The sequence below is a fragment of the Pseudomonadota bacterium genome, from assembly GCA_039028155.1.
Classification (GTDB): domain Bacteria; phylum Pseudomonadota; class Alphaproteobacteria; order SP197; family SP197; genus JANQGO01.
This window is the reverse complement of the sequence record JBCCIS010000006.1, coordinates 1-55,741: the sequence shown is the minus strand read 5'-3', so window position 1 is coordinate 55,741 and position 55,741 is coordinate 1. Positions and strand designations below refer to the sequence as shown.

Below are 55,741 nucleotides of genomic sequence, written 5' to 3'. Positions count from 1 at the left end.
ACGATACCATGGCCGAAGCTGGGCAGAGCACGGTGGCTGGAAGCAACGAGCCGCTGGTGCGCTTCGAACACGTTCAAAAAACCTACGACGGCGAGATTCTTGTCGTCAAAGATCTCAATCTCAACATTGAGCGTGGCGAATTCATAACACTGCTGGGGCCGTCGGGTTCCGGTAAGACAACGACCCTGATGATGTTGGCGGGTTTTGAGTCGGCGACCCATGGCGACATCGTCTTGAACGGTCATTCGCTGAAGACCGTGCCGCCGCACAAGCGCGACATCGGCATGGTGTTCCAGAATTATGCGCTGTTTCCGCACATGACGGTGTCGGAGAATCTGGCGTTTCCGCTGCAGGCCCGGCGCATGCCGAAGGCCCAGCAGAAGGAAAAGATCCAGCGCGCGCTGGATATGGTCGAGCTTGGCGCGTTCGGAACCCGCCGTCCCGCTCAGCTTTCCGGCGGCCAGCAGCAGCGCGTCGCGCTGGCTCGCGCCCTGGTGTTCGAGCCCCAGCTCGTCTTGATGGACGAGCCGTTGGGCGCGCTCGACAAGAACCTGCGCGAACAGATGCAGCTTGAGATCAAGCACATTCACGAGAACCTCGGTGTGACCGTGGTCTACGTCACCCACGACCAGAGCGAAGCGCTCACCATGTCGAACCGCATCGCGGTGTTCGACGACGGTGTCATTCAGCAGCTGGCGACGCCAAGCCAACTTTACGAACAGCCAGAAAACGCGTTCGTCGCGGCCTTCATCGGCGAGAACAACCGCCTTCTGGGTACCGTCAAGGCGGCCAATGGCGGCATGTGCGAGGTCGACCTGGACAGCGGCGAACACGTCCGCGCCCTGCCGATCAAAATCGATGGTGTCGGCAGCCGGACGACGCTGTCGCTGAGGCCCGAAAGCGTCACGATCGACCCGTCAGGCGAGCAATGCGACAACGTGTTCGATGCCAAGGTCGAGGAGCTGATCTATCTGGGCGATCACACGCGTGTGCGCGCCAATGTGTGCGGTCACGACGATTTTGTGATCAAGGTCCCGCGCACAACCGGCGCACCATCGCTGGCGGAAGGCAACACAATCCGAATCGGCTGGCGGTCCGAAGACTGCCGGGCGTTGGATGCGGCCTCTTGACGAGGCTGCTAACAGGGCTGCTTAGCGGCCCATCGAAGGAGGCAAGCGTGGCGGACGATAACCCCGGCTCGTTCGCCGACACTCCTAATCTGAAGCAAGGGAGAAGTTACAATATGACCCGTTTGTGGAAGACAACGATGGCGGCGCTTGGTGGCGTTGCCGTGATTGGTCTGGCGGGCACGGGTCCCGCCGCGGCCGAAGACACGATTACCGTCGCCTCCTGGGGCGGCGCTTATTCCATGAGCCAGCGCGAAGCCTATTACAAGCCGGCCGCGAAAGAGATCAACCTGACCATCCTTGAGGATGAGTGGACCGGCACGATCCCGGAAATCCGCGTCCAGGTTGAGACCGGTGAGTACAAGTGGCATGTGATCGACTCCGAAGGCGGCACCATTCTGGCTGCCTGTGACGAAGGTCTCGCGCACGAGTTCGATTATGAGCAGTTCGGTGGTCGCGATGGATTCCTGCCGAATGCCGCTCTGGATTGCGGTGTCGGCACGATCTCATGGGCGACGATCTACGCCTATGACGGCGACGTCTACACCGATCCGGCATCCGCGCCGACGTCCGTCGACGACTTCTTCGATGTCGAAAAGTTCCCGGGCAAGCGTGGCCTTTACGCCAACGGCTTCGGTCACACCATGCAGATGGCCCTGATCGCCGACGGCGTGCCCGCCGCCGAACTGGCCAACTACATGAACGACAATCCGCAGGAAGCGATCGAGCGTGCATTTGCCAAACTCGATTCGATCAAGGATCACGTCATCTATTGGGACTCCGGTGCGATGGCTCCGCAGCTCCTGGCTGATGGCGAAGTCGTCATGACCACCGCCTGGAACGGCCGCATCTACAACGCGGTTGTCGAGGAAGGTAAGAACTTCAAGATCGTCTGGGACGGTCAGGGCATCGACTATGACTATTGGATGATCCCTGCCGGTCACCCCGAGACCGATCTGGGTTTGAAGTTCATTGAGTACGCCAGTCGTCCCGACGTCATGGCTCGTCAGTCGCAGTACATCTCGTACGGCCCGACGACCTATGCCGCGGGCGAGCTGATCAACCCGGACATCGCCCAGCATCTGCCGACCGCGCCGCAGAACACGGGCAATGCCTACTGGGTCGACACCGTCTGGTGGGGCGACCACGTTGAAGAGCTCACAGAGCGTTTCAACGTCTGGCGCAGCCAGTAAACCTGTCTGGTCCGGGGTACGCGGGGACTTAACTCCGCGTACCCCGTGATCACCGCAAGACGCCGGTGATCGTTTAGGGAGCGAAGGCGTGAGCGCTACGGCAGAACCAGACAATGTGATGATGACGGCGGACGGTGTTCCGCTGAAGATCAAGCTGCGTCGCGCAGAACGGATGCGCAAGGTCTGGGCCCTCGCCCTGATTGCTCCGCTCTTTGTTTTCCTGCTTATCACCTTCATTTATCCGATCGCCGAGTTGCTGACGCTCAGCGTTCAGGAACCGGCGTTCGTCGAAACCCTGCCGGAAACCACGCCGATGCTGGAGGAGTGGGACGGCCGGGGCTATCCGCCTGACGAGACGATCGCGTCCTTCGCGCGCGAGATCGCGCAGGCGCGCGAGGACCGCACGCTGGGTGCGGTCGCGCGGCGCATGAACTACGACATATCCGGCTATCGCTCGTTGATCATGAAGACGTCGAAGAAGATCGCCGAGTCGCTCAGTCTGCCGGACGATCAAATGCTCGACGCCTTCATCGATATCGACCGGCGCTGGGAAGATACCGCCTATTGGGCGCCCTTGAAGACGGCGACGCCGCCGTTGACCGATTACTACCTGCTCTGGGCGGTCGATCACACGCGCGATGTCGACGGCAACATCGTCAGCGTTGACGACAACAGAAAGATCTATCTGGAAGTGCTGTGGCGCACAGTCGAGATCAGCATTTTTGTGACCCTCATCTGCTTCTTCCTCGGCCTACCGATCTCCTACCTTCTAGCAACCCTGCCGACGTCGAAGAGCAACCTGCTGCTGATCCTGCTGCTGCTACCGTTCTGGACGTCGCTGTTGGTGCGCACCACCGCGTGGCTGGTGCTGCTGCAATCGGAAGGCCTGGTGAACGACTTCGGTCTTTGGGTTGGATTGTGGAGCGAACCGCTGGAGCTGATCCGCAACCGGCTCGGCGTCTATATCGCCATGGTTCACATTCTGCTGCCGTTCATGGCCCTGCCGATGTTCTCGGTCATGAAGGGCATCAATCCCTGGCATATGCGCGCGGCACTTTCGCTGGGCGCGACACCTCTCGCCGCCTTCATGAAGGTCTACCTGCCGCAGTGCCTGCCGGGCATCGGCGCCGGTTGCCTGCTCGTCTTCATTCTGTCGCTGGGTTACTACATCACGCCGGCCCTGGTCGGCGGTCCCGATGACCAGATGCTCAGCTACTTCATCGTGTCGAACACGAACCAGACCCTGAACTGGGGCCTGGCCGCCGCGCTCAGCGTGATCCTGCTGGCCATGACGCTGGTGATGTTCTTGATGTACAACAAGCTTGTCGGCGTCGATAAGCTGAAGCTGGGATAGAACGATGGCGCTACCCGCTTACGCTGGCCCCTGGGACCGCATCTGGTACTACCTGTTCCGGCTGATCTGCGTCGCGATCTTCTTTTTCCTGATCGCGCCGATCATTGTCATTATGCCGCTGTCGTTCAACGCGGAGCCCTATTTCACCTATCCCATGCCGGGCTTCTCGATCCGGTGGTATGAGGACTTCTTCACCAATCCCCAATGGCTGCTGGGCCTGAAGAACAGCGTCATCATCGGTTTCTTCGCGACGCTTATCGCCTCGGTACTCGGCACGCTCGCCGCGCTCGGGATGAACCGGGCGGTGTTCCCGGGCAAGACCGTGATCCTGGCGGTGTTGATCTCGCCGATGGTCGTGCCGATCGTCATCACCGCCGTCGGCATGTTCTATTTCTACGCCAAGATCGGCCTGACCGGCACGCTGGCCGGCCTGATCCTGGCGCATGCCGCGCTCGGCGTACCCTTTGTCGTCATCACGGTCAGCGCGACCCTGGTCGGTTTTGACCAGAATCTGGTGCGCGCGGGCGCCAGCCTGGGCGGCTCACCGGTCAGCGTGTTCTTCAAGATCACGTTCCCGCTGATCCTGCCCGGCATCGTCTCCGGCGCGCTGTTTGCCTTCATCACCTCGTGGGACGAGCTGGTGGTCGCGATCATGCTGGCGACGACGGAGGAACACACGCTACCGCGAAGAATGTGGAGCGGTATTCGCGAGCTCCTGTCGCCGACTATCACGGCGGTCGCCACCATGCTGATTTTGATCTCCATCTTGCTGATGGTGTGCATGGAAATGCTGCGGCGGCGTACCGAACGCCTGCGCGGGATCCGCAACTAGGACCAACGCTTCTTAGACTATCTTTGTCGGGCGCCGCCTTGCGGCGCGCCGGCTGAGCCATGAATGGAACAGGCCCATGGAAGATCTTCTTGTCATCGAAAACGGCGAGCGGGTCGCCGGCACCTTTTCCGAGGCCGAGATGGCCGCGCGGCTGAAGAAACTCCGCGCCATGATGGGCGAAAACGACGTCGACGCCGTGCTCTTCACGTCGATGCACAACATCCACTACTTCAGCGACTTCCTCTATTGCAGTTTCGGCCGCCCCTATGGCCTGGCCGTGACCCAGGATCGCGCGACCGCGATCTGCGCCAATATCGACTATGGCCAACCGTGGCGGCGCACCGGCGACACCCTGACCTATACGGACTGGCGCCGGGACAACTATGTCCGCGCGGTCCAGAAACTAATCGGTAGCGCATCGCGCATCGGTGTCGAGTTCGATCACATCACGATCGACAACCTCGACAAGCTGAAGACCGCCATGGCGGACGCCGAGTTCGTCGACATCAGCAAGCTCACCATGGCCATGCGCATGCTGAAATCCGATGAGGAAATCGCGCTCATCAAGAGCGCGACCCAGATCGCCGATATCGGTGGCCAAGCATGCGCCGACGCGGTTGGCGTCGGCGTCGGTGAACACGAAGTGGCGCTCGCCTCGACCGACGCCATGGTGCGTGAGATCGCCCGGCGCCATCCGAATTCGGAGATCCGCGATACCTGGGTCTGGTTCCAATCGGGCGTCAACACCGACGGCGCCCACAACCCGGTGACGACCCGCAAGATCGAGGCGGGCGACATTCTAAGCCTCAATTGTTTCCCCATGGTCGCCGGCTACTACGTCGCGTTGGAACGCACGCTCTTTTGCGACCACGCGTCCGACGACCACCTGAGGCTTTGGGAAATCAACTGCGAGGTCTATCGCCGCGGCCTGGAGCTGGTGAAGCCCGGCGTGCGCTGCTGCGATATCGCCAACGAGCTCAACGCGATCTACGAAGGATACGGCGTGCTCGACAAACGCACCTTCGGCTATGGCCATTCGTTCGGCGTGCTCTCGCACTATTACGGACGCGAAGCCGGCCTTGAACTGCGCGAGGACATCGAGACCGAACTCAAGCCCAACATGGTCGTATCGATCGAACCGATGATCACCATTCCCGAAGGCCAGCCCGGCGCCGGCGGCTACCGCGAGCACGACATCCTGGTGGTGACGGAGAACGGCGCCAACAACATCACCGGTTTCCCCGTCGGCCCGGAGCACAATATCGTCGGTTAGGTGGCGGCTTCCTTAACCATCATCGGCAAGGCGTGATCGACCAGCGCCTGGGCGTCGAGCACCACTGTCTCGGCGCGGCCAAGCCGGCCGGCTGCGATGCCTTCGCTCACCAGAAAATCGTCGACGATCGTGGCGAAGAAGCGATCCGGCCAGTCGACAATGCCCTTGCTGGTCGTGTCGTACTCTTCGATATCCACCCAGCCCTTGCCGGCAATCGGCAGCTTGAGCCGCAGGATCCGCTTGTTCGGGATCGGCGCCAAATGCTCGGCGTAATGCAGAAGCGTCACCGAGTCATGATCCGATCCGATCAGCATCACCTTGCCGCCGGTCTCGCACAGCTTGGCGAGCGGTGATCCCGGACCGAAGCCGTAGTTGAGAGGATGATCGGCGGTCAGTGCCACCGACCGGCCACCAAGCGCTGCCATGCGCGCCGGCGGATTATCGCTGCAGACCGTGCCGGGATAGGTCCGCAGGAACTCGGCCAAGACGCCGTGATCCCGGTCGGCGCGCGATGACGCGGTCTCAAATTGCGGCAGGTTGGCCTCGATGAATGCCAAGTTCTCATCGTCGAAGCCGCCGCGGCCGATGTGGTCATAGGGCGGCTGACAACCGGCATACATCATCAGCGTGCCGTCAGGCCCGATAACCTCGCGCAGCGCATCGATCAGCACGTCCGGCCCGCCCAGGATTGGACCGACGGCGCGCATCGACGCGTGCATCATGACGGTGTCGCCGGGTTCCAGCCCGAGGCGGCGGCCATCGGCGACGAGAGAAGCAGAGGTCGCGGCGTTCTTATCCACCAGTCCCAAGCGCCTCTTCGACAAGCGGCTGCGGCCAAAGTTGCGGCGCTTCAGCCTCAAACGCCCGGCTCGCCTGCAACACCAGATCCTCGCGATAGGGCGCGGCGACAAGTTGCAGGCCGACCGGCAAGCCGTTGCTCGCCAGCCCGCACGGCACGGACGCGCCGGGCTGTCCGGTCAGGTTGAACGGCAGCGTAAACGGCACCGCATGGTTCCACCGGTGCAGACTTTGCGAGTGATAGGGTGTCTCCGCGATCGGCGCCGTCGTCGGCAGCGTCGGCGTCACCAGAAGGTCATAGGTCTCGTGGAACCGCTTCATGGTGACGCCCAGTCGCGCACGCGCCACCATGGCCTCGTTGTACTGCGCAAGCGTCACCGCGAGGCCGCGCTCGGCGAGGTCGCGGAAGCGCGGGTCGAGCAGATCGTGCTTGGCGTCGGGAATGCCGCGCAGGATCGAGGCAAAGCCGGCCAGCCAATAGTCGGTGAATTGGGGCTCCAGAGGCTCAAACACCGTGCCGACCTCCTCCACCTTGGCGCCCAGGCCCCTCTGGCGCTCAACGGCAAGATCAACAAGTTCGCGCACCTCCTGTTCGACCTTGGCACCGCCCAGGCCTGGCGCGTAGGCGATGCGCCATCCCTTGATGCCGTCGTCCAGGCAGTCGCGCCAATCTCTGTCGTCATAGGGCAGTGCGTACCAGTCGCGCACGTCGGGCTTAACAAGCTCGTTCAGCATCAAGGCGGCGTCCTCGACCGAGCGGGTCATGGGCCCTTCGGCCGAGGTCGTGCAGAAAGCGCCTTCGCGCGGATGGTCGGGTACGCGCCCGAAGTTGGGCTTGATGCCGTAGATGCCGGAATAGCTGGACGGGATGCGGATCGATCCCCCGCCATCGTTGCCGAGCGCGAGCGCGCCGACGCCCGCCGCCATGGCTGCCGCGGCCCCTCCGCTTGAGCCGCCCGGGCTGTGCGCGGTGTTCCAGGGATTGCGTGTATAGCCGAACAGCGGCCCGTCGGTGATGCCCTTCCAGCCGTATTCCGGGCTCGTCGTCTTGCCCAGGAAGACGGCGCCGGCTTCGCGCAGGCGCGCGACCGACGGCGCGTCGAAATCACACGGCGTCTCGTCGGTTGTTGCCGAACCCATGCGCACGGGCCAGCCCTTGAGCGGGATCAGATCCTTGACCGTCACCGGCACGCCTTCGAGCGCGCCTTGGGGTTCGCCGCGCTGCCACCGCGCCTCCGCTTTCCGAGCCGCCGACAAGGCGGACTCATGGTCGACATATTGAAAGGCGTTGATCTTGGGTTCGGTCGTATCGAGCCTATCCAGCGCGGCCTGCGTCACCTCGACCGGCGACAGGGATTTGTCGCCGAAGCGCGCCAGCAACTCGGTTGCGGTCATGTAGATGATCTCGGTGGACATGGGCTTCCTCGCTGAACTTATGGCGGCCGGCGGGCTCTTGCCGGCGACCCTACACCATGGATTGCAAGGCTGTCGCGCCGTCACCGCTTCCCATCGACGCGCCGCCGTGGTGCTATAGGGACCGCCCAGCCTGCGGAGGACACGAATGGCGTTGAAGACGACAGTGCGCGAGATGGTCGAGAAGGCCAGCCAGGAGATCGAGACGGTGCCGGTCGAGACCGTGAAGTCGCTGCTGGACGAAGACGGCACAGTCATTGTCGATATTCGCGATGTCCGCGAACTCGACCGCGAAGGCATGATCCCCGGCGCAATGCACGTGCCGCGCGGCATGCTGGAGTTCTGGGTCGACCCCGAGAGCCCGTATCACAAGGAGATCTTCACTTCCGGCAAGAGGTTCATCTTCTATTGCGCATCGGCCTGGCGCTCGGCACTTGCGACCAAGGCGCTCCAGGACATGGGCCTGGAGCCGGTGGCCCATATGGAGGGCGGCTTCACTGCGTGGCAGAAGGCCGGCGGCGAGGTCGTCGAACGGCCGCGAAAGAAGAAGGCCTGACGCGTTCGGCAGAACTGGTGGGCAAAGCAAGCGGCGGCTAATAGTACTCCGGTTCAGACGTGACCTCGATGAGGTCGATGAGCCTCTCGAGTTGCTCGAGTTCGGGATGCGGTTTGCCGACAAACGACTTGCCCTTTGCCAGCTTCATGCCGAGTTCGCGGTCAAAGGTCTCATCGTCGCCTTCGATGCTGACGCCAAACCGTCCTATCCGCTTGATAAGAAAACCTCGCTCTTTTAACAATCCGGCGGCCTTCTCGAGATCTGCACGCTTCGGTCGACCTCCCTTGTCGCTTGGAGTGTCACTTCGAACACGGACCGTTGCTACGGTAGTCATGTGTTCCCTCTCGCCATTCGGATACCGCCTACTTGGGGATCCTACACCGATTAGGCCAGTTCGCCGATTAACCTTACACCTGGGCCAGCGCCGCGCGCGCATCAACCAGGCCCCAACCCACCGCGACATTCGGTTGTCCGACGGCAGGGAATCCCATTGCGTTGCGGCCTTGCGTTATCGGAACGGCAGAGCTTTCAAGGATCGCTCGAACATCGGACGTATCGAGTGTGCGGCCTATCTGCCTTGCCTTCTGCAACATCATGGCGACGATACCCGCGACTTGGGGTGTCGCACTACTGGTGCCGCTCGCGCCTACCCAGCCATCGTCATCATCGGTTTCATCAAAACTCGGATGAGGCGTGCCAGACAACGTTCGATCCATAAGGTTGTCAGGCTGGGTAGGCATAATGATATAGATCGCTTTCGGCCGCTCGCCGCACAAACCGGATACGTCAGGAACGCGCCTGCCCGGGAACAAACTACTTAGATATCCGCTTGCATAGTTGCTGGCTTCAAGCTTGTGTTTCTCATTCCAGAAGGCACCACCGATGCTCAGGACACTCGGCTCGCTACCGGGCCAAGCATAGTGACCGTTGCCTGCAGCAAAGAGAACGATAACGCCATCAGCAATAATGCTCAGTATCGTCGCCTGAAGGATGGGAAAGACCTGTTCCCGATCATAACCCCACGAACAACTTATGATGTCCGCTTCTTCGTCTGCGGCATCTTCGAGCGCAATCTGTGGGGGATTGGTCTGCTTGTAGCCACACACCCGCGCACCGGGGGCGGTCGCGAACACGTTGAACGTAATCGCGGTTCCATGCCCATGATCATCGATGTAGGCATCCGGCGCCGACGCCGTCGCTATAGGTTGATAATCAAAGGTGTTCGCCTTGTAGTAAGGATGTTCATAGAAGCCCGTGTCGACCACACCGACCCGAATTCCGCTTCCATCAAATTCGTTGGGCACGTTCAGCAGGTGACGAATGTCGCCGCTGCCAATGTTGTGAAACGACGCGGCCGGTGGCGACGGATCTGGTGCGAACAAAATCGGAGGAGGAATGAAGACGAAATCATCGATAGAGTCATCAATTGCCGCTGGAATCGTCAGCGAGTTCTGTGGAACCAAAAACAGGTCGGTGGGTTCCAACGGCGCAAAGCTGGAGCTGAACTCCTGCGTCGATCGAACATCACTGAACCTGGCGTTCGTCTGGACGACCAATTCGGTCCCGCATACCTCACGTACGAGGTCGGCAGGCCCGCTCACCGTGATCCCAAAGCGCCCACGCTTGATAACGGTCAGCCCCAGTTCCTCAGCACGCGCGACCGCCCTTTCCTCGGCCTTCGGATGAGGTCGGAAGTCTTCAATGTTGTCAGGGGTAAGCGTACCTCGCTGCTCTTGAATAGGCTCGCCGCTCAACGTTGACACCGCGAGCGTGACGCGTACGTCAGCGGCCAGTGTCTCGACCGAAGCGGAGAGTTGTTCGGAGTCACGGACGACCGACTCCAATCCCTCAGCGAACATGACCGGTGCCATCAGGCCAACATCAGTTGCCATGCGAAATCCTCCCTTGAAGGTCAGGACAGAAGAGCACTGACCATTTCTCGACCGGTTCGCCCTTACCCTTACCGGGCATGCTTTATCCTGGTGGGTCTCCCTTGTAGAACAGCGGCACACCGGCACCCCAAATGACCGCCACCAACGCACCCAGATAGCTGTACTCTCCGAGCGATACCGGGCCGGCAGGAGGCTCAAGGACGACAACCCAAATTATGAAAGACACGGCTGCCACGATGACAGCGGCCCACTGAGGCTTCTTCGAAACGGGATCCTGTGTTGCCCGATAACGAACAACAACACAGATCACGAGGCAGGCAACGAAAAGAATCAAGAGGCCGGTTAGCGGTGGGTCACCTGCAAGAGAGAGGAAGACTTCGCCAGCGGTATTGGCGGCAAGGGTATCGGTCGTCTCATTTTCTTTCGAGCGCCCAAGCACGGCCAGGCCGGTTCCGTAAAGGCCTAGCGCTTCAGCAGGCACAAGTTTAGCGATCCGAGAAGACCAACCATCGTCGTCCTGTGGGCCTCCAGCCATTGGCTGCGGGGATGCGCCGGCTGCGGCGCCTCTTTTTGAGACTATGCGAAGACTCATGATTTCCCTCCGAAGCAACGTCTGGACCAGTACCAGCTAGTAACTGTCGCGAGAAGGTCACGGTATCGAACTTCAGGGGCGCTCAGTATTTAGTCCAAACTCTGGAATACTGTCGAATTTCTTCCTTAGAGTATTCGAAAACTAATCAATAAAATTCAGTTCTATTCCTATTTGTCATCTTTTTCAGGATGTGGATCTGACAGCTGCATTCCCCTGCGATCGCAGAACCTTTATGCGACTACAAACACCAGCGCACAACTCTAAGATGATTTGGGGCGTTTTCTCAACCGTGAAATAGGTGGTGTCTTGGCCAGGAACGAGGTGTATGCACCTGTGTTCGTGTCGGTGTAGTCAGTTCTTCACCCGACATCGCCTAACCCCGTACGGAGTTTCTTGAGCGCCAGCCGCAGTCGCGACTTGACCGTGCCCAAAGGCAGGTCCAGTTCGTCGGCGATCATGGTGTGGGACTTGTCGTCATAGAACGCCATGTTCAGGAGCTGGGCCTGTTCGGGCGGCAGTTCGCCGATCGCCGCGCGCAGGATGTCAGCCAACTGACCCGCGTTCACCTGTTCGTCGGGCTTGGGCGCATCGTCTTCGGGGTCCGGCGCGGTCGCTGGATCGCCCATATCGACCTCCGGCCGCTTTTGGCGGCGCAGGGCGTCGATCCGCTTGTTGCGCGCGATGGTGAAAACCCAGGTGCTGACGGCGGCCTTGCGGGCGTCGAACTGGTCGGCGCGGCGCCACAGGGTCAGCATGACCTCTTGCATCAGATCTTCGGCCAAGACGTCGCTGGCGCCCAGCCGGCGCAGGTAGGATTTGATGCGCGGTCCAAAGTGGTCGAACAGCTCGCCGAACGAGTCCTTGTCCCGTTCGCGCGCGATGGCCGCCATGCAGACCTCCCACCGCTTGCCGTTTCTCGGCACGGCGCCCTGTTTGCCCGTCGTCATGGGGCCATCAGACAGCATGACGCGAACCGCTACAATCGGCGATCGCGCGAACAATAGGGTAACACCGGCGGGTTCCTAACGTGTCTATTCTGGTCTGGTACGCCCCCGCCAACGCGCCGGATCACCCCGATTGAGGGCCCGTCGCCTCACACGTGGCCGGCCGACCCGCCCCTGCCACCAACGAACAGCAGGACGATACCGCCGACCACCAGGACGATGCCCGCGACCTGCCACAGGCTCAGCACCTCGCGCAGCAGGAAATGGGCGACAACCATGGTAATGATGATGGTGCCGACCACGATCGCCGGTACCGCCACGTTGGCGGCCATCGGCTTGATCCCGCCGACATTGCCGAACAGGTAAAAATAGCCGATCTCGGCGCCGCCGATGCAGAGCCCCGCCGCCAGCGCGAACAGATAGGTCGATGAGGACAGCCGGAAGCTGTGGCCGCCCTGGGCGAGCAGAACACCGGCGAACAAGGCGGATGCGCAGAGCGCCGCCACCTGCACGCAAATCGTGGCCAGAAGCGTCGTCGTCGCCGTTTCTGGGACGTGACCGCCGGAGACCTTGATGAAAAGATTGTATCCGGCATAGAGCACGGTCACGAGACACAACACGGCCACGGCCATGGCGCAAACTCCCCCTCATTCATGATGCTCGGATGATGACAGAGGCGGCGGCCTTAGGCCAACGGCCTCAGTCGCCCTGCATCGCCTCCCGGTACCAGGCATGCAGCGCGGCGATCGAATGCTCGCTGTTCAGCCCCTGCTCGGGATCGATCACCAGGGGTCCCGGACGATAGCCCTTGCTGGCCAAACCCTGCTGGACGGATTCAACGAGACGAATGTCCTCCGCCACTGTCGTTTCCAGGTCCTGCTGCGCCAGGCGGGTCAGGACATCGTCGTCGTTCCCGCCGGCCGAATACCAGCCGCGCCAGACCGTCGTGTTGCCGACATCGTCGGGCCGCCACAGATAAGTGTTTAGCACATTGCCGGGGTAGACCTGGAACGAGAAGGCCGGCCACAGGAACCAGGAGCTGTAGTCGCCGGCATGCTCGTTGGCGTCCAGGTCGATCGGATAGGTCATGCGGTCCAGATTGGCCGAACGTGTGGTGTGCCGCAGACAATAGCCTTTGGGCGCGACGTTATAGGTTTCAGGCTCGATCACGCCATTGGCGAAGGTCGGGTGGTTGATCTTGCAGTGATAACACTCCGAGTAATTCTCGACCGTGACCTTCCAGTTGCAGGCTTCGTTAATCGATATCCAGGAGGCCGGCGCCAACTCGTCGATATGGGGCACGAAGGCACGCAGCTCGGCTTCCACATCCGGGAACCACGCCTCCATCGGGCGCGCGTCCTCGTCCAGATTGACGAAGATGAAACCGGCGAAGACCTCGGTCCGGACTTCGGTCAGGCAGATCGCGCTCTTATCGAAACCGGGCGTCTTCTCGCTTGCCGGCGCCGCGCGAAGCTTGCCGTCCAGGCCGTAACTCCAGGCGTGGTAGGGGCAGGTGATGAACTTGCGATTGCCGCTGCCCTCCACCAAGCCGTGGGCGCGGTGCTGGCAGACGTTATAGAACGTGCGCACCTTACCTTCCCGGTCCCGGATCGAGAACAGGCGCTGGCCGAGAAGGTCGAACGCCATGTAGTCGCCGGGTTTCGAAAGCGCCGATACGTGGCCGGCATACTGCCAGGTGCGATGGAAGATCCGATCGATCTCCTGGCGGTAACCCTCGGCATCGGTGTAACACCGCGCCTCCAGGGCTCTCAAAGGGCCGCCCGCCTCATCTCGAACGTTGATCGCGACATCCGCCATTCACCGGACCTCCCGATGGGAATCTCAGCTCGGCAAAATTTTTGTCCTATTTTTTACCGCGCGTAAAGCCGAAACGACACGTGCCCCCCGAAGTCGTTGCCTCCGGTGGGCACGATGGCGAGTATGGCTGGCAGACACAGCATCCAGTGGGGGACACAACCATGGACAAAGAACGTTTCGAACGTGGGCTGGAGGAGCGCCGAGCGGTCCTGGGCCGGGACTATGTCGACGCCGCGTTAGAGGCCGCGGACGACTTCAACCGGCCGTTCCAGGAGTATGTCACGGAGAACTGCTGGGGATACGCCTGGGGCGACAAGACGCTCGACCGGCGCACCCGCTCGATCATGAACCTCACCATGATCGCGGCCTTGAACCGCATGCACGAGTGGGAACTGCACCTGAAGGGTGCGCTGACCAACGGCGTCACCAAGGATGAGATCCAGGCGATCCTGCATCAGATCGCCGTCTATTGCGGCGTGCCGGTCGGTGTCGAGTGTTTCCGCATCGCCAAGCGCGTTTTCGCCGAGCAGGAGGCCGGCGGCGATGACTGACGACGACGCCGTTGCTCGCCACTACACCAAGGGCGACCTGGCGCAGCGGATCATGGAAGCGGTGCACGCGGTCGTGCCCGACATGGCGCACGTGACGCCGCGCGATCTAGCGCCGGTCGACGAGTTCCATATCGGCGGCGTCAAGGCGACGGAGACGTTCACGGCCAAACTGGGCCTTCGCCCGGGCATGAGCGTGCTGGATGTCGGCTCGGGCATTGGCGGCACCGCGCGCTTCGTCGCCGATGCCCACGACTGCCACGTCACCGGCATCGACCTGACGCCGGAGTACTGCGCCGTCGCTACCATGCTGTCAGCAGCGACGGGCCTGAGCGATGTCACCGAGTTTCACGACGGCAGCGCGCTGACGATGCCGTTCCACGACGGCCACTTCGGTGCTGCGATGACCATGCATGTCGCCATGAATATTGAGGACAAGGCGGGTCTTTACCGAGAGGTCGCACGTGTCCTCAAACCCGGCGCCGTCTTCGGAATCTACGATGTGATGGTGGGATCGGAAGGCGGCGATCTCGACTTTCCGGTGCCGTGGTCGGCGACGCCGGCGACCAGCTACCTCGCCACGCCGGATGCCATGCGCGGATGGCTGGCCGATGCCGGCTTCACGATCGAGCAGGAGGACGACCGCCGCGACTTCGCCATCGACTTCTTCGATGGGCTGAAGAAGAACGCCGCCGACGGTCCGCCGCCGCTCGGCCTGCACCTGTTGATGGGCGCGGACTTCAAGCAGAAGGTGGCGAACATGGCCACCAACATCGCCGCCGGCCGCTGCGCGCCGCGCGAGATGATCTGCCGGAAGACCTAGTCGGAAGCTGAATCGTCCAGAATTGCCACCGCCCGCGTCCAGCCGGCCGACGCGCCTTTGATCTTGACCGGGAAGCAGGCGATCGTGAAGCCGTCGCCAGGCAGTGCCTCCAGATTGTGCAGCTTTTCCAGGTGGCAATAGCCGATATCGCGCCCGGCGCGGTGACCTTCCCAGATGATCGACGCGTCGTGGCTCTCGGCGAAGCGTTCGGCGGTATAGGTGAACGGCGCGTCCCACGACCAGGCATCGGTGCCGGTCAGGCGAACGCCACGCTCCAACAGATACATGGTCGCGTCGTAGCCCATGCCGCAGCCTGAATCGACGTAGCTGTCGCCGCCATAGGCAGCACCAGCCGCCGTATTGACGACGACGATATCGAGCGGCTGGAGGTCGTGGCCAATGCGCTCCAGCTCCGCCTCCACGTCTGTGGCCGTCACCACGTAACCGTCGTCGTAATGGCGGAAGTCGAGCTTAACGCCCGGACGAAAACACCAGTCCAGCGGCACCTCGTCAATGGTGATGGCACGCTCGGGGTCGGTGCCCAGCTTACGGTTCATGGTCGAGGCGAAGTGATAGGGCGCGTCTAGATGGGTGCCGTTATGGGTGATCAACTCGACCTTCTCGATCGCCCAGCCCTCGCCGTCCGGCAGGTCATCGCCCGTGAGCCCCGGGAAGAACGCGACCATGCGATCGACGCTCATCTGATGGTCGATATAGGTGATCTTGGGATTGAACGGCCGGGGATCGGAGATGACGTCGTTCTCGAGCGGCATCGAGATATCGATGAACTGGCGCGCCATGGCGGCTACCTCCCCAGCAAGAAGCATGCGATGTGCGCCATTGTGCCGCCGCCGGCGCCAATCGGCTATGCCTGAGCAAATCCACACCTTCCCACACCCTATCGTTTCGGCCACGCCCGGCTTCGACTATGCTGTTGGTCATGGCGGACGCATCCAAACGCGAACCCATGAGCATGCCGCTCAAGGTGCTCATCGGCGGTGTCCTGGGGATCGCGACCGGTGTGTTCCTGGGCGACGAGGCGTCGTTCCTGGCACCGGTTGGCAGTGCCTATGTTCTGCTGATCCAGGCGGTCGTCTATCCCTACATCATCGCCTCGCTGTTGCGCGGCTTGGGCGGCCTGTCGCCGGCGACGGCGATCAAACTCTTCCGGCGCGGGTGGCCGTTCTACACGGGACTATGGATTCTGGTGCTCGGCGCGACCGCCCTTCTGTCGCTTGGGTTGCCGCACGTGGAGCAAGACGTCTACACGCCGCAACCGCCGATTTCGATGTCGATCGACTCACTGCTGAACGTCCTGCTGCCGTCCGATCCATTTTCCGCGTTGAGCGAAAACCACATGCCGGCGGTCGTTATTTTTTGCCTGATCTTTGGCGTGGCCTTGCAGTTCGTCGACAACAAGGATCGCTTTTTGGACATGCTGGAGACCGTCCGCATGGCCAGCATGCAGTTCTGGCGGTGGATCGGCGTCTTCGTGCCTTATGCGACGTTTGCCCTGTTTGCCGCTTCCGCGGGATCGATGCCGCTCAGTTCTCTGACCAAGATCGGCCTCTACCTGGCCTTGCTCCTGTTCTGCTGCTTGATGCTGGCTTTATGGATTCTGCCGGCCATCCTGACGGCGTTCGTGCCCGCCAGCTATCGCGAAATCATGCATGACCTGAAGGACGGCCTGACCATCGCGATTGCCACATCCGTCGTTGCGGCGGCGATCCCTTACATCGTCGAGTCGACACGCAAGCTGGCCGATCGCTGCAATATCGAAGATGACAACAGGCGCGATCTGATATCGACCAATCTGTCGATCGGCTACGTCATTGCATCAGCCGGCAGCCTGCTGCTCTACCTCTTCGTGCTTTTCATGAGCTACTACTTCGGCACGTCGATTTCGTTGACCGACGGCATCGTCCTGCCGATCGTCATTCTGTTGTCCAGTGTCGGGTCGTCGGTCTCGGCTCTGGAATTCATCAATTCCTGGCTCGGCATGCCGGAGACGACGATCCACGTCTATCTGGAAACCGGCATGCTGGCGAAGTACCCGAAGATCATTCTGACGCTTATGTCGCTAGCCTTTGTCAGCATCCTGGTGACGCTCAACTTCTACGGCAAGATCAAGGTCCGTCCGTTCAAGGTGGCGCGCATTATCGCGCCGCCTCTGATTGTCCTGGCGGCCGGCGCCTGGGGCATCGGCTATTTGGAACGCAGTGTGTCCCAGACCCACCCACTGTCTTACGCAGACTTTTCGTTGTCACCGCAGATCACCCGCAACGTTCATGCTCATGTCGAAGATGCCGCGACCGAAGCGGCCGTACCCGGTCATGTCGCCGCCGGCGAGACGGCGTTCGCCCGTATCGAACGCACCGGCACCTTGCGGGTTGGCATCTTCGATTCAAGCATCCCGTTCTCGTACTACAACAACGACCATGAGTTGGTTGGCTACGACATCGCGTTTGCCTATGAACTGGCCCACGCCCTGGACGTCGATCTGGTCTTCGTGCCCTTCCAGCCAAAAAATCTGGCCGACCATCTGACCAGTGGCGTGTTCGACATCGCTGTCTCGGGCCTCTACGTCACGCCAGATCGCCTGCGGACACTCATTATCAGCGACAGTTACCTGCAAAGCGATCCGGCCCTTTTGGGACAAACCAATGTGGTGTCCAAATTGCTCACCCGTGAGTCGATCCAGACTTATCCTGATCTGACCTTGGGCACATATCATGAAACCTCGATTCTAAACCGGTTGAAGGACCGCCTGCCCGAGGTCTCGGTCAACTTGGTGCCGCCCTATGACTCGCTGCCCGACTTTTCGTCGGTCGACGCCGCCGTCTGGTCGCTGGTCAGCGCACGGGCCATGGCCAAGATCTATGACGGTGTCGCGGCCTCGGTCCCTGACAACCTGGGCGACCCCTTTGTCTATGTCTACTACATGGCGCCAGATAGCCGGCGCCTGCATCTCTTCGTCAACACCCTGGTGCGTGATCTCAAATCGATTGGCTGGCACGAGCGCCAGGCGCAGCATTGGCTTGAGGGTCTGGGCGATCAACATCGCGAACCGCGATGGAGTATCATGCGCAATGTCCTGGGGTGGGGTGTCGACGAGACCGAAGCGGGGACCGGAACATGATGCCACAACGGCATGGCAGCGCGCTGGAAGACGTCTATGACTGAGTCGGGCGCCGTGGCGGAAAAACCCAAACGTGAGCCTATCAGCATGCCCGTGAAGGTGCTGATCGGCGGCATTCTGGGCATCCTGACGGGCATTTTCTTTGGCGAGCACGCGACCGTGCTGGAACCCGTCGGCAGTGCGTATGTCTTGCTCGTCCAGGCGGTCGTCTATCCCTATATCATCGCGTCCTTGCTGCATGGACTGGGCGCGATGTCGCCGGCCACTGCCGGGCGGCTGTTCCGCCGCGGATGGCTGACTTATGTGGCAATCTGGGCCATCACGCTTGGCACGGTCATTGTGTTGACCCTTGGTCTGCCGGCAGCCGAACAGCTTGTCTATCGAGCCTCCCACAGCGAGATCCAAACGATCGAGTCGTTGCTGGACGTTCTGCTTCCTTCCGATCCGTTCGCCGCGCTCAGCCAGAACCACATGCCGGCCGTCGTTATCTTCTGTCTTATCTTCGGCGCGGCACTGCAGCATATCGACCAGAAGGATTCGCTTCTGGACATGCTGGAGACCGTCCGCAAGACAAGCCTTCAGTTCTGGCTGTGGACGGCAAAGCTGGTTCCCTATGCGACGTTCGCGCTGTTCGCGACATCGGCCGGAACCCTGCCGGTCAGCTCCCTGCCCAAGATCGGCCTTTACCTGGGCCTCTTGACGTTCGGCTGCCTGATCTTGGGGGTCTGGATCCTGCCCGCCATCATCGCCGCCTTGGCGCCGGCCTCCTATCGCGAGATCGTCAAAGGTTTGAAGGAAGCGCTGACGATTGCCATCGCCACGACTGTCGTTGCCGCGGCGCTGCCCTACATCATTGAGATGACGCGCAACCTTGCCGAGCGCTGCGGGATCAAGGACGAAGACCGCGCCGACGTCATCGCGACCAACATCTCGATCGCCTACGTCGTCTGTTACGCCGGATCGCTGTTCCTCTATCTCTTCGTGTTGTTCGCCGCCTATTACTTCAACACGTCAATCGATCTGATGAACAGCATCGTTCTGCCATTCGTCGTTCTGCTGTCGAGTGTCGGCTCGTCGGTCGCCGCGTTGTCGTTCATCGACGGTTGGCTTGCCCTGCCGCCGGAGACGATCCAGGTTTATGTCGAAACATCGACCTTGGCGCAGTACCCGCAGATCATTCTGTCGTTATTCGCCATTGCCTTTGTCAGCGTTCTCGTCACGCTCAATTACTACGGCAGGCTGAAGCTGCGTCCCTTGAAGCTATTGGCGACGGTGGCCATACCCGTGGTGGTGATGGCGGCAGGTGCCTGGGGTATGGGCAAACTGGACATCGCGCTCAACAAGACGCACCCGCTGTCCTATGCAGAGTTCACGCTGCCCAGTTCTATCGCTCGGAACATCAAGGTGAGTTACGAAGGCATGGACTCGCCCCCACCCGACGCGAGCGATGCGCCCGACGGCGAAACGGCCTTTGAGCGGATCCAGCGGACCGGCGAGCTGCGTGTCGGCGCCTTCGACTCCAGCATTCCTTTCGTCTACCGGAACAGCGCGGGCAATCTCGTCGGCTATGACATCGCGTTTGCCTACGAACTGGCCCATGCCCTTGACGTCGATATCGTGTTTGTCGATTTCCTGCCGCACAACATGCATGAGGAGTTAAAGGAAGGCCGCTATGACATCGCAGCGTCCGGCCTCTACGTGACGGAGGAGCGCTTGCGCGGCCTGGTCGCCTCGGACGCCTATGCGCAAAGCGTGCCCGTTCTCTTTGGTGATGCCACCAAGGTCTCACAGTTTCTGACGCGCCAGGACGTCCTGAACTTCCCCGACGCGACGGTCGGGGTCTATCAGGAAGAATCGCTTCTGCACCGGCTCAAACATCGCTTGCCGGACGTCACCATTACCGTTGTGCCGCCTTACTCGACACTGCCCGATTTCACCCAGATCGATGCTGCCGTCTGGTCGTTGCACGAGGCGCGTCCAATCGCCGAGCAGAACGAAGACATCGCCGTCGCCGTGACGGAGAACCTGGGCGAACCCTTCGTCTACGTCTATTACGTCGCACCGGATAGCCGGCGGCTTCGCATCTTCGTCGACGACCTGATCCGCGACCTCAAGGATACTGGCTGGCACGACGAGCAAACCCGTTTCTGGCTGCGAGGTCTTGGCCCGCAGAACACGGAGGCGCGCTGGAGCATCATGCAAAACGTGCTGGGCTGGGGCGTCGACGACGGGGACACGGACGGCTGACGCCGCTCAGCACGGCAGTCCCTAAGTCGGTAAGTCCAGGGTCTGGTTCAACCGACTGACCAGGGCGCCGAAACGCGCGGTCAGCCGCAAACGATCGAAGTCCTCGTCATAGCGCATCCACATCGCCAGCCGCCGCTGGAAGACCGGCGAGCAATCATAAGCGCGATCGAGCGCGTCCAGCGCACGGTCGTGCTGCCCAAGCAACGCGAGCGTGCGTGCGACGTTGTAGTGGACCATGCAGTCGTCCGGGCCGATCAACACGGCCCGGTCGGCCCAGTCCTGAGCCTTCTTGTGCTCGCCAAGATCAGCCAGCACCGCGCTGCCGAACGCAAGGGCGCCGGCGTTGTCGGGATGTGCCTCAATCTCCGGCTCCAGGCGCTCTACGCAACGCCGCGCCGCGGCGAGGAACTCGTCGTCGCGGCCGAGCGCCTGGCATTCTTCGGAGAACAGGCCTAGCGACCGAAAGTCGTTGAGTCGCAACGCCGCCGCGCGCTCGAACAAATCGGCCGCCTCGGCGCGCCGGCCTTGCAGATGGCAGTTCCTGGCATAGAAGAAGTGCGCTTCGAACAGGTGCGGGCCCAGACGGATCGCCTGCTCGAACTCGGCGGACGCCTCGTCGTAAAGACCCGCGACATAGAGCGCTAGCCCTTTCGCGGCGAAAGCTTCGGCCAGATTGGGGTCGAGCTGTTGCGCGCGGAGGCTGAAGTTCAGACAACTCTCGAAGCTGGTATCGGGATCGTTCTTCGAGAGATCCATGGAGAGATAGGACTCGCAAACCGCTAGGGCGGCGTACGCAATCGCATAATCGGGATCGATCTCGATCGCCTTGACGAACATCTCCTTGGCAATGCGCAGGCTGTGCTTGTCGATACCGCGCAGGTAGAAGCCACGGCCCATAGAGTAATAGTGATAGGCATCCATACTGGTCGTCGACCGGCTGACGATGCCTTTGAGTTCTTCCGGTAGGAGTTTCGCCGACAACACGTCGACAATGTTCTCGGCGATCTCGTCCTGCAACGCGAACATGTCGTCGAGACTGCGGTCGTAACGTTGCGCCCAAAGCTGACCACCCGTTGCACCATCGACCAGTTGCGCGGTGATACGCACGCGCCCGGCCGCCTTGCGCACACTGCCCTCCAACACGTAACGGACGTTGAGCGCGCGCGCGACCTGCTGCGCGTCCAACTGTCTGCCTTTCAGCGTGAAGACGCTGTTGCGCGCCGCGACGAACAGCGCGGAAATGCGCGAGAGATCGGTGATGATGTCTTCGGCCAGACCGTCGGCAAAGTAGTCCTGGTCGGAATCGGCGCTCATGTTTTCGAACGGCAGCACGGCGATCGATGGCGCCTCAGGCAGGCCGTTGACCAAACCATCGGCCGGCGGCGCGGCTGGCGACACCCCTTGGTGCCGCCGATGGCGTATCGCCTGATAGAGATTGACCGTCTCACGTTCTGGTGTGACCGCCAACTCTTGCTGCAGACGTTCCTTCAGTGTCTCGAACAGCCTGAGCGCTTGGGCGCCCTCGCCGCGATCGGCGAAACCTTGCATCAAGCACCGGCAGGCCGCTTCGTGCAGGGGATCAAGCGACAGGAGACGGCGCGCGGCGACCATCGCGAGATCGCGCCGTCCGTCGGCTAGAGCCTGGGACATCATCTGGTTCAACGCTTCGCTTGCCTTGTCGCGCAGCCGCTGGCGTTCGACCATAAGCCAGTCGTCGAATGCGGTACTGCGCGGCTCTACACCGTCGAGCAGATCGCCCCGATAGATGTCGGCGGCCTGCTTGCTCGCCTCGAGCGTCGCCTGGTCGAGCAGATCTTCGAACACCGTGACATCAACCATGGCGGCGTCATGAGCAAGCGTTATGGTTTGACGATTCGCGATAAGCGGCGCTGGACGAACCGCATCAAACGTACGTCGCAAGCGCAGCAAGGCCTGCTTTAAGCTGTCACGCGCCTGCTTGTCTCCGGCATCGCCCCACAGCATCGAAGCCAGCTTGTCACGCGGCCAAGGCACGCCCGGCGATAGCGCCAGAAAGCCAAGGAGAGCGCGGTCTTTCTGGCCTTTCAACTCGATGACGTCGCCACTGCCGTGGCGCACGGCAAAGCCGCCAAGCAAGGCGATCTGCAGCTTGGTCGGCAACGGATTATCGCGCGGCGATGTATCCAACGATCGTCCCACATCAAAGGCGTCGATCGATTTAACGATGGTTTCACGGTCGAGACCACCGGCGATTCACGACGCCCCTTCAACATGGTGCTTTCACGCCATGACAAACAGGCGTGACGAACGAACATGTTGATCTGATGCGTCGCCCATGTCCTTGGCGTGGGCGATGGAGGGAGCGTATCAGTGCAATCAATAGCGTTGTCGTTGGCCTTGGGCTCGGCGGTCTGTTACGTCGTCGCGACCTACGGCATGAAACTCTTTTCAAACAACGCGTCGTTTACCGCGTTTTTCATCATCGCGTTCACCTTGGCCGGTGCCGCGACCATGGAAATCTTCGCGCTCAAGATCGAGCGCGTCGGCTTCATGTACATCGCCATCCTGGGCATCGAGGTCGTGCTCATCGCACTGGTGTCGATGTTCATTCTGGGCGAGTCCTTTTCGTCCAAGGAGCTCGCCGGCTTGGCCGCCATCATCATTGGCTTGGCGTTGTTAAGTGTGTGATGGCGCTTGACGGCGCTGATCCCGGGGCGCCGCGCTGACGGGCGCCCCGGGAATCTCTCGCCTTCAGCCAAGGCGGACTGGCGATCTGCTCGGCATCACCGGTCCGCGTGAGCGGGGAGCTATTCAGGTATCGTCGGTTGCTGTGGGGCGCAGGTGGCGCACCAGGCGCCACAGCGCCGGCACGATGGCGGCGGCAAGCGCGATCTTGATAAGATCGGTCACGATGAAGGGTCCGACACCGTAGGCGAAGGCCTTGTCGAAGCCGAAGAGGTAAGCGAGCCAGAGCGCGCCCAGCGCCAGCAGCACGAGCTCGGCCACGAGCATCACGCCGAACAGGCGAAAAGGACGACGGTCCCACCCCTTGTCGGCCGCCCAACCGACCATGTAGGCGGCCAACACGAAACCGATCAGATACCCGCCGGTCGGTCCGACCATGTAGGCAAGGCCGATGCCACGCTCGGGCGTCCCCTGAAACACCGGCAGACCGAGCGCGCCCTCCACGAGATAGAGCACCAACGTGGCGACGGCGAGCCGCCGCCCGAACGCCGCGGCGATGGTGAACAGCGCCAGCGTCTGCAGCGACGCATCGACCGGCCACAGCGGCACCTTGACCTTGGCCGAGAGCGCCAGCACGGCCGTGCCGAGCAGGGCAAGCAGCGCATACCAGGCAAGCCGCCGGGCGCGTTCATGGGGAACAAGCGTATCGATCAGGGAGCGGGCCCCGGTGGAAACTGTCATGGCACATCCTAAGGTTGAACGCGGCGGCGGCCGCTCAGATAGACCAGGCGCCGTCGGCAACGCAAGGACCGATTAGGGGCCGGGGCGCACCAAAGGCCGGCCGGCCCACCTGGCACCACCTTTCGGATTCTGCTATCCCATCGCTCACGCGCCCGTAGCTCAGCTGGATAGAGCACAGGATTCCTAACTCGGTCACGGAACACCTACCGGGCTGTATCCAGGCTAATCAGGGTTCGCGACCCCCTAGATCCACGACAACATCGACCTCGTACCGCCTGTTCCCACCTACCGGGAACTACGCGCTTTCGGTGCTTGCAACGGTGTTTCAAGGAGGTCGCCCACATGCCTGTCATCAACCTCACCGAGGCCAGGATAAGGAGCCTGCCGCTCGGCAGCGGCATTTACCGCGACGAGCAGGCCAAGGGCCTCATGGTCATCTGCCACCGGACGACGAAGACCTACGCGGTCCAGGGCGACGTCCGCCGGAACGGGCGACACGTCCGGACCGTCCGCGTAAAGATCGACCGCGTCGACAGGATCGGGCTGCGCGAGGCGCGCAGGCGCGCCCGGGAGATCATGTCGACGATCCAGTCCGGCGTGGACCCGACCGCGAGGCCGGCCGAGACCGGCATGACCCTGGCCGAGGCGTACGATGCCCACCTTGCGGAGCGCGAGCTGCGGCCGGTGACCGTCAGGGACTACCGCTACCACATAGAGAAGTACCTCAGGACTCTTCGGCGCCGCGCGGTGGCCGACATCAGCCGGGCAGACGTCCGAGAGGTCTACGAGCGCATCAGGACCAACAGCGGCCAGACCACCGCGTCCGGCGTGATGCGCTCTCTCAGGGCAGTCATAAACACAGCGCGAAGGATCGACGAGACGATAGGCCCGAACCCCGTCGAGGCGGTGCGCTTCCCTGCGCCGAAGCCGAGGACGGTCGCGCCGCTCGACCTCGAGAGGTGGTGGGACAGGACGGGGCGGCTGGGCCCGGCGCGCCGCGACCTGCACAGGGCGATGATGCTGACCGGCGCCCGAAAGACGTCGGTCCTGACGCTCGAGCGCGGCGACGTGGATGCGGAGAACGGCGTCGTCAACTTCCGCCACATGAAGACCCACGGCGAGATGCTGTTCCCCGCCGGACCGTTCCTCGTCGAGATGCTAAGGATCCGGATGGAGGACGACGAGCCGCTGCGAAGCGAGTGGCTGTGGCCGTCGGCGACGAGCAGCTCGGGCCACGTCGTGAACGCCAGGGAGCAGGGCCTGCCGAGCCCACACGAGTACCGGCACCACGCGCGCACCCTCCTGATCGCGGCAGGCGTGCCATACGCGGAGTCAGCATTGCTGCTGGGACACAAGCTGCCGGGCGCGACGGGCAGCTACGTCCATCCCGAGCACCTCGTCGAGCACCTGCGGCCCTGGGCGGAGCGGTTCGAGGCGCTGGTTCTGGCTCGTTGCGGTGTTGGGTCTTCGTCCCAGCGAAGGACCGCGGCCGGCTAGTGAACCGCACGTCGGTTGTTGAACGCATTCCAGACAACCCGGTCGCCGCTTCGCTTGTCTGAGATTAGCCATAACCAGAAAATGCCACTGCCAGCGATCACATCCGCTTTGGGCCCGATCTGGACTATGGCTGTGCTTCACCGAACCAACGAGTTGGGCGCGCGGCGGTCGTTGATTAGAAAGCTGCCGGATCGCGGCTTTGGGCCTACTCCGGCTAGCATTGCTGATCGCCGAAGGTCTACTGTATCAGGAACCAAAAAACGGATACGTCACGAAATCAATTGATGACTTCTCCAAAGCGAAAAAACTCGGACTCAGCCTCGATGATGTTCTCTGCTCGCGCTCTGCAGGAACTCATAAGATCGTTTGGAAACAGCGTTGATCCCTCCTCAAACGCCGCCCTCTTTGAGGGACAGTTCATCGCTCGCCCAGTACTTGCAGCTTTCGCAATGGAACTGGCCCTCAAAGCTTGGTGGGCCAAGGAGAACAAGGATAGTGATATACCGAAAACGCACGATCTTCTGAAATTGTTCGACGGACTGAACGAAGAAACGCGGACCCGTCTTGAGAGTGCACATCCGGAGATCCCGCACCCTTGCCGAGGCCTTTCGCCCATTCGTCCAGGTTTGCGATCGATACTGGATTCCAACAGTGACGCGTTCGTCGAATGGCGATACGTGCACGAGCTTTCCAGTGCCAGGTTTCCAGACGGCGAGTTCAACGAAGCGTTGTCGTCGGTGATTAAAGAGTTTGATCGGACGCCTAGATAATCGCTGTTGATTCGAATGTCTGGTTAGGGTCAAGAGCAGACATCCGGATGACACGCCTGAACGTCCGCTCTCGGGTGAACTAACGACGCGATCCGTACCCGGATGAGCGGTGGCCCAGCGGCCATTGGGCCGTGCCCCGGACTGCGGCGTACTCGTTGGTATCCCCCGGCGCACAGCACCTGATATTATTCAGATAGGTGCAGATATGCGCCCACAGGTTCCAGCGGCAAAGCCGTGGGCACCTTCAGACAGTGATGACAGTGAAATTGAGACCCACTGTCCGCCGTGTTGATCGCGGCGGCTGCCTGAGGACGTGCGCATGCTCGATACCGCTGTGAGGCCGACCTTCACGTCGCCGTGGCTCAATACAGAAGAGGCTGCGGCCTACCTTGGAAACTCGCCCAAGTCCCTCGCCATCTGGCGCTGCAAGGGCCAGGGGCCCCGGTACCACGTCCTCAACAAGCGACTGGTCCGGTACCACGTTGACGACGTCGACGCGTTCGTGCGCGGGGAGAACGGCCGATGACCTCGCGATCCCGGCCGGAGGGCCACGTCAACGACTGGCCGATCGAGGACTACGACGCGTTCGTCGGCATGATCGAGCTGGCCGAGGGGCGCGGCGAGGATCACATAGTCGACCGCGTTGCGCTGGCGGCGCGCGAGCTCGGGCTGCGGCCCGACCACTGGCTGGTGCGCGAGGCCCTGGTGGGCGTCTACGGAAAGTTCCCGGTCTATGGCGGGACCTTCTACGCGGAAGACGCCGAGGCGTTCTTCCGAAACGCGACGCCGAGCGACCTCGCCGACCGGGAGACGGTCGGGTGGGCCAAGGAGCTGGCGGGCGCCGTTGAGCACTGACGCTGGCATCAATCACCGGCCCGGCACTGCAAAGTACAAAAGACTCGACTTTCAAGGCTGATTGGTTTAGTTATATGCATCACTATATGCGAAGAGTGAGTGCCCCTCTTATGTGAGTCGGCCCGCCGCGGGTGATGCGGCGGGCCGTGGGACGCCCATTGAAGGAATGATCTGCGCGAAAGCAAGAAGGAGCAATCGCACATGAACAAGAATGACGCGACAGGGGGCGACAGTGGCCCCTCGTTCGACGACTTCGAGCGGGAGTGGCTGACTAACGCGGAGGCCGCGCGAGTTCTCGGCCTCACCCCCGACACCCTGAGGGACTACAGGCCGAAGGGCCGCAGCCCGCGCTTCTACAAGCGGGGCCAGTACGTCTTCTACCGGCGCTCGGACGTCGAGGCGTTCCTTGCAGAGAGGGAGAAGTCCGATGGCTGACCCTCAGATGCACCCGCTGACTTACGACGGCGCCGACATGCTCGAGTTCCTCTCTTGCATCGATCCTGGAGCAATCGGCTATGAGCGATTGGTCCGGTCGCTATGCCAAGCGTCTGCCGGTGTCGACGGTGCCAAGGCGATGACACTGGCCTTCGTCGCACACTGCCTGCACCAAGCGGGACGAGAACCCTTCGAGCTCGACGAGTGTGTGGCTACTTGGTGGGAGGAAGCGACGCCTGCCGACGACCTCCAGCAGATCGCGCGAGAGGAGGCCGAACGCTACAGAGACTTGGCATTTGACTTTCGACTCTCCGACAATCATCCAGACCGCATAGAACTGGCGGCAAGGCAATGGGAGGGATTGGCCGACGAACTGACGGCGTGGGCTGACAGGCCAAGGCGGGACGCCCTGGAGCGATGCAGGGTTGAAGCCGCTGAAGAGCCTTGGCCCGTAAAGATCGTCTTTGAGCAAAAGCACGGCGCTAAGAATGCACGTCTGTTCCTCGCCCGTCGACCAGCGCCGATCATCTCATCTAGCGGCACGCTCTTCTCCTTTGACAGCGGTGCTTGGGCCGAGATGTCGGACGACATGCTCGCAGCGGAAGTGCGCGAGACCGACCCAACGGACTTCCTCGACGTCGACCACGTCGCCAAGATCGTGAAGGGCGTACACCAGATAGCAGTCGTGAGCGCGAGCCCCTTCGAATGGCTGGAGCCTGACGGATCGGAACCCGACCCAGAGGATCTTGTCCTGTTCCGTAATGGCCTGCTGAACGTGATGACCGGCAAGCTGATCCCGCACGATGGTCGATACTTCGCGACCGGACTGCCGGACCACGACTACGAGCCGTTCGCCGAGTGTCCGACCTGGATGCGGTGGCTGGACGAGACGCTCGATCCGTCGTTCCACCCTGCGCTTCAGGAGTGGTTTGGCTACTGTCTAACTCCCGACATTTGCGCGCACCACTTCATGAACTTCATGGGCGTAACTCGTTCGGGCAAGTCGACAGCGCACAATGTGCTGCGCGACCTTATCGGGAGACAACACGCCACGTCCGCAATGATGCCAGACCTCGGCTCGGACTTTGGCATGCAGAGTTTTCTGGACAAGCGCTTGGTGATCGTGCCTGACGCGCACGACACGCCAACTAGAAATCGAGCAGCCGCGCTGGAGCGAATAAAGAGCATCACTGGCGGTGACGAGGTCTCGGTAAACCGGAAGAACCTGTCGATCGTAAACGCCACGCTCAGAGTACGTATTGTGATCACGAGCAATCGTCAGCCAAAGTTCATTGATGAGAGCGGTGCTCTTGCAGCACGTATGCTCATCATCCGATTTGAAAGGACCTTCAGGGGGCATGAAGACAGGCACATGGGCGAGAAGCTAAGGGCCGAGTTGAGTGGCATCGCCAATTGGGCCATTGGTGGACTCTTGCGTCTGCGGTCGAACGGTTTTCAGTTTACCGTGGGAGAGCTCGGCCGCGCTGAAGTCGACGACGCCGCGCGATCGCAATCGCCCGCACTCAGGTTTGCTGAGGCAAGACTGACTGTCACCGGTAATGATGCTGACTTTGTGCCGATGTCCGTCGTATACCCGGCTTATAGGGACTGGGCATACAAAGAGGGACTTAGCAGGGCCGAGATCAGGAACCAGACCGACCTTGCGCATGACATCAGGGCAGGTGTGCGGGGCGTCAAATCCACGCAGAGGCGACGCGAAGCCAAACGGGTCTATGGACTTTCCGGCGTATCAGCTGTCGTCCCAAACCTAGAGGACTGATCGACTGGGCTCAGGTGCGTGAACGACTCTGTTAAACAGATCTTCGACGGAGCCGGAAAATGGATCCATCGAAGTCCGCTTAGCTTCCGCCCAGGAAAGCCACTGCTCTAAGGACTTTCCGGCAATCTCGGCTTGATCATCTTCCACCAAACGAACTCTAATCTGATCCAGAAAGCGATCGACCCGCTCACACTGATCCCAGACTTCCGCCAAATCTCGAAATCTTGTCCATCTCTCAGCATCCTGTTTCGCCAGTCTCTGACGTTCGTAGCGTTGCTCAGCCTCTTGTTGCCATCTGCGCCGTTGTTCCTCTCTCTTGCGGCGCAAATCAACGAGGACAGGCCCGGCCGCAATTAACTCACCCACTATCGCAGAGAGAAGTGCGCCGACCTTTCTGTTCGTGGTCTCAATCCACCTGCGCTTGCTGCCCTCGCCAAGGTAGGTCGTAATCTCGACGCGGAGAAAGCCAGTGGGATACAGTCCGGTCTGGTGATGGTTCGGAAAGGCAGTCCAACTCGCGGCATCACCCTGCGGCGGTTTTAGGGGACGGGTCATCTTTTCGACGATCACGCACTTCACTTCCTCGCCCGATACCCTCAACTTCAGCTTTCCTGCGATAGACGCATCCATCACCTCGCCGCCTGCTTTCTCGATGGCTTTGAGAAGAGCACTCGTAACTCTAAAACGATATTTGTCGCGCTCCGTGAGATCGCCAAGAGGCTTGGGGCTCCACGACCATCGGTCGCGCGCACGCTGTTTCTGTTCCTTCTGCTGCCGTCTGTGATCTGCGATCCACGCCTGAACCATTGGATGAAGGCTACGAAGTGTGTCGGGTACAGCTACAGTGCTCGCCTCGGTCGACGCCTTTTCGACCACCTCCTCGATGGGTGCGGACCTTTGTGGTCGAGGCGGAGTCGGCGAAATCTCGATGCTCGCCGGTACATCTGACCCGCGCTCTGGAAGCTGAGTTTCGACAGTCGGCTTACCAGCCTCCTTTTTGGCCCAGAAGCCTCGCGGAGGATACGGTACATCAAGCCGTCTACAGATCTTCGCTAGACCATTTCCTGACAGCCCATACTCGGATGCCAATCGGCTCATGGGCGTCGACCAGACTAGCCTATGCAACTCTTCTCTACTTAAACGCCTTCCTTCTCCCATAAGAATTGTCCCTCAGCTTTAGTCCTCGTTGCTCACCATAAACCCGGCGGAGCTGTATCGAGCGATTGAGTGACGCGTCACTTTGCTATCGTGTGACGTCTAACGCATTGTAGTCGAATTGCTTCTTGATCCAGCACTCAGCCAAATTGCCGTCACATGACAACGATCAACGCCACAACGCACAATCGTCTCCTTACGAAGACTTCCATTACCCTTGCTGAAGTACAAAGAGCTTTCTGTTGTCACATGACTCAGAAGAATCGTCAAAGAGACATACGGAACAATAGCTTGGACGTCACGTGACGGTGTCACTTTAGGCGTGGCGTTGTCCCCTTGGCCCTGCTGGAAAACTATCAAACCGATCAACGTTGGCATGCGCTACCGTGCAAACGCATCATCTTGGCTTCCGAGTTGTTCGAGACGGCGCTGCCCGAGATTTCCAGAAACGCGCGCGAAACGGAGCGTCTAACTGTCGATCGGATGTCGCCGCCTGCGGAACGCGAGCCGCGCCATGGGCTTGGGCCGCGCGGGCCGCGCCGAGCACCGGGCTGGGCACAGTGCGAGGGAGAGTTCGATGCTTCCGGCTAGCGTAAGGGACGAGTTCATCGGCCTCCTGATGGAGACGGGCAACGTGTCGGAGGCGGCGCGAACGCTCGGCATCAACAGGATGACCGCCTACGGGTGGCGCGATGACCCCGAGCTGGCGAGGCGGTGGGACGTCGCCCTCGACGTCGCGCGGCAGGGTCTGCGCGAGCGCGTCGTGGAGACCGCCTGCGCTCTGGGCGTGGGCGGCTGGGTGCCGGCGCGCGACCCGATCACCGACGAGGTCGTCCTGGACGACGACTTCGAGCCGGTGATGCGCTTCGAGACCCGCCACGTCGACCCGCGCGTGCTCATGAAGCTGATGGACAAGACGATGCGCACCGAGGACGGCGCGCCCGTCACGGCCGTCCAGGTCAACAACCACGTCCAAGGCGCGCTGCCGCCAGCGCCTCGGCTCGTGATGCCCGCCGCGGACGCCGTGGACGCGGAGTTCGAGGAGGCCACCGATGACGATGCGTGACCTGGAGAACGTTCGGCCGCCCGACCCGCGCGGTACCTTCCACGTGGTCTACGTCGCGCCCGGCGGGGTGGCCGTGCTGCCGTTCGCCGACCGCTATCTCGCGGTGAGGGTCGTCCTCGGCCACGTGTACGACCCCCACGACGGCCTGGCCGCCGAGGTCGACGAGGGCCGCGAGCCCGTCCCTTGGGAGAGCGCGGCCGTGCGCGACGAGGCGCTGGCCGCGCTGCTCGACCGCGCCGAGAGGGCGGAGGACGCCGAGTGCTCTGACCTCTTGCGCCTGGCGGAGCACGTCCGCAGAACTCCGTACTACGAGGACGCCTGACCGCTGCAGTCCCGTCGGTCCAGCGCCCGGCTCCGATCGGCCATCGTCAGCCCCTGGGCCGCACGCCGGGAACCGAGAACTCAAGGGACGTCATTTCACAGACGAGTTCGTCCACGAACTGAATAGGCGAGAGTTCAATGAACTCGGTCAGGAGCCAGTTGTCCTTTCCCTCCAGGTAGAGCTTGAGGCCCTTTGGATCGTACCTGGACAGCTCGCTCAGCCGGTGCATCGCCGCGATTATCAGTGTCAGGTTGTACCTCTTTATGGACTTGGCTCCCGAGATGGACCTCTTTATGTACCAAAGGTCTGGAGAGGCGGAGATGTACGTGAAGTCACGCCGGCACTTTCTGTGGAACGTCTTCAGTCGGGCGAGCGCTCGCCTCTTCTCATCGTCGTCTGCCCCGTGCCCGTGCCACCGTACCCGCCTCTTCGTGCGAACCACGCAGCGATCGTCGTAGCCGCCGTCCCGCTCCAGCCCGTCCGGCAGCGTCCTCATCGCCCGGCCGTCGGCAAAGCGACCGTCAACATCCGCGCTCAGCCAGACGTAGTTCGCGTCCGGGTGCTTGCGGTACACGACGTTGCGGACCGGGATGAAGAGCTCGCTATGCGAGGTGAACGTGTGCCGGAAGGCCCTGTGAATGAACGGCAGGTTGGAGAGCACATCTTTTAGGTTACAGACGTTCTCCGTCTCAGCCTCCTTCAGGTATCTTGACAGCGCAGCGATCACGCCGCCGCCTTGGAAGTTTATCTGCTCGTTCACCAGCGCTCGCTTGGAAGACTCGAAATCCCCGCTGACGCCGTGCCGATCGGAGAACTTCTGTCCCTTCACAATCAGGAGGGCCTTCACCGCGTTAAGGAAGCAGTAGTAGCTCGTCAATGGCGACGACTCTGCGGGGAGGTGGCCGCTCGCCTGATAGTAGGCTCGTGCCTGCTCCCAGTAGGGAACGGCCTCCTTGCAGTGGCGCTTCAGCCAAAGGAGCGCGAACTCGAACGCGTCGCGCGCAAGCACGCGTTCACTGCTCAAGCTGGGCGTCGAAATCGATTTCCTGAAGTAGCAGGCACGATTCTTGATTCTTAGCTCTGGCGCTGCCATCTCCGCGCTTCCAGGTTTAGGGGAGCGGCCCCACTTCAACCGCACCCATCGATGAATCTACAGTCCGCGAGTTCAGCCGTCCAACGGTCGTGACGCGCTCGAGAAGGTGTCGCAAGATGGACGAGATCAGCGCCGTCGACCGGCCGGCGCAGGAGGGCGCTACCGTGACGGTCATGTAGAGGGACGACGGCGCCCGCGTCGGCGACCTGCTCCAAGCGCTGCACGACGTCGTGCCCAACGCCGAGAAGTCGGGGGTCGCGGCGCTCGTCGCGAAGCTGGACGGCGACGACGACTCGCAGGCGATGGCCCGAGAGATGCTGGAGCGGGCGACCGCGCAGCTCGACCGCATGGTCGATCCGCGACGAGATGTCGCGAGGCGTCCACACCCCCTGGTCGAGCCTAGAAGCGAAGGAAGACGCGCTCGCCGTATTGGCAGGCGAAGAAAGAGAGTTCGCCGCGTCGCTGCCCTATGTCCGCGAGGCAGAGCAAGCCGGAGCCTGACGCGGCGTCCATCCATCGATGCAGAACGCGGCTGCCACTAGCCCACCGAACAATCGTTGGCGTACAGCCGGATCGGGCTCGCGCCAAGATCGGCGTCGGATCAAACGCACACGTGCGCGAGAGCGCGCGCGAGGAGAACCGGATGCAAGAGACTGTCGAGAGCCTGACGAGTACGCGCGACGAGGCCGTCCGCGAGCTCGGAAACGTCGAGGGACTGATCGCCCAGGCTCGGCTCGAAGCAGACGACCGGAAGCTCGGGCGCCTTCGCGGCCGGCGGGAACGAGCGCTCCGGGACATTGACGAAGCGAGCAGCGCGATCGCGCTGGCCAACGAGGTCGAGGCCGCCGAGCGTGCCGCCGCCCAGGCCGAGGCAGCTGCGGCGCGCGACCGACGGGTCCGCGAGATCGCGGCAGAGAGGCTGCACGCCGCCGCCGGTGTAGACGAGGCGCTGATTGCCCTGGAGGCGGCGGTGTCCAGGTACCAGGCGCTCGGACGCGAGCTCGGGTCACTGACGGGGTCCTGGTCGGCGATCGCCCGCAAGGAGAGCCAGAACTTGCGCTGGGGGATCTGGGCCTCGGCCGAACGGACCGCCGGGCTGCTCTGCGTGCCCTACGCCAACGGACACCGGCGCCGGACGCTCGCGCAGATGGAGGGAGCCAAGATGTCAGCGGCGCGTGCGGAGGGGGAAGAGCAATGACGAAGTCGCTGGACGCGCTGAAGGGACCTTATGGAACCTTCGCGGTCGTCACGCCAAACGACTCATCCGACTTCGCAGCGGGCGTTACCCACGCGCTCTACGTCGGCGGCGCGGGCGACGTGGTCGTCCACGGGACCGACGGGGAGCCGGCGATGTTCGTCGGCGTCCCGGCGGGCACGCTCCTGCCGGTCAGTGTTGCCAGGGTGCTCGCCACGGGCACGAGCGCGACCTCCATCCTGGCACTGAGGATCTGACCGATTGCCGCTCGCCAAGCGCGTGGCGAGGCACGTCCCGAGGGAGACCAGAATCGGACCCTAATCGGAGGCTTGAGTTGGAGCCGGAACAACGCCGCAAGGAGGCTAACGTGGAGAAGGACAAGGCAGCACTACGCACGGTCGAGAAGGCAATCGCCTCCTCGGGCGACGACTTCCGCAAGCTACGCGAGTCCGCAGAGCAGCTGTACGACGGGGCCGTGCGGGTGATCGCCGAGCGCGAGGGGTGCGACATGCGCCGGGCCCACTACCTGGCAAGCAAGGACCCTGTTGCGAAGCAGGCCTACGCCAAGGTCGTCGAGTTGCAGGAGCGAGAGCAGACGGCACGTGCCGGCGCGTCACGGCTGGCGGCGTACATCAGCTGACGTGGATCAAGAACCGAAACGGGCGTGAGGCGGGTTCTCGACCCGCGGGGTACCTCCTGACCCGCCGACAAGCGCACCGCCGGGGGGCGGGATGACAAAAGCGTCCTGCTCCCCCTTCCCTCTACTCGCCCTCGGCCGCCGCTCGCAGCTGCGGGCCCTGTCGACCCTCGACATGGTCGATCACTGCCCCGACCATCGACTGAACGCTGTCGTGCCGGAACGCTTTGTAGCGGTCCGAAGAGCCCGGCCGGACGCTCGGGGTGAGGGCGTACTTCCCGGCGCGCGAGACGGACACGCTGGGTACGTCACTAAGCGATAGGAGCCAGGACATCCTGATCGACGCTTCAGCGGGATCGAAGAGCACGGCGATGAGAACTGACGTCGAGCCGTCGCTGTAGGTCGTCTTCTGGACGTCGAACTGGACCGTGCCGCGACGGCTTGGCGCCTTTGTCCAGGACTTGACCTGGACCGGGAGCATTGTCCCCGTCTGCTTGTCGAACACGACGAGGTCGATCCCGTGGTCGTCGGCGAGCGGGGTGAACGCCGACAGGCGACCGCTCGAACCGAGCATGAGCGCCGTGGCCACGGCGTACTCGGTGATCGACCCCTTCTGCGTTGTGGTCAGGCCATCCGAAGCGCTGTTCATCGATTAATCCCATTTTGGGATAATCCCGAAATAGGATTAGTCGTTTCTGCGCTTCAGTTCAAGAGGAAGCGCGTGACGGGCTCGATCCACACAGACTTGTATCGTGGACTCATCCGGAAGCTTGTGGAGGCCCGCAACGCAGCCGGACTCACACAGCAGACGCTCGCCGACCGCCTCGGCAAGCCCCAGTCCTATGTGGCGAAGGTGGAGGGTTATGAACGTCGCGTAGACGTCGTGGAGTTCCTGGAGCTGGCTCGCGAGATCGGGGTCGATCCGCTTCCGATGCTCGACGAGGCTTTGAAGAAGCTTTGAGCAGTCTTGCGATGACGGGATCGGAAGGGTCAGCCAGAGTGCCGACTACGTGATCCTGTCACGGCGAGCTTCGGCATCGCTCATAACGTTTTCGCCGGCCTTCCTTAGGCGCGAGCGGTAGAAGGCCACCGACTGCATAGACGTGCGGGCCTCAGGGAACCTCTCCCTCACCGCCTCCAGCACCTCCGCGTTCGTCAGGCCCTCCCTGATGTACTCCTCCGCCACGTCGCCTATCGATCGCCATCTATCGCCAGAGAGCAGCTGCGTAACCGCGTCGCGGACCAAGTCGCTCAGTTTGCGCTGGCTCTCCTCTGCCTCGGCGGTCAGGGCGTCGTAGACGTCCTCCGGCAGGGTGACCGTTATCCTCCTGGCGGCCATTCAAGTCTTCCTCTTAGAAAAATGCATCACCCTATGCGAATCTTCTTGACCGCAATGCGCCAGTTGATTAATAATCTGCATCAGATGATGCAATTGTATCATCTTCCTCATATCTAGTATCAGTGTGTGAGGAACATGTAAATAACTATCAAGGAGACCTACCATGATCAACGAACTAGAAGTCACCGCGCAGCTCACGATACCAACCAAGCGCCTGACCGACGTCGTATCGGGGCACCTAGAGGCTGGCGAGGTGCCGGTAACGGACGCGTGGCTGAACGGAGCAGCGCTATTGGAGATGCTCGACGGTGCCGCCGACAGCTTGCCGATGGACCTGCTGCTGGAGAAGGTGGCGGCGGTATGCGCGGCCCAGTCCAAGGACGAGGAGACGCGGACCTTCGAGAGCGGACCGCTAGCGGAGCAATTCAGGAGCTACTTACGGTTCCACGGGGCGGACTTAGCCACCGAGCAGTCGTAGAGGCTCTTGGATAGTAGTTCGGCCCTGCGTCCAGTGCGGGGCCGTTCTACTATCGCTCCGTTAGAGATGTTCCCGAGTGTCAGGATTTCATCAACCTGGATCAATGGACGCCGAGTTTTCGTTCTGCAGTGGCTGCCTTGAGACCTGCTTGTTTCGCTGTCACGCCAAGTCCGTGGTCGTCTTTACATTCGCAAACGCCAATGCTATCCACATGTTCATATAATGTTCTCATGTTTGCCATGGATCGATCTCGATATAGTGTGGGAGATGGTGATGAACCCCAATATCTATTATGGTCGATTCACTGACGCCAAAAGAGCGCAGCGAGCGTATGGCTCGCGTTCGCGGCGCCGACACGAAGCCCGAGATGCGTGTGCGTCGGATCGTGCACGGCATGGGCTATCGCTACCGCCTTCACAGGCGCGATCTCCCAGGAACGCCCGACTTGGTGTTTGCTCCGCGGCGGAAGGTCATTTTCGTTCATGGATGTTTTTGGCACCGGCATCCGGACCCCGCCTGCCCTCTCGCCCGATTACCCAAATCGCGCTTGGAATTCTGGATACCGAAACTGGACGGAAATCGGGAACGAGACGTGAAGAACCAGAAACGGCTGGCGGAACTCGGATGGGATGTGCTGGAGGTCTGGGAGTGTCAGCTTCGCGACGTGGATCGGCTGCGCAAGAGTATTAGGGAGTTTCTTGGGTAATGCGTTCGGTAGAGCTTTTTGTCGGAGCCGGTGGCCTCGGTATCGGGGTTAGCCAGGCTGGGTTTGAGCCAGCGGCGGTGCTCGACTGGGACAAATGGGCCTGCGATACGATACGCCAAAACAAGGAACGCGACCTCGATCACGTCAGGGACTGGCCGCTCCACGAAGTGGATGTTCGAGAGTTCGCGTTCGAGCAGATCACCGGACCGGTCGACCTCGTCACCGGCGGACCGCCATGCCAGCCGTTCTCCTTGGGCGGCCTCCATAGAGCGTACCTAGACGAGCGGGACATGTTCCCGCAGGCGATAAGGGCCGTCCGGACGCTGAGACCTCGCGCCTTCGTTTTCGAGAACGTCAAGGGCCTGACCCGAACAACGTTCGCCAATTACCTCGAATACATACGCCTTCAACTACGTCACCCGGACCTAGTGGCCAAGAAGGGAGAGGCATGGTCGAAGCACCTGTCTCGGCTGGAAGATTACGAGACGCATGGGAGGTACTCGGGCCTGGAGTACAGGGTCACGTTGCGGGTCCTGAACGCCGCCAACTACGGAGTGCCCCAACGTCGTGAGCGGGTTTTCATCGTTGGCTTCAGGGCGGACACAAACATCGAGTGGCACTTCCCTCACTCGACGCACAGTCAGGACGCGTTGCTCTGGAGCCAGTGGAGATCGGGTGAGTACTGGGACCTCCATGAGGTAGCCAAGAAGGAGCAGCCGGAAGGAGGTCGCGGCAAGGCACGAGCCCTTAGGCTGAAGGAGCCTCCCCGAGCCGAGCCTTGGCAGACAGTGCGCGACGCGATCCACGACCTGCCGGACCCTGAGTTGTCTCCTCAGAAGTCGCATGGGTTTCACGATCATGCATTTCAATCCGGCGCGAGGTCCTATCCCGGCCACACGGGCAGTCCTCTTGACGAGCCGGCCAAGACCCTCAAGGCGGGCGTTCACGGCGTTCCGGGCGGCGAGAACATGCTGCGACGACCGGACGGCTCGATACGTTACTTCACCGTTCGCGAGTCCGCGCGCTTACAAACGTTCCCCGACAAGATGGTGTTCCACGGGTCCTGGACGGAGACGATGCGTCAACTAGGCAACGCCGTACCGGTCGAGCTGGCTCGCGTCATCGCCGAGAGCGTCCGGAGGCGACTCACACAAAACTCATGATACGTTCGTACATCCGACGGACAACAGGATCGTCTGGCTCTGAGTCGAGCTCTGATACCCGACGAGCGATGAGTTGCGCGGCCTCCTCTCCTCGTTCCTCCGATCCTACTGGACGACCGCCTCTTCCCGGATGAAGCGAGTCCCATAGCGCAGGCTTGCCGCTCATTCGGTTCTTGCCAACAACCTTGCTTCCGAAGCTCATGCCGTTCCACGGTGGACGGAAGACCCTGATCATCACCGACTCCGCAAGCGCGATGTAGGCATCGTTGAGTACGAGGAACCGGCACCGAAAGTCGGACAAGCTGAGGTTCTCAACTTCCTCTATCGATGAGGCGTGATTGCGAATGCGGTTGTAGAGCTTTTTTGCACCGCTGGTCTGGGGATTGAACCCCTGCTTCGCGCTCTCGCCCGCCGCCTTACCAATGTAGACCGGATACTTGAAGCGACTACTGTCGAGATCTACGAGGGAAGCATAAGCAGGATTGTCTCCACAGTAGTAGAGAGCGTAGACGCCGGCGCCAGCAAAGCTCTCCCGAGGTGGCATGGGGTGCAGCGGTTGTTCTAGTAGCTCGACAGCAAGCGTCACCCCTACATTGTCCACGGCTAGTGGGTCGAACGGCTCGTACTGATGGTCATCAGTCGTCATGGACCTAGTTTTTAAACTTGATTATGCCTTGAGTCCAAAACAGCCGGCTCTTCGACTTCAGAACCACTACTGAGTTCGTCTTTCGGGAGTGCTAGGATCGTTCACGGAGAGAAATTTGCAAGAGGAGGGTTGAGTGGCCACGCGACAAGACTTTACGAGCTGGGTTCACGATGCTTTGGCCGAGTACGGCGGCGAGGCAAGTATCGTTGACGTGGCGAAGCACATCTGGGCCCATCACGAGACCGACCTGCGCGCTTCTCGCGACCTCTTTTACACTTGGCAGTACGACATGCGATGGGCGGCGAAACGACTTCGCGACGAGGGCAGGATGGCCGCAGCCGACGCTACGCCGAAGGGAATCTGGGCGCTAAAGCGATGAATCGGTGGCGCGCCCGGCAGGACTCGAACCTGCGACCCCGAGATTAGGAATCTCGTGCTCTATCCAGCTGAGCTACGGGCGCACACTGACATTGATACATCGACCACGCGAACAAGCACAACGCCGCTTGACGAGGCTAGCGTCGAAATGTGGGGGACGCCCACTGGTCATATTCTTGTTCGTCGTCATCGACTGACGGATTCTCAAGCGACAAGAGGGTCATCCGAAACCCATTTCGCTGAGCTAGCGTCTGTTCGCAGATGAGCTGATGTTCTCGATCATCCAACCACACGTCACTCGCCACAACATCCCATTCCGATAGCTCTCCGATTTGCAAGGAGCTCAGCGCCGACAGCGAAACCACCGGCAACCTGTCGCCACTCCACACGTTCAGCCTTGGGAAACTCGGATGTCTCTTAACGTATCGTATGACTCCGCGATTGGAAAAAACGACGGCTATCGGTTCATCCGCCATCGCAACGCACCTTCTGGCGGTCGCCTCGCGGCTCACACAAAACTCATCCGCCAACGATAAGATGTGCCCAAGGTCGAGCCCGCCAATGCGGTCGAGCCGGCTTCGAAACAGTTGCGCGGGCATCAGCAGTTCAGCGGCGAAAGTGTTCGCCTCGACTTCCATTCGGAGGGCTCGGTTTCCGGCGCTGAACTGCTCAACGCTCATGTCCGATGAGCTGCAGCGAAAACCCTCCGCCGATACCGGCTTGTGAAATGGGTTAACGTAGTGGCCCAGTTCGTGCCCGATTGTGTACCTCTTCCGCTGCTCTGATCCGTCGCTGTTGACGAGGATTGCGCCGTCAGACTTGTCGTCCGTAGTGATGAGACAGCCCTCAAGCCCCGTCAGCTGTTCCTCCCGTATCTCATAAATGTCGAGGGCCTCGGCGATTTCCCTGACAGGCACCGGCGGCGCCAAGTCTCGCAGTTGCTTGAGCACGGCGAGCGCGAGTTTTCTCGGGTTGCCGCCGACATCGTCGACCTCCATCCGGTCAATCTGAAGCATCACGTTCTCGCTGACGCTTCAGCATTACCTGGATCATGTCATCGAGCATTGCTCGATCGTTATCCGACAGTTTGCCTACCTGCCGGAACATTCGCATCACCTCGGCATCGCCGCCAGCAGCGCTCGGGTTTTCGCCAGCAAGGTCCGCTACTGTGACTTTGAAGTGGTCAGCGAGGCTCGAGAGAATCTCAATCGAAGGATTCTGACTCCGGCCTTTTTCCATCTCCCAAACATGCGTCTTGGACACACCGATGGCGTCCGCCAGCTCCTGAAGGGATTCGCCTTTCTGGAGCCGGAGTTCTCTGATCCTAGTCGCAAGCGACACCGAGCACCTCCACGATTCAACAAAGCATACGACGAACGTCTGCCGTCAGGTCAATCGGACGGAATCATAGCACCGTGCTTGACAAGCGCCATCCGTCAGATACACTGATACGCATTCGGCTGCCCATACCGGACGGCCAGAGAAGAAGGAACTGAAGACATGGTTAAGACCGCGACCCGTCGTGCACCGATTGGCACGACCGCAAAGACCGGCGAGATCTGCCCCGAGAGCGGGGTCTGGAAAGTCGTCGGGAACCCCTCCACCACCGCCCCCATTGCGAAGGGAAACCGCATGCCCCCCTACGACGGCAGGGCGGTAACCTGGAAGCTCATTCAACACGCCTAGCTAGGAGGAAGACCTATGCCGAAGAACGAGCGGACTTCCAAATCGGTGGCCTCGAAAGCGTCGAAGCTGCTGTCCAACCCCAAGACGCCGAAACGCGTGCGGAGCGTCGCAGCGTCGGCACTCACTCAGGCGCCGGACAGAAAGGCAAGGCGCAAGGGCAAGAAGTGAAGGACGGCGGGTCGTTCGCGCCCGCCCCTTCCATCATTCCGATCTGTTTCGACCGTTCGGAGCTTATTCGGTGTTCGGTCCGTCTCGCGTCGACACAACACCTTGAGCAGGATGCACTTCTCGCCCAGCGAGCACAGGATTCCTAATCCTGGGGTCGCAGGTTCGAGTCCTGCCGGGCGCGCCATCGATCACGAAGGGGTCAGGTTGGTGCGCGCGAGGATTTCGCGCGACGCGGCGCGTGTTATCGTCGGCAAACAGGTCAACCGGGAAAGACCCCAAGATGGCGAACATCACGGTCAAACTCTTTGCCTCGTTGGGCGAATTCCTGCCCCCTGAGGCCAAGGACAACGCGATTCGACTTGCGCTGCCCGAAGACGGCACGGTCGGCGCGGCGATCAACGAATTGAAGGTGCCGACCGAGCGCTGCCATCTGGTGCTGCTGAACGGCGTCTTCGTACCGCCGGCCCAGCGGGCCTCGGCAGCGCTGGCAGACGGCGACACGGTCGCGATCTGGCCCCCGGTCGCCGGCGGTTGACCGGTTCGTCGAGCCAGACAACCGACCGCATCGTCAAGGACATGGCCCTGACGCCGGCCGATTTCGCGCGCCTTTTGCCCAGAGCCCTCGACGGATGGACCTATGAGGTCGGGCCGGCCGGGGCGACCATCGGAACGGCCGAGCGCGGCATCACGATCACGCTGACCGAGATGCCGCGGCGCGTGATCACCAGCCTGTTGAGCATCGAACTTAGCAAGGTGGAGATAACCTTTCGCGGTCTCGACCCCGGCGAGCAAAAAAGTTTCCTGGAGCGCTTCGACCGCACGTTCCAGCGCGGCGGCGGCTGACGCGCCACGCCGACCGGGCCCCGGCGGCCCGCCACGATTGGCGTTTCCATCTGCGCGCGGGTTTCCTAAGATGCCCCACTAAGAGCAATTGACAATGCAAAGGGGCAACTATGCATAAGTCACTACTCATTGATCCTGAGAAGTGTACCGGCTGTTTGCAGTGCGAAATGGCCTGTTCTCTGGACAACGAAGGGGTCTTCAACCCCACGAAATCGCGCATCAAGGTCTTCCGGTTCCACGCCCAGGGTCGCGCGGTTCCCTATACCTGCACCCAATGTGCCGAGGCTTGGTGCGCGGAAGCCTGCCCGGTCGATGCGCTGGTGCGCAGCAAGGAGACCGGCGCAGTCGAGGTGCTGGACGACGTCTGCGTTGGCTGCAAGGTCTGCACCATCGCGTGTCCGTTCGGCACCATCAACTACAACCAGGCCACCGGCAAGGTCGTGAAATGCGACCTGTGCGAGGGCGATCCCGAATGCGCCAAGGCCTGTCCGACCGAGGCGATCACCTATGTGGACGCCAACTGGACCGGTTTGGACAAGATGCGCCAGTGGGCCGACAAGACCGACAATTCGGCTCAGGCATCGGCGTAGCGAGATAGAGGGAGACAGATCATGGCATGGGCAGAACAGATCCTGAGAGTCGACCTGACAAACGGCACCTGCAAGGCCGAACCTCTCAACATGGAATGGGCGCGCAAGTATCTGGGTCAGCGCGGCCTGGCGACCAAGTACCTCTCGGAGGAAATCGACCCCAAGGTCGATCCGATGTCGCCGGACAACAAGCTGATCATGACGACCGGCCCCTTGACCGGCACCTGCGCTTCGACCGCGGGCCGTTATTCGGTCGTCACCAAGGGCGCGCTGACCGGCGCGATCGCGTGTTCGAACTCCGGCGGTTTCTTCGGCAACGAAATGAAGAACGCCGGCTGGGATATGATCATCTTCGAGGGCAAGTCGCCCAAGCCGGTCTACCTGCTGCTTCAAGATGACAACGCCGAGCTGATCGACGCCGGCGACTACTGGGGCGCATCGTGCTGGGATGTCGAAGAAGGCATCAAGGAAAAGCACGGCGATCCCTTGATCCGCGTCGCCTCGATCGGCGTCTCCGGCGAAAAGGGCGTCAAGATTGCCTGCGTCGTCAACGACATGGACCGGGCCGCCGGGCGTTCCGGCGTCGGCGCGGTGATGGGTTCGAAGAACCTGAAGGCCGTCGCCATCCGCGGCACCAAGGGCGTTCCGGTCAAGGACACCAAGGCGTTCATGGCAGCGACCGCCGCCGGTAAGGAAGTCCTGGCCGGCAACGCGGTGACCGGTGAGGGCCTGCCGGCCTATGGCACCCAGGTCTTGATGAACGTCATCAACGAGACCGGCGCGCTGCCGACCCGCAACCACCGCGACGTGCAGTTCGAAGGCGCCGGCGATATCTCCGCCGAGGCCATGGTCGCCAAGCGCGACAGCGACGGCAAGGCGAACCTGATCACCAACGCCGCCTGCTTCGCCTGCACCATCGCCTGCGGACGCGTGTCACAGATTGAGCGCACCCACTATACGGTCAAGGACCGCCCGCAATACCAGATCGTCTCCGGCGGTCTGGAATACGAAGCGGCATGGGCGCTTGGCGCGGCGACGGGCGTCAACGACCTGGACGCGCTGACCTTCGCCAACTTCATCTGCAACGAGCAGGGCATGGACCCGATCTCGCTCGGCGCCACGGTGGGCGCGGCCATGGAGCTTTATGAAGACGGCGTGCTAACGACGGCGCAGACCGGCGGGATCGAGCTTAACTTCGGCAGCGCCGAAGCGCTGACCGCGGTCACCGAACTGTGCGGCAAGGGCGAGGGTTTCGGTGCGGAGATCGGTCTGGGCTCCAAGCTGTTCTGTGAGAAATACGGCAAGCCCGAACTCTCCATGAGCGTCAAAGGCCAGGAGTTCCCGGCCTACGACTCCCGCGGCATCCAGGGCATGGGTCTGGCCTATGCCACGTCGAACCGGGGCGCCTGCCATCTGCGCGGCTATACGGTGGCGTCCGAAGTGCTTGGCATTCCCGAAAAGACCGACCCGCTGGTGCCCGACGGCAAGGCCGGCCTGGTCAAGGCGTTCCAGGACGCCACGGCGGTCTTCGATTCGGCTGGCATCTGCATCTTTACCTCGTTCGCCTGGACACTCGACGACGTGGCACCGCAGATCGACGCGGCCTGCGAAGGCGAGTGGACAGTCGATTACCTGCTGGAGGTCGGCGAGCGCATCTGGAACATGGAGCGTCAGTTCAACCTGGCGGCGGGCTTCACCGGCAAGGACGACAACCTGCCGCAACGGCTCTTGAAGGACGCGGCCAAGACCGGCCCGGCTGAAGGCCTGACCAATCAGCTCGACAAGATGCTGCCGGAGTACTACGCGGCACGCGGCTGGACGGTCGATGGCGTACCGACCAATGAGACGCTCAGCCGCCTGGCGGTCTGACCGTCCTTTCGTCCTTAAACAGCGCGGGCGCTTCCCACCGGGAGCGCCCGCGTTTTCTTGTTCGGCAACCGTGAGACAAGCGCCGCTAAATGCGGCGGCGTTTCAGCGGCGCAACCAGATCGTCAATATTCGGCTGTTGGTCGAGGTGTTTGATACGGTCGATGATGTCGGCCACCTCGTTGCCTTCGGCAAAAAAGAAGTAGGTTTTGAGCTTGTCTTCGATCTCCGCGTCGCTCAGCGGATCGGCAGGGTCGCCGCGCGGGCAATCGCGTGACGCTGTTGTCGTTGTGCCATCGCTGTGGGTCACGGTAATCGTGCACGCCGACTTGGCCGGAAAGGCAGCGGTGATTGATGCGTCCTCGTTGACCGACACTTTCGCCATGAGCGCGTTCAGCGTCGGATCGTTTGCGAACGGCTCATCGAAATCCTGATAGGCGATCGAACCCTTGGTCAGGACGGCGGCGACACAATAGGGCAGCGAATGGGTTCGCCCGGCACGGCTGTCGGGCTGCCACGCGGTCTCGCCAGCGGCGATGTTGACGCACATCTTGTAAGTGGCGACCTCGATCTTATCGATCGACGTGGCATCGCCAATCTTCGGCACCAGATCAAGCGCGACATCGATCGGCGTCTGGCAGAACACAAGCGCCGGCCAACGTTTGAAGACGATCGAACCCAAATCAGGCGTCGGTTCAAAGATGTCATCGACATGAGGGAAGAACCGATCGATACCCGCCGTGCCTTGGTAGATCTCATAAGGGCCTTCGATGCCCGCCTGGGCCATCTTGGCGGCGAACAACCCGCGCAAGGCGCAGGATGCGTAGGTGCAGTGTTTCCAGTCGGTCACACGGTCGCGCGACGGCTGGTTGGTATCGAGCCCCAGGCCACCGGCGATGCGCTGGGCGTTGGTCAGTTCGTCAGCGCTCAAGCCGAGCGCGCAACCGATAACCAGCGTCGTATAGAAGATCGCCGCCGCGTCGTGATCGTACTCGACAGATTCCGGGAAATAGTAGTCGGAGTAGACCCCCGCCAGCATGTAGGCGACGTGGCTGAGCCGCAGCACCTCGTCGCCGGACTTGCCGAGCCAGTCGGCCAGCGTCAGAACCAGCGAGATGTTGTCGGACGGATGCGCCACGCCCATGTTGTTTGGCGAGAAGTAAGTGTTCAGAAGATCGCTGCGGCGTCCGAGAATCGCGTTCAGGAAGAGCGAGTCGGCATGCGTTGCTTTCTTGTCGACGCCCCAGACCTGCACGCCGTCGCCGACCGGGGCAATATCGATCATGCGTTCGAACTTGGTGAGCATTTCGGTGTCGTACAACGACCCGCAAATGCCGGCGTAGGAGTCGATGAGATTGCGCCTCAGGATGTGCGCGGTATCCGAGTCGATCGTCGCGTTGAACGTGTCGAGGGCGAACTCCGACAGTCTCTCTTCAATGAGTTTCGTCATCGGACTTCGCCAGGTTCAGATAAATTTGCACCCTCGCGAACTTGTCGTTCTTGAGCGTATAGAACGCGGCGCAATGGCCCCAGAACACCTCGCCGGCCTTGCGGGGTCCCAGGTAGTCGGTATCCTTCAGGCACCGCCATTCGATGTCCAACTCGACAGCGACCTTATCGTCGTTCGCCATGAAGTTCTTCAGGTGCAGGATCTCGTGAATACCGTCATGACCTGAATTTTTGCCGGCGTTCCAAAAGCCAACCAGCTCGTCCTTGCCTTTGAACGTGCCCTTGAAGGGATGGATGAAGACGGCGTCGGGATCATAATAGGTGTCGAACACCGCGCTCTTGTCCGGCGCGTTGTTGAACGCCTTTTCATAGGCCTCGAACTGGTCCTGCGTGAAAATCATGCGGTCTTTCCCTGAGCTGCAAGTGTCTGGGTTCACGGTCGCGCGCGCGAAGGTAGTCGTTGGTCATAAGGTGTTCAAGATAGCGCTGAAAAGCCGCCTCCATCTACTCCACCACAAAGGTCGGCGTGAACGAGGCGGGTGCCAGCGACTCCGTCGTGCCGATGACATCGACATTGTCCGGCGTCACCATCTGGATCGCCGGGCCGACGTGGAGGATCTCCAACTCGCCCTCCAGCATGCGCACAGCCTGGTCAATGCCCAGCCGACCCTGCAGCACCGGGAAGTCGGTCGGCGCGGCCAGGATGCGGTCGCGCTTGATGCCGCGATAGACGGCGTGGGTGAAGTAGTCCGCGAGGACCTGGATGTCGTCGGAGAGGCCGCGCGCGCGTAGCACGCTGACCGCCGCCTCGGCGGCCACGGCGCTGCCGACGATGTAGTCGACGTCCGGGCGTTCTTCGAGCGCCTCTTCGACCAGGATCAGCTGGATCTCCTTGCCGGTGTCACCGTACTTCGTGACGACGATCTCGGCCGAGCTCGCCTCAAGCCCGCCGCGGAAACCCTCCTCGACGAAGGGCACCCAGCCCGAGCCGTCGGGGCCCGGGAACCACGCGACCTTGACCGGGTCGGAGCCCGCCGGATGGAGTTCGGCCAAGTAGTCGCCGACCATGCGGCCCATGGTCACCCACCACACGCCGGTCTTCGCGGTGACGCCGGGATCGGCGATATCGTTGACGACGGCGATGACGGGAATATCCGTGGCGATCTCCAGCACTGTCTCGGTCAGACCGTCGAAGCTGACCGTACCCAGCAGCAGGATATCGGCGTTTTCCGCGCATTCGCGCACCTGGGCGATCTGGCGCTCGACATTGGGATAACCGCCGGCTTCGACAACCTCCAGGCGGATGCCCAGCCGGCGCGCCTCCTCGACCATGCCGTAGTTGACGGAGATCCAATAGGAGTCCTTCAGGTGCGGGTAAGACGCGCAGAGGCGCCACGGCCGCGACACCGCGGCCAGCGGCGCGTAATCGAGCGTCGTCGACGGGCTGCGGTAGTCGAACGGCTCAGACCAAGCCTCGACGCTCCAGGTCTCCTGGGCGTGGCCAGGTACCGCGCTCAGCATCAGTCCAAGGACCGCCGGAACGCCCAAGCGGGCAGCGAGTTTTCGGCAAATCGAGATCATGGGCTATCATGGCATACCGGCTTCACGACGCGAAAGCCGGACGGGAGGCTTAACGTGTGGCGTCTTGGCATTGGCGGACGGCTGTTTATCGCGTTCGCCGGCATCACGGCATTTTCGCTGATCGGCGGTCTGATCGGCTGGTGGATCCTGTCCCATGTGGAAGAGGCCCAGTCGACGATCACCGAGCGCGCGCTGCCCGCGGTCGCCGACGCCCATAAGATCGCCGACCTGGCCGGCCAGATCATCGCCGGCGGCGCGGTGCTGGACAACACGGAGTCCCAGGAACAGCGGATCGCCGAGGCCGACCGCTTGTTCGCCCGCGCAGTCGAACTGCAGGATCTCCTGAACCGCATGGTCGCCTATGGCTACGACGACCAGGATGTCGCGCCGGTGCGCGCGCTTGCCGCCAGCCTGATCGAGAACCTGCACAGCCAGAACGCGCTCGTCGAGGAACGCCTCGCGCTCGACGAGACCTTTGCCGAGCGCATCGGTGCCAGCCTGGAGGCGGCAACGGAGCTTTATTATCTGTCGGAGACGTTGGTCGCCAACGCCTCGGCCGGCACCACCGCGGTGATCTCCAACCTTTACGAAATCGTCGGAGGGGATGACGGAACAGAACGTTCACTCGGCGCGCTCGACCGGCTGCTTGAACAGGACATCTTTATGATGGAGCGCATGTTCGAGCTGAGGCTGCGCAGCTCCGAAGTCGGTTTGTTGCTCAATCAACTCAACCGCACGGCAACAACGGATGAGGTCGACTGGCTTGAATCAACTTATGCCCACAATGTCGGCATCATCGAACGGCGCGTCCAGAGCATTCAGGACCCCGCACGGCTGATCCAGGCCAATGACTTTGTTGACCAGCTCACAAGGGTGCATCCCGGTGGCGCCGACGATGTCTTTGCCTTGCGCGAACGCGTTCTGGCGATTCGCGCGAACCTGGACGCGCTCGCGGCGCAGAACCAGACGGTTTCGCTGCAGATGCGCGAGCGCGTCGATCAGCTTGTCGCGGGATCGCAGGCACTCGCACGCTCTGCGGAGACAGCTGTCGATCGTGCGTTCGGCGTCGGCGGCATCACCCTGGCGGTGCAGACGGCGATCTTCCTGGTTATCGCGACGCTGATCGTCTGGCTCTACGTCAACCGCAACCTGGTTCGGCGGCTGACAGGGTTGGCCGACGTCATGAACAAACTGGCCGAAGGCAACCTGGCCGTTCCGGTACCGGTCTCCGGACGTGATGAACTGACGCGCATGGCAGAGACCGTGCAGGTCTTCAAGGACCAGGCGATCGTCAAGCGCAGCCTGGAAGAAGAACGCGTGCGCACGGAGATCGAGTTGCGCCGGCACAAGAGCGAGCTGGAAGAACTCGTCCGTGAGCGCACCGCGCAGCTGATCGAAGCCAACGATCGCCTGAAGCTGGAAGCCGAAAGCCACGACGCCGCGCGCGCCCGCGCCGAACGCGCCAACCAGGCGAAGTCCGAATTCCTTGCCGCCATGAGTCATGAGATCCGCACGCCGATGAACGGGATCCTGGGCATGCTGCGCATCCTCGAGCACAGCCCGATGAGCGATAGTCAGCGCGAGCGCCTCTCGATCATCCGCTCGGCAAGCCACACCTTGCTCGGTATCCTCAACGACATCCTCGACTATTCGAAGATCGAGAGCGGGCGCATGGATATCGATGAGGTCACCTTCGACCTGCGCTCGCTGATCGACGACATCAGCGCGCTGATGCGCTTCCGTGCACGCGAAAAGGGCCTCAACCTCGCGACATCGGTGAGCGGCGACGTGCCGGCGGCGATCATCGGCGACTCCGGCAAGCTGAGCCAGGTGCTGCTCAATCTGATCGGCAATGGCATCAAGTTCACCGAGCACGGTGCGATCGAGTTGGCGGTCAGTGAAATCGCGGCCGAGGGCCGGCACACGCTGCGTTTCGACGTCACCGACACCGGTATCGGCATCGCCGACAAAGACCAGCAGCACCTGTTCGACGCGTTCTTCCAGGCGAGCCCCGCCGCCGGACGCGCCCAGGAGGGCACCGGCCTTGGGCTCGCCATCTCCAAGCGCCTGGTTGAAATCATGGGTGGTCGGATCGGTGTCGAGAGCGAACCGGGCAGAGGCAGCCGGTTCTGGTTTGAGCTGCCGTTTGATGAAGGTAGCGTCGACAACGTCCTGCGACACGGCGACGAGCTGCCCGGCCTCGATCAGCGCCTGGGGTCACGCCGCATCCTGGTGGTCGAGGACAACGCGATCAACGGCGCGGTGGTCGAGACATTCCTGCAGCACATGGGTCATGAACCGGTGATGGCATTGACCGGCGAAGAAGCGGTCGAACTGGTCGCCAAGAGCGACTTCGACGCGGTGTTGATGGATATCAGCCTGCCCGGCATCGACGGCATCGAGGCGACGCGCCAGATCCGCCAGATGGACGACCACGCACGCAGCGCCGTGCCGGTCATCGCCATGTCCGCCCATGTCTTCAGGAGTGAGATCAGCCAGCATCTCGACGCCGGCATGGACGCATTTGTCGGCAAACCGCTCTCGCCGGAACTGCTGGCCGAGACTCTGGCCAAGGTCATCCTGGAAGGCCGCCACGGTCTGGTCGTCGTCGCCGATGCCGACGACGCGGACGGTGGCGAGCCGGCCTTGCTCGACGAGCGCGTGCTGCAGCAGGACCGTCAGGCATTGGGCGACGTGCGCCTGGATCATCTGATCGCCACCTTTGCCGCGACCGCACCCAAGCAGCTCGAACAGATTCAGCAGGCCGCCCATGACGACGACAGGGAGACGCTGATCCGCATGGTGCATAGCCTGAAGAACGGCGCGACGAGCCTGGGCCTTTACCGGCTGGGCCGAGTCTGCGAGTCCTTGGAGTTGACGCTTCGGCGCGAACCCGGTTTCAAACCGCCATCAGATGACCTCGCGGATCTCGCAGCGGTCTTCGATCTCTCGGTTGCCGCCATCGCCGACATGCAAGACGCCTGGCGCAACGAACGGGCGACCGGCTGACCGCGCTAGATCGGATCGCCTGTTGATTGGGCCACTGTGTGGCTCAATCAACAGGCGTGAATCCGATCGGCATCAAAATTGACAGAGCAGATTCACCCACGTCGATGTCATCGCGTAGCGATCCCATCAAAGTGGGATCTGCTCTACATGTGGTCGCCCGCGAAGATGTAGCCTTCGCCGTGCGCGGTGATGATCAGCTCCGGGTTCTTCGGATCGGTCTCCAACTTGCGCCTTAGCCGGCGCACCAGCACATCGACCGTGCGGTCGTTCGGCGTCTCGACACGATGGGTGACATGGTTCAACAGGCGTTCGCGCGCCATGACCGTTCCCGGATGATCGGTGAACGCGCACAGAAGTTCGAACTCCGCGCGGGTCAGCGATGTCTTCTGGCCGCCCGGCGCGGTCACCGTGCGCGTGCGCATGTCGAACTGCCAGCCGGAGAACCGCCGGACCTCCTGATGATCGCCGGCCGCCCGTCGCGTTCGCCGCAGCAGGTTCTTCACCCTGGCCATCACCTCGCGCGGGTTGAACGGCTTGGTGATGTAGTCATCGGCGCCCATTTCCAGACCGACAATGCGGTCGACCTCGTCGGTCCGGCCGGAGACGAAGATGATGCCGATATCCGAACGCCGCCGAATGCGCCGGGTCAGCTCCAGCCCGTCCTCGCCCGGCAGGTTGATATCGAGCAGCAGAAGGTCCGGCATATCCGACAGCAGCACCCGCTGCATCGCCTTGCCGTCGGCGGCCTCGCTGACGCGATAACCGGCGACCTCCAGATAGCTGGTCAGCTTGGCCCGCGTGACGTCGTCGTCCTCGACGACCAGGATATGAAACCGCTCGGCGTTCACCGCGATCATCCGCCTCCGTCTTTTTCACATTTTTTCATAAAAGCATGCGGATTGTACACAACTGGCACGCTCGTTGTTCAACACCGCCGTCCTATCCTCGATCCGCTGAACAACGCGCCCCAGGGCAAGGGCCTAAAGCATTCAGCGGGGCGTAAGACTGAGGAGGCAAAGAATGAGAGAGTTCAAGAGAGCCATTGGCGTGGCGGCTCTGGGAGCCGTGCTCGGCCTGTCGTCGACGGCCTGGGCCGATTCGAGCGATCCGATCAAAATCCCGATCCACAACTGGTCAAGCCAGATCGTCGGCGCCGAGATCGTCGGCAAGATCCTGAACGAGGCCGGTTATGAGGTCGAATACGTGCCGGCCGACAGCCAGGTTGTCTACACCTCCATGTGCGAGGGCGATATCGACCTGGTCCACGAGGTCTGGCAGGGCGCCTTCGGCGTCGCCTTTGAGGCCGTGGTCGACGAGGGCTGCGTTGTCGATGCCGCGACCCACGACGCCAAGACCCGCGAGGAGTGGTGGTACCCGGCCTATGTTGAGGAAATCTGCCCCGGCCTGCCCGATTGGGAAGCGTTGAACGCTTGCGCGGCACAGTTCTCGACTCCGGAAACCGCGCCGAACGGCCGTTTTCTTGGCGGCCCGGTCGACTGGTTGAAACATGACCAGGAGCGCGTCGACGCGCTGGGCATGGACTTCCAGGTGGTCAACGCCGGTTCGGCGGCGGCGCTTTGGGCTGAGCTCGACTCCGCCTCGGCGCGTGGCGAGCCGATCGTGCTGTTCAACTGGACGCCGAACTTCATCGAGGCGGTCTATGACGGCAAGTTCGTCGAGTTCCCCGAGTACGGCGAAGGCTGCCTGGACGATCCCAGCTGGGGCATGAACCCGGATTCGACCTATGACTGCGGCAATCCCAAGGGCGGTTACCTGAAGATTGGCGTCTGGGAAGGCATGGAGGAGAAATGGCCGGGCGCCTATGCGGTGGTCGAGCAGATTAACTTCTCCAATCTCGACATCGCCGTGATGTCCAAGCTGGTCGACGTTGACGGCATGGAGCCGTCCGAAGCCGCCGATCAGTGGCTGGCTGATAACGAAGACAAGTGGAAGGCTTGGTCGGCATCCGCCGGGAGCTGAGCTCAATCCGGCGTAGGGGGTACCGCGATGGGGGGTCGTCGCGGTACCCTCAACCGGCCCTAGAGCAGAACCCATTTTGATTGAATCGCTCCGCAGTAAGATCAGAATGGGTTCTGCTCTATCTATTTGATAGGAATCGGATTCACACGGTTTGCCCCAATCAAACCGTGACCCGATCAAGAGCGCGTCTAGCCGGTCAAGAAGAACCATCGCGCCCTAGCTTTTTGTCGTGTCGGGGGCGGTCACATGGCGGAACCCATTCTATCGTGTCGCGGCGTCTGGAAGCTGTTCGGCTCCGCGCCCGAGCGATTCTTGAGAGAACACAACGGCGCGCCGAGCCGCGAAGCGCTGATCGAGGCCGGCTACATCGCCGCCGTGCGTGATGCGTCGCTGGAGGTCGCGCCCGGCGAGATCCTGATCGTCATGGGTCTAAGCGGCTCCGGCAAATCGACCCTGCTGCGCTGCTTGGCGCGCCTGATCGAGCCGACCGCGGGCGAGATCGTCTTCGAGGGCGACGACCTGCTGAGCGCCGACGCCAAGCAGATGATCGAGCTGAGGCGTCACAAGATGGGCATGGTGTTCCAGCACTTCGCCCTTCTTCCGCACCGCACGGTCCTGCAGAACGTCGCCTTCCCTCTCGAAGTCCAGGGCATCACCCGCATCGAACGGGAGAAACGTGCGCTCGAAATGATCGAGCTGGTCGGCCTCGACGGCCGCGATGGCTATTACCCGCGCGAACTCTCCGGTGGCCAGCAACAGCGTGTCGGCATTGCCCGCTCGCTCGCCGTCGGTCCGGACCTGTGGTTCCTGGACGAACCGTTCTCCGCGCTCGATCCCTTGATCCGGCGCGAGATGCAGGACGAGTTTCTGCGCCTGCAAAACGTGTTGCAAAAGACCATTGTCTTTGTGACTCACGACTTCGACGAGGCGCTTCGCCTCGCCGACCGAATCGTCATCATGTACGAGGGCGAGATCGTTCAGATCGGCACGGCCGAAGAACTGGTGACGAACCCGGCGACCGATTACGTGCGCGAGTTCACCAACAACATCGCCAAAGAACAGTTCCTGACCGTGCGTCAGGTGATGAGCGACGCGAACGGCGCATCGCTCGGCGATATCCGCGTCGGCATCGACGACAAGCTGAGCGATGTCGCGCGCAGTGTATTGGACGCCGACGGCCCGATCAGCGTGGTTGATCCAAGCGGCGCGCTCGTCGGCCAGCTCACCCGCGCACGCGTCATGGACGCGCTGTTCCCGGCCAAGGAGCCGTGAGCGCGACCGGCGCATCGGCCGATCCGGCCGGCCCTGCACAGGGCGGCGCAAGCGGCCTGGGCACCGGCGCATGGCTGCTCTTTCTTCTGCCCTTCGTGGCGCTTCTCGCCGCGCGACCAATTCTACCGGAATGGGCGGTCCTGACGCCTGAGGCCTGGCGCATCCCGTTCATCGAGTGGATCAACGCCGTCGTCGACGTGTTGAAGAAACACGAGATCTTCGGTCTCTTCACCTTCCGCGATGTGACGCGCGCCATTGCCTCGGCGGTCGAATGGCCGCTCGACCTGATGGACAGCATCCTGGTCTCCGGCTTCAAAGGCACCGGCATCCCGTCCCTGCCCTGGCCTGCCGTCGTCGGTCTGGCCGCCGTCTTCGGCTGGTGGCTGAAGGGCTGGCGCCTGGCGCTTCTGGCCGGCGGCTGCATCTTCTATGTCGCGCTGTTCGGCAAGTGGGAACATTCGATGACGACGCTATCGGTGGTCCTGGTCGCCGCGCCCATCGCCGGCGTGATCGGCCTGGTCCTGGGCGTGATCGCCGCCAAATGGCAGCCGTTCGAGCGTGTGTTGTGGCCGATCCTGAACGTCATGCAGTCGATGCCGCACTTCTCGTACCTGATCCCCGTCGCGATCTTTGTCGGCGTCTCGCACAAGGCCGGTGCGATCGCGACGATCCTGTTCGCCATGCCGCCCATGGCGCGCCTTACGCTGGTCGGTCTGCGCGGCGTGCGCCCGGAGATTCGCGAAGCCGGCATCATGGCCGGCTGCACGCGCGCGCAGATGCTCTACAAGGTCGAGATACCGGCGGCGCGCGAAAGCCTGATGATCGGCGTCAACCAGGTGATCATGCAGTGTTTGGCGATGGTCGTTATCGCGTCCTTCGTCGGCGCCAAGGGTTTGGGCCAGGATCTCTTGTTCCGCCTGCAGGGTCTTAGGATCGGCCAGGCACTGGAAATCGGTGTCGCGATCGTCTTTATCGCCGTCATGCTGGACCGCCTCAGCCTCGCGCTCTCCGAACGCCAGCCCGAGCACCTGCCGGATGGGCCGTGGTGGCGGCGCCATCCTTTCCTGACGATCGCCGGCGTCATCGTCGTTCTGTCGTGCATCGCGGCGGCCATCACGCCCGCCGCGCAGGAGTTTCCCAGTGCGCTCTACATCACAACGGCGCCGCTGTGGGACGGCCTTGTCGATTACATCACGCTACATTTCTACGACGCGCTCTCGGTCTTCCGCGACACGCTTCTGCTGCATATTCTGATCCCCATGCGCAGCGCCTTCCAATGGGTGCCATGGGTCGCGGTCGTCGCGCTGGTTGTCGGTATCGGTTACCGGCTGGGTGGCTGGAAGCTGGTGGTGCCGGTCGCGCTTTTCGTGCTGTTCATCGCGTTCGCCGGCTATTGGGAGCGCGCCTCGATCACCGCCTACATGGTGACCTTCGCGCTGATCGTGTGCATTGTCTTCGGCATGCCGGTCGGCATCTGGGCATCGGGCACGGTGTGGCGCTCGCGTTTCATCCAGCTGGTCTGCGACACCTTCCAGACCTTCCCGTCCTTCATCTACCTGATCCCCGTGATCATGCTGTTCAAGGTCGGCGATGTCGCGGCGATCGCGGCGATCGTTATCTATGCCAGCATTCCGATCGTGCGCTACACGACCTTTGGTTTGAGGAACGTGCCGTCGGAAACCATCGAGGCCGCCATCGTGTCGGGCTGCACGCCGTTCCAGATCCTATGGAAGGTGCGTATGCCACTGGCGATCCCGGAGATCATGCTGGGCATCAACCAGACGATCATGTTCTCGCTCTTCATGGTCATCATCGCCGCCTTCATCGG

The 55,741-nt window shown here is 61.9% G+C and carries 59 protein-coding genes and 1 tRNA gene; 37 read left to right on the top strand and 23 right to left on the bottom strand.

Annotated elements, in window-relative coordinates; genetic code table 11:
* The first annotated feature begins 8 nt into the window (after positions 1–8).
* From AAF563_04865 to AAF563_04845, 5 genes are all read left to right on the top strand, one after another.
* A complete protein-coding gene (locus AAF563_04865; GenBank protein ID MEM7120586.1) occupies positions 9–1,130 on the top strand; it encodes an ABC transporter ATP-binding protein in 1,122 nt (373 codons plus the stop codon).
* A 113-nt stretch (positions 1,131–1,243) separates the two neighbouring features.
* Positions 1,244–2,320, top strand: a complete 1,077-nt coding sequence (locus tag AAF563_04860; protein MEM7120585.1) for an ABC transporter substrate-binding protein — start codon at positions 1,244–1,246, stop codon at positions 2,318–2,320.
* Between the two features lie 121 nt (positions 2,321–2,441).
* A complete protein-coding gene (locus AAF563_04855; protein MEM7120584.1) occupies positions 2,442–3,674 on the top strand; it encodes an ABC transporter permease in 1,233 nt (410 codons plus the stop codon).
* A 4-nt stretch (positions 3,675–3,678) separates the two neighbouring features.
* Positions 3,679–4,506, top strand: coding sequence for an ABC transporter permease (locus AAF563_04850; protein ID MEM7120583.1), 828 nt, complete (start codon positions 3,679–3,681; stop codon positions 4,504–4,506).
* A gap of 76 nt (positions 4,507–4,582) precedes the next feature.
* The gene (locus AAF563_04845) at positions 4,583–5,779 is read left to right on the top strand and encodes an aminopeptidase P family protein (GenBank protein MEM7120582.1); all 1,197 of its coding nucleotides are present in this window, start codon (positions 4,583–4,585) and stop codon (positions 5,777–5,779) included.
* Here the strand turns inward: AAF563_04845 and aac(3) are convergent.
* Positions 5,776–6,579 carry an aminoglycoside 3-N-acetyltransferase gene (gene aac(3), locus AAF563_04840; protein MEM7120581.1) on the bottom strand — a complete coding sequence of 268 codons (804 nt, stop codon included), beginning with the start codon at positions 6,577–6,579 and terminating at the stop codon, positions 5,776–5,778. The two genes, AAF563_04845 and aac(3), sit on opposite strands and share 4 nt — an antisense overlap.
* Complete coding sequence (locus AAF563_04835) at positions 6,572–7,993, bottom strand: amidase (GenBank protein MEM7120580.1); 1,422 nt, start codon at positions 7,991–7,993, stop codon at positions 6,572–6,574. Before AAF563_04835 ends, aac(3) begins: the two co-directional genes overlap by 8 nt.
* Before the next feature lie 145 nt (positions 7,994–8,138).
* On the opposite strand from AAF563_04835, the gene AAF563_04830 reads away from it, so the two are divergent.
* A complete protein-coding gene (locus AAF563_04830) occupies positions 8,139–8,546 on the top strand; it encodes a rhodanese-like domain-containing protein (GenBank protein ID MEM7120579.1) in 408 nt (135 codons plus the stop codon).
* 37 nt (positions 8,547–8,583) lie between these two features.
* On the opposite strand, the gene AAF563_04825 is transcribed toward AAF563_04830, so the two are convergent.
* The 6 genes from AAF563_04825 to AAF563_04800 form a co-directional block, all read right to left on the bottom strand.
* Complete coding sequence (locus AAF563_04825; protein MEM7120578.1) at positions 8,584–8,787, bottom strand: hypothetical protein; 204 nt, start codon at positions 8,785–8,787, stop codon at positions 8,584–8,586.
* A gap of 166 nt (positions 8,788–8,953) precedes the next feature.
* Positions 8,954–10,438, bottom strand: coding sequence for a S8 family serine peptidase (locus AAF563_04820; GenBank protein MEM7120577.1), 1,485 nt, complete (start codon positions 10,436–10,438; stop codon positions 8,954–8,956).
* A gap of 82 nt (positions 10,439–10,520) precedes the next feature.
* Positions 10,521–11,030, bottom strand: a complete 510-nt coding sequence (locus tag AAF563_04815) for a hypothetical protein (GenBank protein MEM7120576.1) — start codon at positions 11,028–11,030, stop codon at positions 10,521–10,523.
* A gap of 359 nt (positions 11,031–11,389) precedes the next feature.
* Positions 11,390–11,977, bottom strand: coding sequence for a sigma-70 family RNA polymerase sigma factor (locus AAF563_04810; protein MEM7120575.1), 588 nt, complete (start codon positions 11,975–11,977; stop codon positions 11,390–11,392).
* A gap of 146 nt (positions 11,978–12,123) precedes the next feature.
* The gene (locus AAF563_04805) at positions 12,124–12,606 is read right to left on the bottom strand and encodes a hypothetical protein (GenBank protein MEM7120574.1); all 483 of its coding nucleotides are present in this window, start codon (positions 12,604–12,606) and stop codon (positions 12,124–12,126) included.
* Positions 12,607–12,673: 67 nt separating this feature from the next.
* A complete protein-coding gene (locus tag AAF563_04800) occupies positions 12,674–13,792 on the bottom strand; it encodes an aromatic ring-hydroxylating dioxygenase subunit alpha (protein ID MEM7120573.1) in 1,119 nt (372 codons plus the stop codon).
* Between the two features lie 161 nt (positions 13,793–13,953).
* On the opposite strand from AAF563_04800, the gene AAF563_04795 reads away from it, so the two are divergent.
* Together AAF563_04795 and AAF563_04790 are read left to right on the top strand one after the other, a co-directional pair.
* The gene (locus AAF563_04795) at positions 13,954–14,343 is read left to right on the top strand and encodes a carboxymuconolactone decarboxylase family protein (protein MEM7120572.1); all 390 of its coding nucleotides are present in this window, start codon (positions 13,954–13,956) and stop codon (positions 14,341–14,343) included.
* A complete protein-coding gene (locus AAF563_04790) occupies positions 14,336–15,163 on the top strand; it encodes a methyltransferase domain-containing protein (GenBank protein MEM7120571.1) in 828 nt (275 codons plus the stop codon). Before AAF563_04795 ends, AAF563_04790 begins: the two co-directional genes overlap by 8 nt.
* Here AAF563_04790 and AAF563_04785 read toward each other — a convergent pair.
* Positions 15,160–15,963, bottom strand: a complete 804-nt coding sequence (locus AAF563_04785) for a cyclase family protein (GenBank protein ID MEM7120570.1) — start codon at positions 15,961–15,963, stop codon at positions 15,160–15,162. The two genes, AAF563_04790 and AAF563_04785, sit on opposite strands and share 4 nt — an antisense overlap.
* A gap of 140 nt (positions 15,964–16,103) precedes the next feature.
* On the opposite strand from AAF563_04785, the gene AAF563_04780 reads away from it, so the two are divergent.
* Entirely contained in the window at positions 16,104–18,302 is a 2,199-nt protein-coding gene (locus tag AAF563_04780; protein MEM7120569.1) for a cation:dicarboxylase symporter family transporter, read from the top strand.
* Between the two features lie 36 nt (positions 18,303–18,338).
* The gene (locus AAF563_04775; protein ID MEM7120568.1) at positions 18,339–20,549 is read left to right on the top strand and encodes a cation:dicarboxylase symporter family transporter; all 2,211 of its coding nucleotides are present in this window, start codon (positions 18,339–18,341) and stop codon (positions 20,547–20,549) included.
* Between the two features lie 21 nt (positions 20,550–20,570).
* On the opposite strand, the gene AAF563_04770 is transcribed toward AAF563_04775, so the two are convergent.
* Positions 20,571–22,715 (bottom strand): BTAD domain-containing putative transcriptional regulator, encoded by a 2,145-nt coding sequence (locus tag AAF563_04770; protein ID MEM7120567.1) that lies wholly within the window; start codon positions 22,713–22,715, stop codon positions 20,571–20,573.
* Positions 22,716–22,898: 183 nt separating this feature from the next.
* Here AAF563_04770 and AAF563_04765 point away from each other — a divergent pair, with 183 nt between their 5' ends.
* Positions 22,899–23,216 carry a hypothetical protein gene (locus tag AAF563_04765; protein MEM7120566.1) on the top strand — a complete coding sequence of 106 codons (318 nt, stop codon included), beginning with the start codon at positions 22,899–22,901 and terminating at the stop codon, positions 23,214–23,216.
* 123 nt (positions 23,217–23,339) lie between these two features.
* Here the strand turns inward: AAF563_04765 and AAF563_04760 are convergent, their stop codons facing one another.
* Positions 23,340–23,954 (bottom strand): biotin transporter BioY, encoded by a 615-nt coding sequence (locus AAF563_04760; GenBank protein ID MEM7120565.1) that lies wholly within the window; start codon positions 23,952–23,954, stop codon positions 23,340–23,342.
* Between the two features lie 342 nt (positions 23,955–24,296).
* Between AAF563_04760 and AAF563_04755 the strand changes: the two genes are divergently transcribed.
* The 6 genes from AAF563_04755 (at position 24,297) to AAF563_04730 (ending at position 29,291) form a co-directional block, all read left to right on the top strand.
* A complete protein-coding gene (locus AAF563_04755) occupies positions 24,297–25,451 on the top strand; it encodes a tyrosine-type recombinase/integrase (protein ID MEM7120564.1) in 1,155 nt (384 codons plus the stop codon).
* Between the two features lie 323 nt (positions 25,452–25,774).
* The gene (locus AAF563_04750) at positions 25,775–26,221 is read left to right on the top strand and encodes a HEPN domain-containing protein (GenBank protein ID MEM7120563.1); all 447 of its coding nucleotides are present in this window, start codon (positions 25,775–25,777) and stop codon (positions 26,219–26,221) included.
* 319 nt (positions 26,222–26,540) lie between these two features.
* Positions 26,541–26,747, top strand: coding sequence for a helix-turn-helix domain-containing protein (locus AAF563_04745; GenBank protein MEM7120562.1), 207 nt, complete (start codon positions 26,541–26,543; stop codon positions 26,745–26,747).
* A complete protein-coding gene (locus AAF563_04740; protein MEM7120561.1) occupies positions 26,744–27,076 on the top strand; it encodes a hypothetical protein in 333 nt (110 codons plus the stop codon). The genes AAF563_04745 and AAF563_04740 overlap by 4 nt, the downstream gene beginning before the upstream one ends.
* A gap of 201 nt (positions 27,077–27,277) precedes the next feature.
* Positions 27,278–27,511, top strand: a complete 234-nt coding sequence (locus tag AAF563_04735; GenBank protein ID MEM7120560.1) for a helix-turn-helix domain-containing protein — start codon at positions 27,278–27,280, stop codon at positions 27,509–27,511.
* A complete protein-coding gene (locus tag AAF563_04730) occupies positions 27,504–29,291 on the top strand; it encodes a phage/plasmid primase, P4 family (GenBank protein ID MEM7120559.1) in 1,788 nt (595 codons plus the stop codon). Before AAF563_04735 ends, AAF563_04730 begins: the two co-directional genes overlap by 8 nt.
* Here the strand turns inward: AAF563_04730 and AAF563_04725 are convergent.
* Complete coding sequence (locus tag AAF563_04725) at positions 29,280–30,098, bottom strand: hypothetical protein (protein ID MEM7120558.1); 819 nt, start codon at positions 30,096–30,098, stop codon at positions 29,280–29,282. The genes AAF563_04730 and AAF563_04725 overlap by 12 nt on opposite strands.
* A gap of 925 nt (positions 30,099–31,023) precedes the next feature.
* Here AAF563_04725 and AAF563_04720 point away from each other — a divergent pair.
* Positions 31,024–31,512, top strand: a complete 489-nt coding sequence (locus AAF563_04720; protein ID MEM7120557.1) for a hypothetical protein — start codon at positions 31,024–31,026, stop codon at positions 31,510–31,512.
* Positions 31,499–31,834, top strand: a complete 336-nt coding sequence (locus AAF563_04715; protein ID MEM7120556.1) for a hypothetical protein — start codon at positions 31,499–31,501, stop codon at positions 31,832–31,834. The genes AAF563_04720 and AAF563_04715 overlap by 14 nt, the downstream gene beginning before the upstream one ends.
* 46 nt (positions 31,835–31,880) lie before the next feature.
* On the opposite strand, the gene AAF563_04710 is transcribed toward AAF563_04715, so the two are convergent.
* Positions 31,881–32,927, bottom strand: a complete 1,047-nt coding sequence (locus AAF563_04710; GenBank protein MEM7120555.1) for a YaaC family protein — start codon at positions 32,925–32,927, stop codon at positions 31,881–31,883.
* 643 nt (positions 32,928–33,570) lie between these two features.
* On the opposite strand from AAF563_04710, the gene AAF563_04705 reads away from it, so the two are divergent.
* The 3 genes from AAF563_04705 to AAF563_04695 all read left to right on the top strand — a co-directional run bounded on the left by AAF563_04705 (position 33,571) and on the right by AAF563_04695 (position 34,762).
* Entirely contained in the window at positions 33,571–34,125 is a 555-nt protein-coding gene (locus AAF563_04705) for a hypothetical protein (GenBank protein MEM7120554.1), read from the top strand.
* Complete coding sequence (locus AAF563_04700) at positions 34,122–34,379, top strand: hypothetical protein (GenBank protein ID MEM7120553.1); 258 nt, start codon at positions 34,122–34,124, stop codon at positions 34,377–34,379. The genes AAF563_04705 and AAF563_04700 overlap by 4 nt, the downstream gene beginning before the upstream one ends.
* A gap of 110 nt (positions 34,380–34,489) precedes the next feature.
* Entirely contained in the window at positions 34,490–34,762 is a 273-nt protein-coding gene (locus AAF563_04695) for a hypothetical protein (GenBank protein MEM7120552.1), read from the top strand.
* A 121-nt stretch (positions 34,763–34,883) separates the two neighbouring features.
* Here the strand turns inward: AAF563_04695 and AAF563_04690 are convergent, their stop codons facing one another.
* The gene (locus tag AAF563_04690) at positions 34,884–35,408 is read right to left on the bottom strand and encodes a hypothetical protein (protein MEM7120551.1); all 525 of its coding nucleotides are present in this window, start codon (positions 35,406–35,408) and stop codon (positions 34,884–34,886) included.
* A gap of 72 nt (positions 35,409–35,480) precedes the next feature.
* Between AAF563_04690 and AAF563_04685 the strand changes: the two genes are divergently transcribed.
* Entirely contained in the window at positions 35,481–35,720 is a 240-nt protein-coding gene (locus AAF563_04685; GenBank protein MEM7120550.1) for a helix-turn-helix transcriptional regulator, read from the top strand.
* Between the two features lie 45 nt (positions 35,721–35,765).
* Here AAF563_04685 and AAF563_04680 read toward each other — a convergent pair whose 3' ends face one another.
* The gene (locus AAF563_04680) at positions 35,766–36,098 is read right to left on the bottom strand and encodes a ribbon-helix-helix protein, CopG family (GenBank protein ID MEM7120549.1); all 333 of its coding nucleotides are present in this window, start codon (positions 36,096–36,098) and stop codon (positions 35,766–35,768) included.
* A gap of 163 nt (positions 36,099–36,261) precedes the next feature.
* Between AAF563_04680 and AAF563_04675 the strand changes: the two genes are divergently transcribed.
* From AAF563_04675 to AAF563_04665, 3 genes are all read left to right on the top strand, one after another.
* Positions 36,262–36,576, top strand: coding sequence for a hypothetical protein (locus AAF563_04675; GenBank protein ID MEM7120548.1), 315 nt, complete (start codon positions 36,262–36,264; stop codon positions 36,574–36,576).
* A 292-nt stretch (positions 36,577–36,868) separates the two neighbouring features.
* Positions 36,869–37,282: a DNA mismatch endonuclease Vsr gene (vsr, locus tag AAF563_04670; GenBank protein ID MEM7120547.1), complete on the top strand. Its 414-nt coding sequence runs from the start codon at positions 36,869–36,871 to the stop codon at positions 37,280–37,282.
* Positions 37,282–38,445, top strand: a complete 1,164-nt coding sequence (locus AAF563_04665) for a DNA cytosine methyltransferase (protein ID MEM7120546.1) — start codon at positions 37,282–37,284, stop codon at positions 38,443–38,445. The genes vsr and AAF563_04665 overlap by 1 nt, the downstream gene beginning before the upstream one ends.
* Here AAF563_04665 and AAF563_04660 read toward each other — a convergent pair.
* Positions 38,429–39,091, bottom strand: a complete 663-nt coding sequence (locus AAF563_04660) for an Eco29kI family restriction endonuclease (protein ID MEM7120545.1) — start codon at positions 39,089–39,091, stop codon at positions 38,429–38,431. The two genes, AAF563_04665 and AAF563_04660, sit on opposite strands and share 17 nt — an antisense overlap.
* A gap of 133 nt (positions 39,092–39,224) precedes the next feature.
* On the opposite strand from AAF563_04660, the gene AAF563_04655 reads away from it, so the two are divergent.
* A complete protein-coding gene (locus AAF563_04655) occupies positions 39,225–39,470 on the top strand; it encodes a hypothetical protein (protein MEM7120544.1) in 246 nt (81 codons plus the stop codon).
* A gap of 5 nt (positions 39,471–39,475) precedes the next feature.
* Here the strand turns inward: AAF563_04655 and AAF563_04650 are convergent.
* From AAF563_04650 to AAF563_04640, 3 genes are all read right to left on the bottom strand, one after another.
* A tRNA-Arg gene (locus tag AAF563_04650) sits at positions 39,476–39,552 on the bottom strand.
* Between the two features lie 54 nt (positions 39,553–39,606).
* A complete protein-coding gene (locus tag AAF563_04645; GenBank protein ID MEM7120543.1) occupies positions 39,607–40,485 on the bottom strand; it encodes an ImmA/IrrE family metallo-endopeptidase in 879 nt (292 codons plus the stop codon).
* A complete protein-coding gene (locus AAF563_04640; GenBank protein MEM7120542.1) occupies positions 40,472–40,810 on the bottom strand; it encodes a helix-turn-helix transcriptional regulator in 339 nt (112 codons plus the stop codon). The genes AAF563_04645 and AAF563_04640 overlap by 14 nt, the downstream gene beginning before the upstream one ends.
* Before the next feature lie 159 nt (positions 40,811–40,969).
* On the opposite strand from AAF563_04640, the gene AAF563_04635 reads away from it, so the two are divergent.
* From AAF563_04635 to AAF563_04610, 6 genes are all read left to right on the top strand, one after another.
* Complete coding sequence (locus AAF563_04635) at positions 40,970–41,155, top strand: hypothetical protein (protein MEM7120541.1); 186 nt, start codon at positions 40,970–40,972, stop codon at positions 41,153–41,155.
* A 15-nt stretch (positions 41,156–41,170) separates the two neighbouring features.
* Complete coding sequence (locus AAF563_04630; protein MEM7120540.1) at positions 41,171–41,323, top strand: hypothetical protein; 153 nt, start codon at positions 41,171–41,173, stop codon at positions 41,321–41,323.
* Between the two features lie 280 nt (positions 41,324–41,603).
* Positions 41,604–41,858 carry a MoaD/ThiS family protein gene (locus AAF563_04625; protein MEM7120539.1) on the top strand — a complete coding sequence of 85 codons (255 nt, stop codon included), beginning with the start codon at positions 41,604–41,606 and terminating at the stop codon, positions 41,856–41,858.
* Positions 41,855–42,166 (top strand): hypothetical protein, encoded by a 312-nt coding sequence (locus AAF563_04620; protein MEM7120538.1) that lies wholly within the window; start codon positions 41,855–41,857, stop codon positions 42,164–42,166. Before AAF563_04625 ends, AAF563_04620 begins: the two co-directional genes overlap by 4 nt.
* A gap of 110 nt (positions 42,167–42,276) precedes the next feature.
* On the top strand, positions 42,277–42,756 hold the full coding sequence (locus AAF563_04615; GenBank protein MEM7120537.1) for a 4Fe-4S dicluster domain-containing protein: 480 nt from the start codon (positions 42,277–42,279) through the stop codon (positions 42,754–42,756).
* 21 nt (positions 42,757–42,777) lie between these two features.
* On the top strand, positions 42,778–44,625 hold the full coding sequence (locus AAF563_04610) for an aldehyde ferredoxin oxidoreductase family protein (GenBank protein MEM7120536.1): 1,848 nt from the start codon (positions 42,778–42,780) through the stop codon (positions 44,623–44,625).
* An 85-nt stretch (positions 44,626–44,710) separates the two neighbouring features.
* On the opposite strand, the gene AAF563_04605 is transcribed toward AAF563_04610, so the two are convergent.
* From AAF563_04605 to torT, 3 genes are all read right to left on the bottom strand, one after another.
* The gene (locus AAF563_04605; GenBank protein ID MEM7120535.1) at positions 44,711–46,072 is read right to left on the bottom strand and encodes an MmgE/PrpD family protein; all 1,362 of its coding nucleotides are present in this window, start codon (positions 46,070–46,072) and stop codon (positions 44,711–44,713) included.
* Positions 46,056–46,472: a nuclear transport factor 2 family protein gene (locus AAF563_04600; GenBank protein MEM7120534.1), complete on the bottom strand. Its 417-nt coding sequence runs from the start codon at positions 46,470–46,472 to the stop codon at positions 46,056–46,058. Before AAF563_04600 ends, AAF563_04605 begins: the two co-directional genes overlap by 17 nt.
* A 103-nt stretch (positions 46,473–46,575) precedes the next feature.
* The gene (gene torT, locus AAF563_04595) at positions 46,576–47,652 is read right to left on the bottom strand and encodes a TMAO reductase system periplasmic protein TorT (protein MEM7120533.1); all 1,077 of its coding nucleotides are present in this window, start codon (positions 47,650–47,652) and stop codon (positions 46,576–46,578) included.
* A 54-nt stretch (positions 47,653–47,706) separates the two neighbouring features.
* On the opposite strand from torT, the gene torS reads away from it, so the two are divergent.
* Positions 47,707–50,661, top strand: a complete 2,955-nt coding sequence (gene torS, locus AAF563_04590) for a TMAO reductase system sensor histidine kinase/response regulator TorS (GenBank protein ID MEM7120532.1) — start codon at positions 47,707–47,709, stop codon at positions 50,659–50,661.
* A gap of 143 nt (positions 50,662–50,804) precedes the next feature.
* Here the strand turns inward: torS and torR are convergent, their stop codons facing one another.
* A complete protein-coding gene (gene torR / locus AAF563_04585) occupies positions 50,805–51,518 on the bottom strand; it encodes a two-component system response regulator TorR (protein ID MEM7120531.1) in 714 nt (237 codons plus the stop codon).
* Positions 51,519–51,681: 163 nt separating this feature from the next.
* On the opposite strand from torR, the gene AAF563_04580 reads away from it, so the two are divergent.
* The 3 genes from AAF563_04580 to AAF563_04570 form a co-directional block, all read left to right on the top strand.
* A complete protein-coding gene (locus AAF563_04580) occupies positions 51,682–52,641 on the top strand; it encodes an ABC transporter substrate-binding protein (GenBank protein MEM7120530.1) in 960 nt (319 codons plus the stop codon).
* Positions 52,642–52,887: 246 nt separating this feature from the next.
* Positions 52,888–53,913 carry a glycine betaine/L-proline ABC transporter ATP-binding protein gene (locus AAF563_04575; GenBank protein ID MEM7120529.1) on the top strand — a complete coding sequence of 342 codons (1,026 nt, stop codon included), beginning with the start codon at positions 52,888–52,890 and terminating at the stop codon, positions 53,911–53,913.
* Positions 53,910–55,741: ABC transporter permease subunit (locus AAF563_04570; GenBank protein ID MEM7120528.1), on the top strand; the 1,832-nt coding region annotated here is incomplete at its 3' end. The genes AAF563_04575 and AAF563_04570, both read left to right, overlap by 4 nt.

What these genes read in the sequence shown, in the direction of transcription:
- AAF563_04800 (MEM7120573.1), bottom strand. Translation starts at nt 13,792, where the DNA reads ATGGCGGATGTCGCGATCAACGTTCGAGATGAGGCGGGCGGCCCTTTG.
- AAF563_04710 (MEM7120555.1), bottom strand. Translation starts at nt 32,927, where the DNA reads ATGGCAGCGCCAGAGCTAAGAATCAAGAATCGTGCCTGCTACTTCAGG.
- AAF563_04625 (MEM7120539.1), top strand. Translation starts at nt 41,604, where the DNA reads ATGGCGAACATCACGGTCAAACTCTTTGCCTCGTTGGGCGAATTCCTG.
- AAF563_04735 (MEM7120560.1), top strand. Translation starts at nt 27,278, where the DNA reads ATGAACAAGAATGACGCGACAGGGGGCGACAGTGGCCCCTCGTTCGAC.
- AAF563_04690 (MEM7120551.1), bottom strand. Translation starts at nt 35,408, where the DNA reads ATGAACAGCGCTTCGGATGGCCTGACCACAACGCAGAAGGGGTCGATC.
- AAF563_04775 (MEM7120568.1), top strand. Translation starts at nt 18,339, where the DNA reads ATGACTGAGTCGGGCGCCGTGGCGGAAAAACCCAAACGTGAGCCTATC.
- AAF563_04600 (MEM7120534.1), bottom strand. Translation starts at nt 46,472, where the DNA reads ATGATTTTCACGCAGGACCAGTTCGAGGCCTATGAAAAGGCGTTCAAC.
- AAF563_04725 (MEM7120558.1), bottom strand. Translation starts at nt 30,098, where the DNA reads ATGGTTCAGGCGTGGATCGCAGATCACAGACGGCAGCAGAAGGAACAG.
- AAF563_04755 (MEM7120564.1), top strand. Translation starts at nt 24,297, where the DNA reads ATGCCTGTCATCAACCTCACCGAGGCCAGGATAAGGAGCCTGCCGCTC.
- AAF563_04845 (MEM7120582.1), top strand. Translation starts at nt 4,583, where the DNA reads ATGGAAGATCTTCTTGTCATCGAAAACGGCGAGCGGGTCGCCGGCACC.
- AAF563_04730 (MEM7120559.1), top strand. Translation starts at nt 27,504, where the DNA reads ATGGCTGACCCTCAGATGCACCCGCTGACTTACGACGGCGCCGACATG.
- AAF563_04805 (MEM7120574.1), bottom strand. Translation starts at nt 12,606, where the DNA reads ATGGCCGTGGCCGTGTTGTGTCTCGTGACCGTGCTCTATGCCGGATAC.
- AAF563_04855 (MEM7120584.1), top strand. Translation starts at nt 2,442, where the DNA reads ATGACGGCGGACGGTGTTCCGCTGAAGATCAAGCTGCGTCGCGCAGAA.
- AAF563_04580 (MEM7120530.1), top strand. Translation starts at nt 51,682, where the DNA reads ATGAGAGAGTTCAAGAGAGCCATTGGCGTGGCGGCTCTGGGAGCCGTG.
- AAF563_04615 (MEM7120537.1), top strand. Translation starts at nt 42,277, where the DNA reads ATGCATAAGTCACTACTCATTGATCCTGAGAAGTGTACCGGCTGTTTG.
- AAF563_04785 (MEM7120570.1), bottom strand. Translation starts at nt 15,963, where the DNA reads ATGGCGCGCCAGTTCATCGATATCTCGATGCCGCTCGAGAACGACGTC.
- AAF563_04810 (MEM7120575.1), bottom strand. Translation starts at nt 11,977, where the DNA reads ATGACGACGGGCAAACAGGGCGCCGTGCCGAGAAACGGCAAGCGGTGG.
- AAF563_04850 (MEM7120583.1), top strand. Translation starts at nt 3,679, where the DNA reads ATGGCGCTACCCGCTTACGCTGGCCCCTGGGACCGCATCTGGTACTAC.
- AAF563_04605 (MEM7120535.1), bottom strand. Translation starts at nt 46,072, where the DNA reads ATGACGAAACTCATTGAAGAGAGACTGTCGGAGTTCGCCCTCGACACG.
- AAF563_04745 (MEM7120562.1), top strand. Translation starts at nt 26,541, where the DNA reads ATGCTCGATACCGCTGTGAGGCCGACCTTCACGTCGCCGTGGCTCAAT.
- vsr (MEM7120547.1), top strand. Translation starts at nt 36,869, where the DNA reads ATGGTCGATTCACTGACGCCAAAAGAGCGCAGCGAGCGTATGGCTCGC.
- AAF563_04750 (MEM7120563.1), top strand. Translation starts at nt 25,775, where the DNA reads ATGATGTTCTCTGCTCGCGCTCTGCAGGAACTCATAAGATCGTTTGGA.
- torT (MEM7120533.1), bottom strand. Translation starts at nt 47,652, where the DNA reads ATGATCTCGATTTGCCGAAAACTCGCTGCCCGCTTGGGCGTTCCGGCG.
- AAF563_04705 (MEM7120554.1), top strand. Translation starts at nt 33,571, where the DNA reads ATGCAAGAGACTGTCGAGAGCCTGACGAGTACGCGCGACGAGGCCGTC.
- AAF563_04740 (MEM7120561.1), top strand. Translation starts at nt 26,744, where the DNA reads ATGACCTCGCGATCCCGGCCGGAGGGCCACGTCAACGACTGGCCGATC.
- AAF563_04665 (MEM7120546.1), top strand. Translation starts at nt 37,282, where the DNA reads ATGCGTTCGGTAGAGCTTTTTGTCGGAGCCGGTGGCCTCGGTATCGGG.
- AAF563_04680 (MEM7120549.1), bottom strand. Translation starts at nt 36,098, where the DNA reads ATGGCCGCCAGGAGGATAACGGTCACCCTGCCGGAGGACGTCTACGAC.
- AAF563_04860 (MEM7120585.1), top strand. Translation starts at nt 1,244, where the DNA reads ATGACCCGTTTGTGGAAGACAACGATGGCGGCGCTTGGTGGCGTTGCC.
- AAF563_04675 (MEM7120548.1), top strand. Translation starts at nt 36,262, where the DNA reads ATGATCAACGAACTAGAAGTCACCGCGCAGCTCACGATACCAACCAAG.
- AAF563_04715 (MEM7120556.1), top strand. Translation starts at nt 31,499, where the DNA reads ATGACGATGCGTGACCTGGAGAACGTTCGGCCGCCCGACCCGCGCGGT.
- AAF563_04815 (MEM7120576.1), bottom strand. Translation starts at nt 11,030, where the DNA reads ATGAGTCTTCGCATAGTCTCAAAAAGAGGCGCCGCAGCCGGCGCATCC.
- AAF563_04645 (MEM7120543.1), bottom strand. Translation starts at nt 40,485, where the DNA reads ATGCTTCAGATTGACCGGATGGAGGTCGACGATGTCGGCGGCAACCCG.
- AAF563_04790 (MEM7120571.1), top strand. Translation starts at nt 14,336, where the DNA reads ATGACTGACGACGACGCCGTTGCTCGCCACTACACCAAGGGCGACCTG.
- AAF563_04660 (MEM7120545.1), bottom strand. Translation starts at nt 39,091, where the DNA reads ATGACGACTGATGACCATCAGTACGAGCCGTTCGACCCACTAGCCGTG.
- AAF563_04720 (MEM7120557.1), top strand. Translation starts at nt 31,024, where the DNA reads ATGCTTCCGGCTAGCGTAAGGGACGAGTTCATCGGCCTCCTGATGGAG.
- AAF563_04780 (MEM7120569.1), top strand. Translation starts at nt 16,104, where the DNA reads ATGGCGGACGCATCCAAACGCGAACCCATGAGCATGCCGCTCAAGGTG.
- AAF563_04635 (MEM7120541.1), top strand. Translation starts at nt 40,970, where the DNA reads ATGGTTAAGACCGCGACCCGTCGTGCACCGATTGGCACGACCGCAAAG.
- AAF563_04610 (MEM7120536.1), top strand. Translation starts at nt 42,778, where the DNA reads ATGGCATGGGCAGAACAGATCCTGAGAGTCGACCTGACAAACGGCACC.
- AAF563_04700 (MEM7120553.1), top strand. Translation starts at nt 34,122, where the DNA reads ATGACGAAGTCGCTGGACGCGCTGAAGGGACCTTATGGAACCTTCGCG.
- AAF563_04830 (MEM7120579.1), top strand. Translation starts at nt 8,139, where the DNA reads ATGGCGTTGAAGACGACAGTGCGCGAGATGGTCGAGAAGGCCAGCCAG.
- AAF563_04820 (MEM7120577.1), bottom strand. Translation starts at nt 10,438, where the DNA reads ATGGCAACTGATGTTGGCCTGATGGCACCGGTCATGTTCGCTGAGGGA.
- AAF563_04760 (MEM7120565.1), bottom strand. Translation starts at nt 23,954, where the DNA reads ATGACAGTTTCCACCGGGGCCCGCTCCCTGATCGATACGCTTGTTCCC.
- AAF563_04630 (MEM7120540.1), top strand. Translation starts at nt 41,171, where the DNA reads ATGCCGAAGAACGAGCGGACTTCCAAATCGGTGGCCTCGAAAGCGTCG.
- AAF563_04865 (MEM7120586.1), top strand. Translation starts at nt 9, where the DNA reads ATGGCCGAAGCTGGGCAGAGCACGGTGGCTGGAAGCAACGAGCCGCTG.
- AAF563_04835 (MEM7120580.1), bottom strand. Translation starts at nt 7,993, where the DNA reads ATGTCCACCGAGATCATCTACATGACCGCAACCGAGTTGCTGGCGCGC.
- AAF563_04575 (MEM7120529.1), top strand. Translation starts at nt 52,888, where the DNA reads ATGGCGGAACCCATTCTATCGTGTCGCGGCGTCTGGAAGCTGTTCGGC.
- torR (MEM7120531.1), bottom strand. Translation starts at nt 51,518, where the DNA reads ATGATCGCGGTGAACGCCGAGCGGTTTCATATCCTGGTCGTCGAGGAC.
- AAF563_04795 (MEM7120572.1), top strand. Translation starts at nt 13,954, where the DNA reads ATGGACAAAGAACGTTTCGAACGTGGGCTGGAGGAGCGCCGAGCGGTC.